Annotated in this window: 64 protein-coding genes (1 of these 64 cut by a window edge); 34 read left to right on the top strand and 30 right to left on the bottom strand. The window is 37.7% G+C overall.

Going from position 1 to position 57,052, the window contains the following annotated elements:
• The 4 genes from BGO84_RS10685 to BGO84_RS10670 form a co-directional block, all read right to left on the bottom strand.
• Positions 1-106, bottom strand: the start of a protein-coding gene (locus tag BGO84_RS10685) for a terminase small subunit (RefSeq protein ID WP_291029128.1). The gene continues 377 nt to the left of window position 1, outside the view; only the first 106 of its 483 coding nucleotides appear in the window; its start codon is at positions 104-106; its stop codon lies off the left edge, out of view.
• Positions 106-387, bottom strand: coding sequence for a hypothetical protein (locus BGO84_RS10680; RefSeq protein ID WP_291029126.1), 282 nt, complete (start codon positions 385-387; stop codon positions 106-108). Before BGO84_RS10680 ends, BGO84_RS10685 begins: the two co-directional genes overlap by 1 nt.
• Positions 384-662, bottom strand: a complete 279-nt coding sequence (locus BGO84_RS10675) for a hypothetical protein (RefSeq protein ID WP_291029124.1) — start codon at positions 660-662, stop codon at positions 384-386. The genes BGO84_RS10680 and BGO84_RS10675 overlap by 4 nt, the downstream gene beginning before the upstream one ends.
• A gap of 120 nt (positions 663-782) precedes the next feature.
• Positions 783-2,267 carry a hypothetical protein gene (locus BGO84_RS10670; protein ID WP_291029122.1) on the bottom strand — a complete coding sequence of 495 codons (1,485 nt, stop codon included), beginning with the start codon at positions 2,265-2,267 and terminating at the stop codon, positions 783-785.
• Between the two features lie 560 nt (positions 2,268-2,827).
• Between BGO84_RS10670 and BGO84_RS10665 the strand changes: the two genes are divergently transcribed.
• Positions 2,828-3,562, top strand: a complete 735-nt coding sequence (locus tag BGO84_RS10665; RefSeq protein ID WP_291029120.1) for a hypothetical protein — start codon at positions 2,828-2,830, stop codon at positions 3,560-3,562.
• 313 nt (positions 3,563-3,875) lie between these two features.
• Here the strand turns inward: BGO84_RS10665 and BGO84_RS10660 are convergent, their stop codons facing one another.
• From BGO84_RS10660 to BGO84_RS10645, 4 genes are all read right to left on the bottom strand, one after another.
• A complete protein-coding gene (locus BGO84_RS10660; protein ID WP_291029118.1) occupies positions 3,876-4,481 on the bottom strand; it encodes a hypothetical protein in 606 nt (201 codons plus the stop codon).
• A 148-nt stretch (positions 4,482-4,629) separates the two neighbouring features.
• The gene (locus tag BGO84_RS10655) at positions 4,630-5,217 is read right to left on the bottom strand and encodes a hypothetical protein (protein ID WP_291029116.1); all 588 of its coding nucleotides are present in this window, start codon (positions 5,215-5,217) and stop codon (positions 4,630-4,632) included.
• The gene (locus BGO84_RS10650; RefSeq protein ID WP_291029114.1) at positions 5,204-5,803 is read right to left on the bottom strand and encodes a helix-turn-helix domain-containing protein; all 600 of its coding nucleotides are present in this window, start codon (positions 5,801-5,803) and stop codon (positions 5,204-5,206) included. The genes BGO84_RS10655 and BGO84_RS10650 overlap by 14 nt, the downstream gene beginning before the upstream one ends.
• 70 nt (positions 5,804-5,873) lie before the next feature.
• Positions 5,874-6,209 (bottom strand): hypothetical protein, encoded by a 336-nt coding sequence (locus tag BGO84_RS10645; protein WP_291029112.1) that lies wholly within the window; start codon positions 6,207-6,209, stop codon positions 5,874-5,876.
• A 285-nt stretch (positions 6,210-6,494) separates the two neighbouring features.
• Between BGO84_RS10645 and BGO84_RS10640 the strand changes: the two genes are divergently transcribed.
• The 5 genes from BGO84_RS10640 (at position 6,495) to BGO84_RS10620 (ending at position 10,106) form a co-directional block, all read left to right on the top strand.
• Positions 6,495-7,232, top strand: coding sequence for an XRE family transcriptional regulator (locus tag BGO84_RS10640; RefSeq protein WP_291029111.1), 738 nt, complete (start codon positions 6,495-6,497; stop codon positions 7,230-7,232).
• Between the two features lie 223 nt (positions 7,233-7,455).
• Positions 7,456-8,094, top strand: coding sequence for a carboxypeptidase regulatory-like domain-containing protein (locus BGO84_RS10635; protein ID WP_291029109.1), 639 nt, complete (start codon positions 7,456-7,458; stop codon positions 8,092-8,094).
• Positions 8,095-8,227: 133 nt separating this feature from the next.
• On the top strand, positions 8,228-8,554 hold the full coding sequence (locus tag BGO84_RS10630; RefSeq protein ID WP_291029107.1) for a hypothetical protein: 327 nt from the start codon (positions 8,228-8,230) through the stop codon (positions 8,552-8,554).
• 745 nt (positions 8,555-9,299) lie between these two features.
• The gene (locus BGO84_RS10625) at positions 9,300-9,551 is read left to right on the top strand and encodes a hypothetical protein (RefSeq protein ID WP_135104679.1); all 252 of its coding nucleotides are present in this window, start codon (positions 9,300-9,302) and stop codon (positions 9,549-9,551) included.
• A gap of 354 nt (positions 9,552-9,905) precedes the next feature.
• Positions 9,906-10,106, top strand: a complete 201-nt coding sequence (locus BGO84_RS10620) for a hypothetical protein (protein ID WP_228093781.1) — start codon at positions 9,906-9,908, stop codon at positions 10,104-10,106.
• Positions 10,107-10,595: 489 nt separating this feature from the next.
• On the opposite strand, the gene BGO84_RS10615 is transcribed toward BGO84_RS10620, so the two are convergent.
• The 9 genes from BGO84_RS10615 to BGO84_RS10575 all read right to left on the bottom strand — a co-directional run bounded on the left by BGO84_RS10615 (position 10,596) and on the right by BGO84_RS10575 (position 16,536).
• On the bottom strand, positions 10,596-11,003 hold the full coding sequence (locus tag BGO84_RS10615) for a hypothetical protein (protein WP_291029105.1): 408 nt from the start codon (positions 11,001-11,003) through the stop codon (positions 10,596-10,598).
• On the bottom strand, positions 11,000-11,521 hold the full coding sequence (locus BGO84_RS10610) for a glycosyl hydrolase 108 family protein (protein WP_291029103.1): 522 nt from the start codon (positions 11,519-11,521) through the stop codon (positions 11,000-11,002). The genes BGO84_RS10615 and BGO84_RS10610 overlap by 4 nt, the downstream gene beginning before the upstream one ends.
• A complete protein-coding gene (locus BGO84_RS10605; RefSeq protein ID WP_291029101.1) occupies positions 11,508-11,942 on the bottom strand; it encodes a phage holin family protein in 435 nt (144 codons plus the stop codon). The genes BGO84_RS10610 and BGO84_RS10605 overlap by 14 nt, the downstream gene beginning before the upstream one ends.
• A 161-nt stretch (positions 11,943-12,103) precedes the next feature.
• Positions 12,104-12,271 carry a hypothetical protein gene (locus BGO84_RS10600; RefSeq protein ID WP_291029099.1) on the bottom strand — a complete coding sequence of 56 codons (168 nt, stop codon included), beginning with the start codon at positions 12,269-12,271 and terminating at the stop codon, positions 12,104-12,106.
• Between the two features lies 1 nt (position 12,272).
• Complete coding sequence (locus tag BGO84_RS10595) at positions 12,273-14,156, bottom strand: hypothetical protein (RefSeq protein WP_291029097.1); 1,884 nt, start codon at positions 14,154-14,156, stop codon at positions 12,273-12,275.
• Positions 14,143-14,346: a hypothetical protein gene (locus tag BGO84_RS10590; RefSeq protein ID WP_291029095.1), complete on the bottom strand. Its 204-nt coding sequence runs from the start codon at positions 14,344-14,346 to the stop codon at positions 14,143-14,145. The genes BGO84_RS10595 and BGO84_RS10590 overlap by 14 nt, the downstream gene beginning before the upstream one ends.
• Positions 14,343-14,759 carry a hypothetical protein gene (locus tag BGO84_RS10585; protein WP_291029093.1) on the bottom strand — a complete coding sequence of 139 codons (417 nt, stop codon included), beginning with the start codon at positions 14,757-14,759 and terminating at the stop codon, positions 14,343-14,345. Before BGO84_RS10585 ends, BGO84_RS10590 begins: the two co-directional genes overlap by 4 nt.
• Before the next feature lie 427 nt (positions 14,760-15,186).
• Positions 15,187-15,750 carry a hypothetical protein gene (locus BGO84_RS10580; RefSeq protein WP_291029091.1) on the bottom strand — a complete coding sequence of 188 codons (564 nt, stop codon included), beginning with the start codon at positions 15,748-15,750 and terminating at the stop codon, positions 15,187-15,189.
• A 249-nt stretch (positions 15,751-15,999) separates the two neighbouring features.
• The gene (locus tag BGO84_RS10575; RefSeq protein WP_291029089.1) at positions 16,000-16,536 is read right to left on the bottom strand and encodes a hypothetical protein; all 537 of its coding nucleotides are present in this window, start codon (positions 16,534-16,536) and stop codon (positions 16,000-16,002) included.
• 213 nt (positions 16,537-16,749) lie between these two features.
• Here BGO84_RS10575 and BGO84_RS10570 point away from each other — a divergent pair, with 213 nt between their 5' ends.
• Entirely contained in the window at positions 16,750-16,929 is a 180-nt protein-coding gene (locus BGO84_RS10570; RefSeq protein ID WP_291029087.1) for a hypothetical protein, read from the top strand.
• A 794-nt stretch (positions 16,930-17,723) separates the two neighbouring features.
• Here BGO84_RS10570 and BGO84_RS10565 read toward each other — a convergent pair.
• On the bottom strand, positions 17,724-18,671 hold the full coding sequence (locus tag BGO84_RS10565; RefSeq protein ID WP_291029085.1) for a hypothetical protein: 948 nt from the start codon (positions 18,669-18,671) through the stop codon (positions 17,724-17,726).
• Positions 18,672-18,758: 87 nt separating this feature from the next.
• Positions 18,759-19,925, bottom strand: a complete 1,167-nt coding sequence (locus BGO84_RS10560) for an XkdF-like putative serine protease domain-containing protein (protein WP_291029083.1) — start codon at positions 19,923-19,925, stop codon at positions 18,759-18,761.
• Between the two features lie 828 nt (positions 19,926-20,753).
• Here BGO84_RS10560 and BGO84_RS10555 point away from each other — a divergent pair.
• From BGO84_RS10555 to BGO84_RS10530, 6 genes are all read left to right on the top strand, one after another.
• Complete coding sequence (locus BGO84_RS10555; RefSeq protein WP_135104666.1) at positions 20,754-21,578, top strand: hypothetical protein; 825 nt, start codon at positions 20,754-20,756, stop codon at positions 21,576-21,578.
• A 174-nt stretch (positions 21,579-21,752) separates the two neighbouring features.
• Positions 21,753-22,541 (top strand): hypothetical protein, encoded by a 789-nt coding sequence (locus BGO84_RS10550; protein WP_291029081.1) that lies wholly within the window; start codon positions 21,753-21,755, stop codon positions 22,539-22,541.
• A 215-nt stretch (positions 22,542-22,756) separates the two neighbouring features.
• A complete protein-coding gene (locus BGO84_RS10545; RefSeq protein WP_291029079.1) occupies positions 22,757-23,419 on the top strand; it encodes a hypothetical protein in 663 nt (220 codons plus the stop codon).
• Positions 23,420-23,793: 374 nt separating this feature from the next.
• Complete coding sequence (locus tag BGO84_RS10540) at positions 23,794-24,261, top strand: hypothetical protein (RefSeq protein WP_291029077.1); 468 nt, start codon at positions 23,794-23,796, stop codon at positions 24,259-24,261.
• Between the two features lie 10 nt (positions 24,262-24,271).
• Entirely contained in the window at positions 24,272-25,480 is a 1,209-nt protein-coding gene (locus tag BGO84_RS10535; RefSeq protein WP_291029075.1) for a hypothetical protein, read from the top strand.
• Positions 25,481-25,548: 68 nt separating this feature from the next.
• Positions 25,549-26,055: a hypothetical protein gene (locus BGO84_RS10530; protein WP_291029073.1), complete on the top strand. Its 507-nt coding sequence runs from the start codon at positions 25,549-25,551 to the stop codon at positions 26,053-26,055.
• Between the two features lie 302 nt (positions 26,056-26,357).
• On the opposite strand, the gene BGO84_RS10525 is transcribed toward BGO84_RS10530, so the two are convergent.
• On the bottom strand, positions 26,358-28,634 hold the full coding sequence (locus BGO84_RS10525) for a hypothetical protein (RefSeq protein WP_291029071.1): 2,277 nt from the start codon (positions 28,632-28,634) through the stop codon (positions 26,358-26,360).
• Between the two features lie 274 nt (positions 28,635-28,908).
• Here BGO84_RS10525 and BGO84_RS10520 point away from each other — a divergent pair, with 274 nt between their 5' ends.
• Together BGO84_RS10520 and BGO84_RS10515 are read left to right on the top strand one after the other, a co-directional pair.
• On the top strand, positions 28,909-29,856 hold the full coding sequence (locus tag BGO84_RS10520) for a hypothetical protein (protein WP_291029069.1): 948 nt from the start codon (positions 28,909-28,911) through the stop codon (positions 29,854-29,856).
• A gap of 189 nt (positions 29,857-30,045) precedes the next feature.
• A complete protein-coding gene (locus BGO84_RS10515) occupies positions 30,046-31,233 on the top strand; it encodes a tetratricopeptide repeat protein (protein ID WP_291029067.1) in 1,188 nt (395 codons plus the stop codon).
• Positions 31,234-31,324: 91 nt separating this feature from the next.
• Here BGO84_RS10515 and BGO84_RS10510 read toward each other — a convergent pair whose 3' ends face one another.
• Positions 31,325-31,867, bottom strand: coding sequence for a DUF6712 family protein (locus BGO84_RS10510; protein ID WP_291029065.1), 543 nt, complete (start codon positions 31,865-31,867; stop codon positions 31,325-31,327).
• Positions 31,868-32,143: 276 nt separating this feature from the next.
• On the opposite strand from BGO84_RS10510, the gene BGO84_RS10505 reads away from it, so the two are divergent.
• A complete protein-coding gene (locus BGO84_RS10505; protein ID WP_291029063.1) occupies positions 32,144-32,506 on the top strand; it encodes a hypothetical protein in 363 nt (120 codons plus the stop codon).
• A gap of 61 nt (positions 32,507-32,567) precedes the next feature.
• Here BGO84_RS10505 and BGO84_RS10500 read toward each other — a convergent pair whose 3' ends face one another.
• Positions 32,568-33,407, bottom strand: coding sequence for a hypothetical protein (locus BGO84_RS10500; protein ID WP_366246699.1), 840 nt, complete (start codon positions 33,405-33,407; stop codon positions 32,568-32,570).
• On the opposite strand from BGO84_RS10500, the gene BGO84_RS10495 reads away from it, so the two are divergent.
• From BGO84_RS10495 to BGO84_RS10480, 4 genes are all read left to right on the top strand, one after another.
• Positions 33,315-33,704: a hypothetical protein gene (locus tag BGO84_RS10495; protein ID WP_291029059.1), complete on the top strand. Its 390-nt coding sequence runs from the start codon at positions 33,315-33,317 to the stop codon at positions 33,702-33,704. The two genes, BGO84_RS10500 and BGO84_RS10495, sit on opposite strands and share 93 nt — an antisense overlap.
• Positions 33,705-33,885: 181 nt before the next feature.
• On the top strand, positions 33,886-34,275 hold the full coding sequence (locus BGO84_RS10490; RefSeq protein WP_291029058.1) for a hypothetical protein: 390 nt from the start codon (positions 33,886-33,888) through the stop codon (positions 34,273-34,275).
• Positions 34,276-34,833: 558 nt separating this feature from the next.
• On the top strand, positions 34,834-36,177 hold the full coding sequence (locus tag BGO84_RS10485; RefSeq protein ID WP_291029057.1) for a serine protease: 1,344 nt from the start codon (positions 34,834-34,836) through the stop codon (positions 36,175-36,177).
• Entirely contained in the window at positions 36,144-36,920 is a 777-nt protein-coding gene (locus tag BGO84_RS10480; protein ID WP_291029056.1) for a T9SS type A sorting domain-containing protein, read from the top strand. The genes BGO84_RS10485 and BGO84_RS10480 overlap by 34 nt, the downstream gene beginning before the upstream one ends.
• Positions 36,921-37,036: 116 nt before the next feature.
• Here the strand turns inward: BGO84_RS10480 and BGO84_RS10475 are convergent, their stop codons facing one another.
• From BGO84_RS10475 to BGO84_RS10465, 3 genes are all read right to left on the bottom strand, one after another.
• Positions 37,037-37,909 (bottom strand): DKNYY domain-containing protein, encoded by an 873-nt coding sequence (locus BGO84_RS10475; RefSeq protein WP_283686775.1) that lies wholly within the window; start codon positions 37,907-37,909, stop codon positions 37,037-37,039.
• A 276-nt stretch (positions 37,910-38,185) separates the two neighbouring features.
• Entirely contained in the window at positions 38,186-38,731 is a 546-nt protein-coding gene (locus BGO84_RS10470) for a hypothetical protein (RefSeq protein ID WP_291029055.1), read from the bottom strand.
• 2 nt (positions 38,732-38,733) lie between these two features.
• Positions 38,734-40,293 (bottom strand): hypothetical protein, encoded by a 1,560-nt coding sequence (locus tag BGO84_RS10465; RefSeq protein WP_291029054.1) that lies wholly within the window; start codon positions 40,291-40,293, stop codon positions 38,734-38,736.
• A 571-nt stretch (positions 40,294-40,864) separates the two neighbouring features.
• Here BGO84_RS10465 and BGO84_RS10460 point away from each other — a divergent pair.
• From BGO84_RS10460 to BGO84_RS10435, 6 genes are all read left to right on the top strand, one after another.
• Entirely contained in the window at positions 40,865-41,440 is a 576-nt protein-coding gene (locus BGO84_RS10460; RefSeq protein WP_291029053.1) for a hypothetical protein, read from the top strand.
• Between the two features lie 123 nt (positions 41,441-41,563).
• On the top strand, positions 41,564-42,112 hold the full coding sequence (locus BGO84_RS10455) for a hypothetical protein (RefSeq protein ID WP_291029052.1): 549 nt from the start codon (positions 41,564-41,566) through the stop codon (positions 42,110-42,112).
• A gap of 13 nt (positions 42,113-42,125) precedes the next feature.
• On the top strand, positions 42,126-42,590 hold the full coding sequence (locus BGO84_RS10450) for a hypothetical protein (RefSeq protein WP_291029051.1): 465 nt from the start codon (positions 42,126-42,128) through the stop codon (positions 42,588-42,590).
• Positions 42,591-42,856: 266 nt separating this feature from the next.
• A complete protein-coding gene (locus tag BGO84_RS10445; protein ID WP_291029050.1) occupies positions 42,857-44,581 on the top strand; it encodes a hypothetical protein in 1,725 nt (574 codons plus the stop codon).
• A 205-nt stretch (positions 44,582-44,786) separates the two neighbouring features.
• Positions 44,787-45,959 (top strand): terminase large subunit, encoded by a 1,173-nt coding sequence (locus BGO84_RS10440; protein WP_291029049.1) that lies wholly within the window; start codon positions 44,787-44,789, stop codon positions 45,957-45,959.
• A gap of 93 nt (positions 45,960-46,052) precedes the next feature.
• Positions 46,053-48,686 carry a hypothetical protein gene (locus BGO84_RS10435; RefSeq protein WP_291029048.1) on the top strand — a complete coding sequence of 878 codons (2,634 nt, stop codon included), beginning with the start codon at positions 46,053-46,055 and terminating at the stop codon, positions 48,684-48,686.
• A gap of 23 nt (positions 48,687-48,709) precedes the next feature.
• On the opposite strand, the gene BGO84_RS10430 is transcribed toward BGO84_RS10435, so the two are convergent.
• On the bottom strand, positions 48,710-49,120 hold the full coding sequence (locus BGO84_RS10430; RefSeq protein ID WP_291029047.1) for a hypothetical protein: 411 nt from the start codon (positions 49,118-49,120) through the stop codon (positions 48,710-48,712).
• 193 nt (positions 49,121-49,313) lie between these two features.
• Here BGO84_RS10430 and BGO84_RS10425 point away from each other — a divergent pair, with 193 nt between their 5' ends.
• A complete protein-coding gene (locus tag BGO84_RS10425) occupies positions 49,314-49,628 on the top strand; it encodes a hypothetical protein (RefSeq protein ID WP_291029046.1) in 315 nt (104 codons plus the stop codon).
• 10 nt (positions 49,629-49,638) lie between these two features.
• Here the strand turns inward: BGO84_RS10425 and BGO84_RS10420 are convergent, their stop codons facing one another.
• Positions 49,639-49,890 carry a hypothetical protein gene (locus BGO84_RS10420; protein WP_291029045.1) on the bottom strand — a complete coding sequence of 84 codons (252 nt, stop codon included), beginning with the start codon at positions 49,888-49,890 and terminating at the stop codon, positions 49,639-49,641.
• A 554-nt stretch (positions 49,891-50,444) separates the two neighbouring features.
• Between BGO84_RS10420 and BGO84_RS10415 the strand changes: the two genes are divergently transcribed.
• The 7 genes from BGO84_RS10415 (at position 50,445) to BGO84_RS10385 (ending at position 55,178) form a co-directional block, all read left to right on the top strand.
• Complete coding sequence (locus BGO84_RS10415) at positions 50,445-50,777, top strand: hypothetical protein (protein WP_291029044.1); 333 nt, start codon at positions 50,445-50,447, stop codon at positions 50,775-50,777.
• Positions 50,778-50,948: 171 nt separating this feature from the next.
• A complete protein-coding gene (locus tag BGO84_RS10410) occupies positions 50,949-51,251 on the top strand; it encodes a hypothetical protein (protein ID WP_291029043.1) in 303 nt (100 codons plus the stop codon).
• Between the two features lie 213 nt (positions 51,252-51,464).
• On the top strand, positions 51,465-51,917 hold the full coding sequence (locus tag BGO84_RS10405) for a hypothetical protein (protein ID WP_291029042.1): 453 nt from the start codon (positions 51,465-51,467) through the stop codon (positions 51,915-51,917).
• Between the two features lie 461 nt (positions 51,918-52,378).
• Entirely contained in the window at positions 52,379-53,677 is a 1,299-nt protein-coding gene (locus BGO84_RS10400; protein WP_291029041.1) for a tyrosine-type recombinase/integrase, read from the top strand.
• 247 nt (positions 53,678-53,924) lie between these two features.
• Positions 53,925-54,158, top strand: a complete 234-nt coding sequence (locus BGO84_RS10395; RefSeq protein WP_291029040.1) for a hypothetical protein — start codon at positions 53,925-53,927, stop codon at positions 54,156-54,158.
• 29 nt (positions 54,159-54,187) lie between these two features.
• Positions 54,188-54,604, top strand: a complete 417-nt coding sequence (locus BGO84_RS10390; RefSeq protein ID WP_291029039.1) for a hypothetical protein — start codon at positions 54,188-54,190, stop codon at positions 54,602-54,604.
• Positions 54,605-54,614: 10 nt separating this feature from the next.
• Complete coding sequence (locus BGO84_RS10385) at positions 54,615-55,178, top strand: hypothetical protein (RefSeq protein WP_291029038.1); 564 nt, start codon at positions 54,615-54,617, stop codon at positions 55,176-55,178.
• A 177-nt stretch (positions 55,179-55,355) separates the two neighbouring features.
• On the opposite strand, the gene BGO84_RS10380 is transcribed toward BGO84_RS10385, so the two are convergent.
• From BGO84_RS10380 to BGO84_RS10370, 3 genes are read right to left on the bottom strand one after another with little or no spacing between them, the layout of a single operon-like run.
• On the bottom strand, positions 55,356-55,796 hold the full coding sequence (locus tag BGO84_RS10380) for a hypothetical protein (RefSeq protein ID WP_291029037.1): 441 nt from the start codon (positions 55,794-55,796) through the stop codon (positions 55,356-55,358).
• A complete protein-coding gene (locus BGO84_RS10375; RefSeq protein WP_291029036.1) occupies positions 55,793-56,314 on the bottom strand; it encodes a glycosyl hydrolase 108 family protein in 522 nt (173 codons plus the stop codon). The genes BGO84_RS10380 and BGO84_RS10375 overlap by 4 nt, the downstream gene beginning before the upstream one ends.
• 14 nt (positions 56,315-56,328) lie before the next feature.
• On the bottom strand, positions 56,329-56,832 hold the full coding sequence (locus BGO84_RS10370) for a phage holin family protein (RefSeq protein WP_291029035.1): 504 nt from the start codon (positions 56,830-56,832) through the stop codon (positions 56,329-56,331).
• Positions 56,833-57,052 lie beyond the last annotated feature (220 nt).

The following is a 57,052-nucleotide window of genomic DNA, read 5'->3' as shown; positions in this document are numbered from 1 at the left end:
ACTCGAAGTATCTATATGCCTGTGCGAGAAGGCTGCCCGGGCTTTCATACCTTATCTCCCTGCCGTTGTTTTCACGGCTTTTGTAACAGGTTTTGCGGGCAGCCATTATTTATCTTTTTTCAAATGTTTCTTTGCTGTCTTTACTGATGCGGATTGTACTACGGTAGTTTCTTTATCTGCAATACGCTCGTTATCGGAGTTTTTAGCAAGCCAGTTTTTCAACTCTCTTACTTTGCGTATCAGGCAACTGGCGCACGACTGAGAGGTTTCGTTTGTGCCGAAAACCCGATTATATAATCCATAGATACGGCTCATCGAGTAACGGTGTGTTTTCTCTACTTCGCGTACCAATGCTTCTACTTCTGATCTTAATGCTAGATTTGTCATTTTACTATTTTTTTGTTGTCGATATATTTTACAAGGAAAAATATGATGAACGCAACTACAATGCCGATACCTGCCAAAGTCCACGATTGCCTTGCAAAAGCAAATATCCCGAACAGCATCCATGTGAGGTGAAAGGTGACACAGGGACGACAATTGAAAGGCTTTCGGTCGAGAATAGTCCACACTTCGGGAAGCCTTAGCGACAGCACCACTCCGCAGTAAAGGGAGGTGACAATGCAACACAGCATCGTAATAATGATAGTTAGCGCATCCATATATAATAAGATAATTTTGTAGAGAAATAATGCAGTTTTTGGGGGAGGAAAGAGAAAAATATCCTCCTCCCTTTATGAAGAAGGAAGGAGGATAGATAATATTATTTATACAAGATTTTATTACTCTACCGTAGGATCTAATCCACCTACGCCATCGACCGACACAAAGTAATAAATAGTAACAGATTCTTTATCATTACTTGCTGTTACCCAGATTGTCATCCCAAATCCCTTACTTATAATATGCTTCTTGTCTACTGTTACAATTGGGCTTGTCTTACTGCCTTTATATTCGACCGGAAAACCACCATACCACTGAAATTTGGTTGCTCCCCTTATTTCGCTACCGAAGGTTAACGACCCAACTCTGTCGAGTCTACTTATGTCGGTATAGTTCTTGATAGCATTGTAAGAGATGGAACTAGGGTTTGGATCTAAAATAATGCGAACACTGGAGTCTTCAACTGCATAGCTTTGTCCATTATAGGAGACTGTTGCCTTAGCAATGGCATTACCTTCACGTGCAGCATAATATACTGCTTCACATGTACCCTCTCCCGAAAGTAGAGATAGTAGCATTGAGCCTTGCCAATTTACTACTACCTGGTCTCTTATATTAGAAGGAATATCTAATGTATAAGTAATTTTATTCCCTTGATAAACTAGCGAGCTACTCGGAATCATTTTGGCAGGCTGGCCTTCTATTTCTACTTCTTCTCTCGCTTTAAACACCCCATATTCTGCCCTAATCTCTGAACTTATATTTGTATGAGTATATTTAACTACAAAGGTTATCCTTTTAAAGTCATTATCAGATTTGTTGGGTATTCTTCTTAAATGGTTACTATTATAAGTCCAGGAAATATCACCTTCTTTTACTACAGCGTTGACAACTTTACAATAACAAATTATAGTATCTCCAGGATATGCAGGATATGTAGATGATAATAGTCGATTGTCCACTGTGGAGGTAATTATTTCATCAATATATGGAAAACCTGTACTGCCACCCATTTCGCCGCTTGCACTTTTATACTCTATATCCAAATACAAATCTTTAATATCTCCAGTAAATCTTATTACCTTACTTTCATCGACATGATTTATTGCTAAATATAACTTTTTACCGATTGCATTCTTCGTTGTTATCTTCAATGCTTCACTTGACAAGGCTTTCCCATACCCTTCTCTTTGCATATCTGTACTAATGAGATCAAGATTAGTTATTCCTTTCAGGCTATTCCAAATAACCTCATTAGCATCCATGTAGTTTCCACATGAATATAGCTTAATCTTCCCGTTGAAATTATTATCATACGCTATCACACTTGTTAACTGTAATGATGCGGAAACAATTGTAACATCCTTGGGTAAAGATGAAAGATCAAATTCCAAATATCCTCTACCATAAGTACTGGTAGTAGCATCGTAACCGACAAAAAAACGCTTCGGATCTTTCTCTATAGATTGCTTTGCATAAGTAGTACCTTTTTTAGTTACTCCTACAAAGCTGGCTTTGGGATAAATTCGAACAAAGGTCTGCCCCATAATCGTAATCGATCCAAAGCCAAGAAAGAGCATTAGCATCAATAAAATTTTCTTCATAAGCTTAATAATTAGTTTAATAGTTCTTTTTAGAAATGTTTTGAATTCAATAAACACATGTGCACAATAAGATAATATTGAATAAAAAAGATGACGGTTTTTTCACGATTTGGATGATATTTTTTTTATGAAATTGCGAAATACTTCGCTCTTCAGTACGACAGACAAGGATTATAGCCGTGAGTAATATGCAGGACAATGAAATTTCCCCTCAAATATTTATCAGATAGTCTTTTATTCCTCTTAAGAGAAACTCCCTCAGAAAATTAAGCAGAAAACACCTACATTACTTTTTTCAATAGCTAATAGACAGAAGTTATTGTATATTTTAACTATTAATAGACAATCCGCTACCAATGACGTATTTAGTACACTAATACAAATCGATTAAGCCCCACAAATAGGCTTCAAATGCTACAAACACGTACACTCCAAAGCTTCCCGAAAGGACAAATATTATTTTATTTACTTTTAAAGTGCTAACTTCGCAGCGAACTTTAGGGCAAATACTAACACAAATTACACTGCATTATTTTTATTTTTTAATACACAAAACTATTATGATAAAATATATAATATTATTATTAGGAATCAGTATCAGTATCTTCTCGCAAGCCCAAGTAACCATCGGGTCTGCCAGCGAGCCTGTCTATGGTGCTATCCTCCAACTCAAAGAGAATGACTCGAAGGGTACAAATGCCACTAAAGGCTTTGGTTTTCCGAGAGTTTTTTTATCAAACGGAGACAAACTGTTTCCTATGTTCCCAGAGGGATACAATATCGTACAAGACACGATAAACGAAGGACTAACGGTATACAACACCAATCCTAAGTTTTCTAACGGACGAGGTATATATACATGGCAACTAAACGACTCTTTGTATACATGGACAGCCCTGAAACCAAAAGTGGCGGTTGTAGAAAAAACATTGGCGGTTGTAGTCAAGAATGACAACCAGACTATCGCCGCAAGAACAAATAGTGAAACAAATCCGGCGAGAACAAATATTATATGGGATTCGATAAAAGGTATAAATACAGAAGGCATAAAAATTATAAACAACACAGATATATATCTTCCTCCTCTCAAAGACTTTAAGATAACCGGCTACGTTGGCATTTTTACAAATGGCACTGATGGAAGCGCAACTTATATCGCTAGCCGTTTCTACCTGATAAAAAATAATAATCCGACTCTTGTTTCACTGCCAATATCTACATGGGGATATTCTGAATCATCTACAGAAAGCTATCACGATGGCGGTGTCACAAACCCGATATGTATTTTGAACTAAGGAAAGGAAGGTTCATTAATACGAATGATAGCCAACGGACCGGCAAACAATAGAGTCACACGCATGGCGGCATCTACATCACATGATGCCAAATATATGAGCTCGATAGGTAGCTATCTACTGATAGAAGAATTATAAAAAACTATAAGCCTTAATAGCATTACATATCCTTACTAAAATGTAAGATCGTTTCTACACAACAGACAGGACTTCCCAACCTTACAGCCCTTTATTTTATATTGTCATGTGGCAGATATAAAATAAAGGGCTTTTTTTATTATATAATTCGCAACTGTAATACCAATAAGAATTTCTATACTAATTCTTTGCGTCTTTCGGCAAACTCTTTATTGGCAAGCACCCCTTTCTTGATGCGCGAGATAGCCCGCTGTATATTATGCGCCTTAACCCCAGTAATTTCCGATAGAGAAGTATAGTTTATAGCAGGCTTGAGAGAAATATACATCTTAAACAGCTCGAAATCACGAATATCATAATTATCATATACATACTGCATTATATCCGACTCCAACTTACTTTGCTTGGCTTCGATCTCACGGAAATAGCCGCTATCTACATCCGACTTGTCGTAGTTGGGCAACAGCTCGCAATATCTGTTTTGCTTGATACCCTCGGCCATCAGATTGGTATAATACGAACGGATAAAATAGTGCATGTAATTCTCTATTTTGTTTCCCGAGAAGAGAATGTTCTCGTACATTTTCAGGTAGCTGTCGTTGAAAACATCGCAGTTGTACGAACGACGCACCTCAAGATATTGTGTCAGTTTTTTATTATTGTCGGCAAACCAACGGTTGAAAGCTTCTGCCTTTTCGGCAAAAACAACGTCCGACATATCACGTTCTTTACTGAAATACTTTTTCCCTTTGTTGCCTTTGCTTACGTTGAATAATAGCATAATATAATAAGATAAAGAATGGTTAATAATTGATTATAAATACGTTGAATACACTTTCGAGATAAAGATCACCGCACAAAAAAGAGCAGGCGATGCCCATCAGGACGAAAATCCCGACAATTGTTAATAGCTACAAATCATTTGTTAATCAGCGCCTTTGGCTCTGCCCTTTGAATTCGATGCGGCGGGTAACCGAAATTATGCGCTCCATTACCCGCTGACCATAGCGAGCCACAATCTGATCGCCGTTGAGATTGGTGGATACGATAACCAGTTTTCGGTATTTTTCGGCGGCATCCATCACTTCGGCAAAGGCTAGGCGGCGGTTGCCATAACTTACCAAAGTATCTTCCGTACCAATATCGTCGAGACTTATAATATGTTTCCTCAGCAGCTTGTCTATATCGCTGTTCATCCTTTGAGCATCATACACATTCACCACCTTGTTCATATACTTCAGCAAGATGGCAGGCAGCACATGATAACCCAGCATTGTTTTGCCACGACCATAGTCGCCATACAGAAAAAGTCCCCTCCCCCGATTGTCTGCCAGCCAGTCTGCCACCTCTTCATACTCGGGCAGCCAGTTCAATTCGCTCCTTTTCTGTGCCAGACAGTCTTTCATATAGTGATAGAGCACCGTGCGTGCTTCGGGCACACGGACTATCACTTGATTCTGAGGCACAGGCATATCGTGCTCTTTCATTCGGCTGCATATTTCGTTAAAATCGTTCATCTCCTAAGCTTTTTTGTTGTTTACTCTCGGCTACGGGCTGCATATAATCCTTCGACTTTTCCCACGTTCGGACAGCAGCCTGCCAGTTTTTCATTTTGTTACGCCCTATCATCCAGTCTTTTGCTGTATAGAAGTCTATAAACTTACGGGCATCCACCCTGCCGCCCCTTTGCTTGCAGTAAGCCTCCACCTCTTCGAAGGTGGGCACTACGAATGCGGATTTTGCATTGCTCTCATCGCCTGTAAAGGGTAACCGCTCCTTTTTAGGTTTTACCTGCTTCTTACTTGCCGGTCTGCACCCTTTTTTGTTGTACAACAGTGTATATACGGGCGAGCGAAGCCTGCGCTGTCCTGCCTCAAAGTCTATCAGCCCCTTCTCTTTTAGCCTGTTGCGTGCATCTATCATGGTCTTTTCGCTAAAACCGATCGTAGCGCAGATAATACCGTTGGTACACTCAAAAGGGTTTTCCCATTGGCGAGCATTCGACTCCTGCATCAGGAAGTAATACAGATCTGCCTCGCTGGAGCTCAATCGCACCTTACGGCGGATTTGCCAAAATAGATTTATGAGTTCAATGTAGTTCATACAAGCGATTAATTGTTTTACTGCCGGTGTTAGGTTAGTTCTTGTCGGAGAGGCACACATTGCACTCCCATTAGCTTGTGTAACTGTCGGAAAGTATATCCCGCGATTGTTCACATGCTTCGCTTTCGTTACGGTTATATTCGTCTACAATAGCTCGCAGGCGTGAAGTCAGCACAGCAGAGTCTTCGTAAAGCAAATCCCAGTCGCCATCGAGTACTTCAGAGGTTTTCAGTTGTACGGTATCCATGTATGTTTCAAACTCTACACACACCCGCACACCGTTAATCACATCGTCAAAATCGGGTATCTCCGACCTGTCGGACTCATACAAATGGCCGGTAACGGCTTTCACTAAGCTTGCCATCTGTCTTTCATTGCAATAGCAGTCAATTTTCAGTGCTCCCATTTTTCTTTCGTTTTAATTGCCAGATTGTATTTATTTTCTTTAATTTGATAGTAAATAATACTTTCAATACAAATATACACATATTTGTGAATACATTATACACATTTATGTGAATAATATAGTTAATTATAGTTAACTCTTATTGAATATATAATACAATCTAGATAATGAATAAGATAGCTCGGCAATCATTTTCTAGCAGAGACTTAAGAAGAAAGAAAAGAAGAAGAAAAAGCAAAATAATCACATTACATGCCCATTTAACAATACACATATTAGTGAACAATGGAAATACATGAGAGGATAAAGAAAATAAGGGAAGATTTGTTTAAAGGATCTAACAGCGAATTCGCCAGATCGATAGACGAAAAACCAAATACGACTAGCAACTGGATAAGTGGAAACCGAAAAATCGGATTGGAAGTGATAGAGAAAATACTTGCCCGCCTGCCACAGATAAATGCAAGCTGGCTACTCACCGAAGAAGGACCGATGATGAAAGTCGACGCCGACAAGGAAGAGCCATACCTGATAACAAAGGCAGGGGTGAAATACTTTCAGTTGGCAAACGGAAAATACCTGATGCGGGTTCCTTTTGTGCCTATAAAAGCCTATGCCAAGTACATAGACGACTATCGTGATGCCGAGTTTAGCGGTTCGCTCGACGAGTACAATTTCATTGTAGACCAGATAGGACACGGAAAGTATATGGCGTTTGAAATAAAGGGAGACAGCATGGACGACGATACACGCAAAAGCCTCGCAAACGGCGACATCGTGCTGGGGCGTGAACTGGGATCGGAACACTGGAGAGACAAGTTGCGTACAAATGAGTATCCCAACTGGATAATTGTGCTCGACAACACCATCCTCTGCAAACAGATTATAAATCAGGACGTAGAAAAAGGTACGATCACCTGCCATTCGCTGAACACCTCACCCGAATATTCAGACTTCGAGTTGAGCTTTAACGATATACGGCAGATGTTCAATATTATACAAAGGGTATCGAATATGATGTAACTTTTTGAGCAAAAGAAGAGACAAATATTAGCGCAGTAGGGGCGATTCCTTGTGGTCGCCCGGATACAAACGGGCAGGGACAAGCCACTGCCCCTACCTATAAGACATTGTCCCATCGTCCTTTCGGATTTGCAATCCGAAAGTCAGTCTTATTTGGATTTTAAATCCTCACAATAAAACTTCGGGGTTACAAACCCCGAAGGACGAAAACATTTTTATTATCATGAAAAACCTGAGTCTTATTTTAATCCTAGTTCTAATCGGAAGTTGCAGCAGCAAAAAGTTCATTTCAGGAACTGTTACTGACACAGAAGGAAATCCCATATACAATATAACAGTCAATTCGCCTCAAGCCATATATGGATCTCGTTTAACGGATAATAATGGAAAATTCCGGATTTGTGTAAGAAAAAGAGACTCGATCAGACTCTGTTTCGAACACAGATTATTCTTCTATTTTAATTACAATGGGCTAGAAGATTTTCAAGATTACTACAAGAAAGAGATAGATGTTAGAAAGGAAGATAAATATATAAATGTAACATTAGAGAAAACACCTGAGCGAATCCACTGTGATTCTCTAATAAGCAAGGCTCTCGATAGAGCATATTATATAAAGGGGCAGATTTATAATAAAAAAGGACAAGCATTACCATTGGTTGATGTTTTGGTTGAAGACCTTCCTTTCATTCCTAGGCAAACCCCTTTCTTCACAACCAGCGGGCTCAATGGCGTATACGAAATTGCTATACCCAATAGAGATTCAGTCCGAATTACATTCTCTGATATGTTAGATAAAAAGGAGAAAACAGTTACTATAAAAGGAGAAAACAGTAGAAACATAAATATTACATTAGAATAAATACTATTGCTACCCCCCTTTCGGATTTTAAATCCTGACGATAAAACTTCGGGGTTACAAACCCCGAAGGACGCAGTTGCAAATACCGAAGGACGAATAAAGTGATAATTATCAATTCTTCAAACTAAATAATATGAAGACTATATACACTATCCTATCGCTCACCATACTAACTGTATCGGGGTGTCGGTTTCAGCCAAATAATTCGGAAGGAATTATAGTCTTAAAACATACCGATGACACCCTTTCTTTAAGCATATTAGACTCATATTATAGAATCAGCAAATACAAAACCGTTAAGAAAGATGATACTTTGTATATTGAAGTACTATCAATATCCTCGCCCGACACAGTACCCAAGCCTGATTTGATACCAATAGATACGACCATCAAATATATTAAACTTCAAAGCGACACGATTATTGACGTTCAAAAGATACCTTTTCCGATTAGTCATTAAGACCCATCCCATCGTCCTCATCGTCCTTTCGGATTTGCAATCCGAAAGCTATTCTTATCCGGATTTTAAATCCTTACAATAAAACTTCGAGGTTACAAACCTCGAAGGACGAAGAGGACGAAGGAACCAACAGAAGGGAGAACCTTAAAATATGGGGAGTTTTCTAAAACTTAACCATAAAGACATGCCAATATAACAATAAATAAATATTATAAAATAGGGGAATGCCTAAATATGACTTTTTATGTGTTAAATCAAACATTAACATATTAAAAAGAAGACACTTAGACATGTGACCCACAACCCAAAATATGACTTTTTTAGGGCTGTAAAATTATGCTAAAAAATTATTTTTCTATTAACATAAAAATAAATATCAAAATTATAATTCTGTTACAGAAATAGATGTATATTTGATCATAAATAGCATATTATCAGGCAACACAAAACGTTCAAGACTTCATTTTCGATATGAATTTCGATATGAATTGAAATGAGTTCGGACACTACAAATCAATATTTCTGACGATAATTCATTAGAATCTTGTGCCTTAAATGTGCAAAAAGAGGTAAGCTCTTGTGAGATAGAGAGTGAGCACTAAAGTTAAGATTGATATTGTTGTTTTAGAAACAATGGAATAAATGTAATGTACAATATAAGTAATTCATAGAACAGTAAGTATGTTAACAAAAAGTAGTGATAAAATTAATACTTCAATAAATAATAAACCATAAATCAGGCAGAATGAACACAATACACTATTTATTCATCGTATCGCTTCTGATATTTGCAGTTTTCTTTCTTTTTGCAGGGTGGAAAAACATCAAACTATTGCTAGACGACTGGGATTACATCAAATCGAACAAAACGGGCGTAGGAAGATTCCTTTATGTTGCCGGTTTTGTAGGTATCGCTGTATTGCTCTCTGTCTTAGGCTTCATTTTCATCTACTTCCTACAGATTGCCAGTTCGCAAGCTTATCTATTTTCGGAGTAAAAACTAGAACAGAAAACTTTACAATAAACGAAGGCCTACGCCACCATTCCCTCTACATCAAAAGCAAAGGGAAAGACTATTTTTCGCTGGTCTTTCGAGTTTGCACGTTAAGATCACAACTGCAACAAGGCTATTCTTGTGCAAAAAAATGACAAAAACCCCCATATATATTCTACAAAAAAGTCATATAAAGCCCCCTACCGAAGAGGGTTAAACGACTGATATAAAAATTATTATTATCAGCATATCGGTACAAAAAGTCATATCGCACAAAAAATGATAAAAAAGGATTCATCTTATCATTAGATTTGCATAGAATTCATTGATATCACCTTTCCTTTTATGTGTAAGATTATGTCTAAATATTATATCTCCATTGAGCACACCGAGGACATCGACACCGGGCAATATGCGATCAATGATCCGGATATTCTGATCAAAAAGCGCAGCTTCTTGATATTTGACATGATTGTAAAAAACTTTGGAACGTATAACCGTGACTTAAAGGAATATGCTGATAGATATTGTAAAATATTAAACTCGGTATCTCTCTAAACATGATAAAATTTGTCTTTATATAAATCCGAAGAGGCTGTACACCCAACACAAGCCTCATCCATTCAAAAATCCTAATCCTTAAGATCATTCTCAGTAATTAAGAAAGGTCCACAAAATCACTTTGTAGACCTTTCACTTACACAAACTTTACAAACTACTTAATATATTAAAAAATACGAAAACCTATATTTTTTAATAAAAAAACAGATTAATAAAACTTTAGATTTTTCCTCAAAAAGAACAAAACTTATAAAATTATTTTGCTTTTTTTGATAGTTTGATAGTCCATATGAGAGTATTTAAAATAACTTATTATTGTTGTATTTGTAATGTTTACACAAAGATAGTCAATTTCACACATTATAAAAATTAATTCTCCTAAAAAAAATCACCTACAACCCTCTGTCAGAGCATATATGCTAATAATCCGTTAATATATAGCGTATTATATACGTCATAAAAAATGTGATTTTATTTAAAAAAATTTCAAACGCCTACTTTAAACCTCCGCATTACCAAATATCCGAGCAGAAACAGCAACAAAATCCTGCCACACCAGATCTGAAAAGACTGGAAAGAAGTCAGCCTGTTTACGTCCTGTACCTCTACCACCGGATAGGGCACGGCTATGCTGTCTGTCTTAAATACTGAATCCCTCACCACCTTGTCTCGATAGAGATATTTATACTTCTCGAGCCATACCGTATCGCCTTTCATCTTTATCAGCACAGAGTCGTACAGGTGAACCGAGTCACGCAACAGCTTGTCCCGATATTCCACCCTGACGCTTTCTACAGGCACATACACCGTTTTGGCCTTGCAAGACGCAAGTATCACAAGTAGTAAACAGACCGACAAGCCCGCTGCATATCGCTGTACAGATTTTAGAATCATTCTTCAAATTTTAAATCGTTAATCCTGTTTAACCACCCTTTCCTGAACTTTCGGTTAGCCGGACGTGCTGCCACAATCCTATTCACAAAGGCGATACGCTCTTGGCGGATTTTTTCGAAAAGTTCACACTGAGGTGTATAATTATTCACAGCAGCCAGCGTTTGGTTACCCACAACGCCATCGGCAATAACGCCCAACATCTTTTGCGGCAACTTGATGCCATAGCTACCCGAAGCCCATACCCAGTCGACAAGGATATTGGCTATGCTCTGATTGACAATCTTATCCCCCTGCCACTTGTCCCAATAGAGGCTTTTGAGCACATCCGCCCACTCTGCGTCTGAAATATTCTTCAGGTCGGCAACGGTGGTTGTGGCGTATCCTCTTTGGCGGCGGTAAAACCTATAGGTAGCTATCGTTATGCCCTTATTGGTGGCTCCGCCTCTATCGTCGGGATCGTCTACAAAGTCACCTTCCCATCGGAGAATAAATGGAATAAGCAGTTCAACCTTTGCCATCTTTGTCTTCATTTTTCTTTTCGTCTTCTACTTCTATGATATCGGTTTTCTTTCCAAAAAACTTTAGAATGTTTACCTTCACGCTTTTACCTCTCGAGGCGAAGTAATTCACATAAATGCTTTCCAATTCTACCCCGTATATAATCACAAGCATGAGCATAGGGAGCAACTCCACGCCAAAAGGCAAGGCAAAAGCCTGTCCGAAGGTGTATGCCAATATAACCCAGATGATGTAGCTGGTTATCTTGTCGATTGTACGGCGCACGGCTTTCGATTTCTTTACGTCTTCTTTTCTGGCTTTGGCGGCGGCTATCCCAAACTTCAGGTCGGCAAGCGTTAGTGTCAGCGCCAGGATCAAGAGCCATTTAGCCCAAATAAAGAAATCCAGAAGTCCTACTAAAAAATTATCGGTGTATGTCATAAGTTATTTTTTATTTGTTTGTTGTTTTTGTGATGAATGAAAATGTCGGATTATTCTCTTTGAGGAACGCCCGTCTTTCGGAATTACAAATTCCGAAAGTTTACGAAGCAGGGAAGTACAAATCCTACGTTGTAGGGGATTTGTAATCCCCTACAACGAGTTTACAAGAATGTGCCGTAATTGAGTCCGGCGTGTGTCTTATTAATAAATACCGCCTCCACTTTACTCCGGCTCTTTTCGCCTGCTTCTGATTTTTCGATCAATATCAAACTGATCTTGCTGTTTTGCAGAGACATTGTCTCTACATCCTTATTGTTCAAGTCTGCCATGTCATATCGGGTTTTGTGTGGTTATTTTCAATCTCCATTGCATAAATGCCCCTTTGATAGGAAAAGCCAATTCGCCCGGGTTACCACTCATTGCCAGCACCGAGTTGTAGAAGTCGGGGTGCCCCGATGCAATGTAATTGCCAGCCTTGTCTCGCTGCATTTCAGCCTGCTGCGCATTGTTGAGGCTCATAAGGCAACGCAGGTCGTTGGGCAATACATCAAACCATTTGGGCTTTTGCTCATTCTGCCAAAAAGCCTTGTCGGTGGCGTCTGTGTCGCTTTCGTTATAAAGGTCTTTCCAGCATCTTCGAAGCTGCACATTCCCTGTCAGCGAAAAAGTAGATTTTCCCGCCTCTGCCACAAACGAAGAATATGCCGGATAGGTTATTCCGTTGTATGTCACACTACCCGAAGCGTCGCTCACCAATTTGGGCTCTACAAAATACCAATATCCGGCTTGCAGGCTTCCCGAAGCAATTGCACCCGAAGGTATCTTGTTTACAATACGCATCTGAACGGTAGAGTGCAGCACCTTATCGAGCACCTCATACACAATGGGGTTAGACGTTTCGGGCACAAATGAAGTGACGCCTGCCACTCCGTTAAAAATATTGTTGCGGGAAATTACAGCCGAACTATACGTCACTCCGTTGTATTTCACCTTTTCCTCCTGACCATCCTTCGAACGCACAATGTAAGCACGATGTACACCATTGCTGTAAGGTACAATGCCTCCGTCTTTGTTTACCTCAACGGACGAAAATGATGGCGTGCTGTCGATCAATACGCCTTGATCTATAGGCAGATTGTGTATAATATCCAACTTATTGAGCTGATATTTACCTCCCAGCCAGATTATATTTGTAGCACATTCACCCGCTACAGCCTGCGAAACGTCGATATTGGAAGCCAATGCTATAGAGCCGTCCGCTATGGTAAGCGAGCTATTGGCATAGACCGGCGAAAAGCTTGCCGGCTTGCTTTTGTCGGATGTGATACCGATGGCGTCACATCTGTCGAAGGAATAGCCGAAATATACCAAATGCCTTTTTTCGTAATTGTGCAACGCAGAATCTTTTTTCACAAGACCGTCTACACACGAGTTTTTAGAGAAAATCCATTTGCCCTGCTTCATCGTCTCGCCCATGTCTGTCACATTGGGCACACTAATAGATTGCGCCTCGCAGCGGGCTACAAAATCAGCTCTCAGCTCCTCTTCCGTGTTACCGTTCAGTGCCTTGTACTCGGTTTCTCCTCCGATCTTGAGTTCGCAATCGTTGAATGCCACAAAATTATTCCTGTAACCGGATACATCGGAGCTCAAGATGGTTACCTTACAGTGATCGAACAAATCCAGATTGGTATTCGACAATACGGCATCGGGTACATTTATAAATGAGTTTCCCCCGTTGGTAGAAGTCTTGGCATAGAGCTTACAACTGTGTTTTGTTCCCGAAAGGTCTGAATAGATAGTACATCCGACAAATATATATCCGGTACGGTATAAAGGCTGTGATATATGCCTCACAGTCATATCATAGAAGTAAAGGCTATTTTGCCAAACAGAACCTTCCCCATAGGCATTTATGTTTTTATTCCATATCGTACTATCCATGCCACTACCTATCATATGCAAATAGTTGTAATTTGCACTCGCCTCTGTAACAATAGAGCCGGTATGGATACCACCGGAGAAGACGTTCTTGGTCACTCCCGAGTTTCGCTTTAGATCTATAACTCCATGAGACTTCGCAGGATTTGTCCTTGTGTACACAGATCGTGTCCTCTGATCGTAGGCTGTAGCACTTAGCGCAGAAAAGAAAGCAACATTATCTATACTCTCATCCAGCCTGCCGTACTTATCTCTATAATTATACTTGCCCATCGTCTTCTGTTTTTTCGGTTATTATCACTCGTCCTGTAGCCAGTACAAGAACATTACAATTGTCGAAGTCTGCCCTGTCGTTCTCTTTCAAATCGTTATACAATCGCCTGAATGAATGGGGCTGACTGTCAAACAGCAGATTGTCATCGACCTCAAATGTGACATCGTCTTTCTTTACTTCGTATATCATGGTAATGTAGCTTTTGCGTAAATAAATAAGTATCCGGTAGGCTCTGTGCCAACTTTTTCGACCTTAAATTCCACAAGCGACTTCGCCTTTATCTTTACCGATACGGTTTTACCCAAGAGCACTTCTATGCCGTCTACCCATAGTTTGGATACGTTCATCGCCTCTACCCGATAGATTATCATCTCCTCGCCTATAAACATTTCGTAGGGTGAAGCAAGCCCCATATTGATCGACATGCGACGCTCCAACTGCAACTGCTTGGCATATTCTGCCAGATTCTCGAACAGGTACTTGCCTGAGCTGAGCGCACCGTTGCTATCTTTCTTCGAACCGAATATCCAGAAACCGCTCGGGTCTTTGATTTCGGGAAGCTCCGACAAGGGGATAGCTGCTATTTTAGTGTTTTCTGCCATATTTTTTTTGATTTATTTTTATTCTAAAATCTTCTTTGTTCTTCTGATTCTCTTTTTCTATGCTATTTGTTTTATTCCTCTTTTTGTACTCTTTGTCATTGACTACACTACGTTCCGTCGAACGTTGTTTCTGAACGATAGAGCGGATAGGTAGGGACAGAGGCTTGTCCCTGCCCGTTTGTATCCGGACGACCACAAGGGTTCGCCCCTACTCCGCTAATATTCATCTCGTCTTCCTTCGTCCTTCGGGGTTTATAACCCCGAAGTTTTATCCTCCGTCCTTCGGGGTTTGCAACCCCGAAGTTTTAACATCAGGATTTAAAATCCGAATTGAAATGACTTTTGGATTGTAAATCCAAAAGGACGGTGAGACGATTCCTCAACATACCAAAGAAGGTAAAGCCGAAAAACAAGAGAGATCATTACATTATATCAATATTGCGAACTTTCCGTTTTCGGTAACTATCACCCTCCTGCTCTCTGTTCCCAACGCAAATATTTTGTTGAATTTTTCGGCATTCACCTCAAAGAGAGGATAGATAGAATCTTTGGAAAGCGTGATGCTGTATCCCGCCGTTTCGCCCAATTGCCCCGATACCTGCGAAAAGGCAAGCGTAGCCCCACCGTCGGAACCAAAAGAGTAAATATTGCCCTGCATATTCCTGAACACCACCAGATACTTGTTGCCAATGGCTTTGAGCAGGTTGTTGGTTTTGTCAGACTTGAGGGTATTCACAAAGGTGGTTAGTTGCTGCCTGTACAGTGCGCCATCGTTTGTTTCGGTGAAATTGCTTTCGCTAACTTCCGACAGCATGGTGTAAGAGGTGTCTACGTCTTTGAGGATGCGATCTACAAAACAGGAGTCGTACAGGGCATCATCTTTGAAGTAATATGCTGCAAAGTCCTTTATATCCAAAAGGTAAATCTCGGCTATACCTCCCGAATTGTATCCGCATGTGTGTTTTATATTCTGAACCAATCTGCAACTCATATTGTTCTGTTTTTTTTGAGACAAAGCGGCAACCGCCGTTAAAGCTGAATACCGCTTTATCAAGTATGTTTTCTTTAAACTTATGATGTGACATTCGTTCTCTCACTTTGCTTTTTTAGTTGCCCTTCGAGGGTTTAACTACCTTACACTCCGCTGATTGCTAATTGCAACCCCGAAGCTCTACTATGAGGATTTAAAATCCGAAAAGATGACAAAGAGGCGAATATCACAACTACATCGCAGAACAGGTTACGGAGTTATAACTGTCTTATCCACAATGGCAGTAACCACGTCCTCACCCTTGAGTAAGCGACCGATCTCCATCTCTGTTCCCGCCATTGTCACCGTCCAGCCGTTGGCATCAGCCTCAGCAGCACCCGAAGCGTAATTGAACGCCGTTGAGCTCAGCCCGTTGATGCGTCCCAGCACTACCGAACGGTTGCTCTTATCCACTACCACAGCCGTAAACTTACCAAGACTGAGAGCATCACCCTGATTAAGAATCGTATAGTCATACTCGCTGAGAGTAAAGTTTAGGGTGTGCGTACGGTATTTACCGCCGTTGCTGTTCTGTGCCAGTTCGTCGGAGAAAGAAGCCGTATTGTCTATAAAGTCCACCTTATAGGCTTTTGCACTGTCGGCAAGCGTGATAGCGCTGATCTCTCCTTCGGCCGAAAATTCGTATTCGTTAGCCGAATCGTGATTGATCAGATAAACCGATTTGATACCGGCAACGGAATACACACATGTTTTCTTTGTAATATTTGATGTTAATTTGCAAGACATAATTTTTATTTTTTTTGATTCGTTAATTTTTTGTCGCTTTTCTTTTTTTGACTTCTTTTGTTCTCTGTTCTTATCCTCTCCGTTCTTCGGGGTTTGCAATCCCGAAGCTTTATTATAAGGATTTAAAATCCGGATAAGAATCGCTTTTCTTTCATCTGCTTATCTGTTATTGATTCCTTGAATAATTATTATTTTTGTCAAAAACCTAAACTTATGAGAGAAGACTATAAAGGTATGACTGTCAATGAAAGGCTTTACGCAAGCGGATTACTTGATAAATTCGATAAAGCCGTTTCCGATAAGAACATACATTCTATAAAAGAGTTTCTACGAAATGTAGAGCTTTCGGATGAGAATATAACAGCTATATTGGATAGTCTCGATCTGACATAAAACCTTTCGTCCCCTTCGTCCTTCGGGGTTTGCAACCCTGAAGCTTTACTATTAGGATTTAAAATCCAGAGAATAATCGCTTTCGGATTGCAATTAGCAATCAACGGAGTGTAACGTAGTTAAATCCGAAAGAACGGTAGGATTTATTTGTTACTTTTGGTTTGTTATAATTATTTGTTATGAATCGCACTAAAATCACGAAACTGGATATATTTTCTGTTATCCTCGTTATTTGTATAAGTATACCTCTAATAATTTTATCCCTAAATAATGATGATAAGGTCATAAAACATGAGATGAATAATTACTTATATTTGCCAGATTCCGTTAAATCTGAAGTTAAAGGATTCGTTCTAAGAGAAAGATTTATAAAACAAAAAGGTGTTACTCTTATTGACTTATCCAATGGCGGAAAATACATGTTACGCGATGTATGGTTTATTAAGCGTGATTACTATATTTACAAACCGGCGAATAACGATTCCATCTATTTTTATGATAGAAATAACAAATTAGTAAACCATAAATTAAAATATTGATCCCTTCGTCCTTCGGGGTTTGCAACCACGAAGCTTTATTACTAGGATTTTAAATCCGGATTAGAATAACTTTCGGATTGCAATTAGCAATCAACGGAGTGTAACGTAGTTAAATCCGAAAGGACGGTGGCAGTGGCTTGTCCCTGCCCATTTATATACAGGCGACCACAAGGGATCGCCCCTACTCCTTTAATATCCATCTGAGAACAAAAGAAATCGTATACAAACTCTATTAGAACACTATATAACAGCCGATTAGTTACTTGGACTATAAAATACTACTTCGTCTTCGAAAGGGATAGCAAAGCCAAGGCGCAAACGTCCGTCGATGAAAATCTTATTATCGTTTGGAGCAGCAAACTGCCCTAAGCGGATTTCCTCCAAGTCGCGAACGAGGTCTGTACCTACAAGGAAGTTTTTAGAATCGGCGGCTATCATATCGTTATCGTCCAGCCCTTTCACAGGAACAATCTCCACGCCCATATAGCGCACCGAGTCGCCCTCTACTGCAAAGTTTGGACTAACCACTACATTGTCGCCCCAGATACCTCCCAACGCCATCTTGACCTTCATGTACGCCGAGTACGAAACGTAGATGTTCAGCGAGCCGTTTTCCAAGCCCATCGCCATTACATCTTCGGGGATGGAAGCGAAAACCTTTTCTACTTCTGCCAGTACATTTGCCTTTGTAAGCGATACGCCCAATAACTTAATGGCTTGTGTGCTGTCGGTCAATACTTTTACGGCTCCGTCGAAGTCGTTTGCGTCTGCCGAGCTGTCGCCTTTGAATATCTTGGTCTCGATCTCGCTGCTAAGTTCCGAAGCAAGGATTGTCATTGTTGCCTCTTCGAGGGTGGCGGGCAATTCCTGATTCTTGGCTCCCGGACTAAGCATCCATACGGTGCGTTTGCGCTCGAGGTCGTCGATGCACTGCTCGAGGTTGATTTTGTAGGTTTTTACTTTCAGTTCTTTTTCGCTTAGTTTGGCGATCTGGTTTGGTGTCCACGAGCAATCGCGTGAGTCTGCCTGAAGGATATTTCCTTCGAGGTCGATCAGGTTGAGTTGTGTAGTGTCTTTCACCCCGATCACAGGTGTGATTTTTCCTTTTTCGATCAGCTTTCCGCCGAAGATGGCTTTTGTAAACCAATCCATGTTAGACGACGGTTGATAAGTAAGTGATGAAATGTCGTAAATGTTTGCCATAATTTTATTCAATTTTTTTAATGTGAGAATATGCCGATGTGCCAATCATATTCAATATGTATTCGGATCAGCGTATTGGCATATTGATTATTTTCTTCTGTTGATAGTTTGATTAAGAGCCGCTGCCATGCGCTCGGCTGTGCTCATCTCGGCGGGAGACTTGCCTGTGCCCAAAAGCTGTACGGCAGGATATGCCGAAGGTGTCTTGCGGCGCATTTCTTCGACCTGTGTTTTGGTGTCTTCGAGCATTCCGTTTGCTTCGTCAAGGGCTTGCAACAGCTGTTCGATGGTAGCCTGCATTTCGGCAATCTTGGCTTTGAGGGCTTCTGCCGTTTTTCCGTCAAAGTCGGACAGCCTGACTCCTCTTTTCTTGCTTCGCAATGCTTGTTTGGCTTTAGCATCTTCGGGGTTGGTTTTATCGTCCGAAGGCTCTCGTGTTTCCACAAATTGTCCGTTCTCGTCTACTACCAGCAGGTTTCCGTTCGACAGGTTGTGTTCTCCCGCCGCCATTTGCTCGCCTTCGAGCGTCACAAATCCATCGGCATCCACATAAGCCTCTTTGCCGTCGGCAAGAACAAAGACCACATAGGCCGTGCCGCTGGCAGTCGTGTCTGCTTTTTCTACGGCATCGATGTCGAGCAGCATGTTTGCAATGCGCCCAAGCAATGTCTGTTTCACTTTTTTCTTTTTGTTATTCATACTTTTGTTATTTATGCGGGATAGGGAAACTTGCTGAGAGAAAAAGCCTTCGAGGGAAAATCCCTTTACATGCCCGCTCATCACTTCCTTTTCCCAATAGTTTTTGTCTTCTATCTTGTAGCTGCACATGAGTGTACCTTTTGGCAGGTCGCTAAATCCGAGTGCTTTCGATTTGTCGTTTTCGGGGTCTTCTACTATCCACAGTTCGGTGAGATAGTTGCCTGTGAGGGGAGACTGGTGCTGATGGGTGGTGCTATGCAGGGCAACTCCTGTTTTCATCATCTTGCGGGCAATTTTCTCTACCTGTTCCTCCGAAAAGCGGATGTAATAGTCACCCGTTTGCGGCGAATGGCGGTAGATGAGTTGTCCGGGTTTGAGCACAACGCCTGTGAGTACTTGCTTTGCGGTATCTCGGCTAAGATGTAGTTCCTGTTGTCTGTCGAGAGCGATAAAATCGACTTGGTTTGCCGGAAAGTCGACGAACGAAATGGCATAGATGCCCGTCAGGTCGTCGGCACTTTCGTCGATCATGCAATCGTAAATCGGTGTATTCATTTTGTTGTAAATTGTGGGTTCGTACTATGAGATAATTTTGAAAAAATAAAATGCAAATAAGGGGGAAGTTTTATGTAACCTGCGCCATTATTTCGGATTTGAAATCGGGATAGTATGAGCTTCGGGGTTGCAATTAGCAATCAACGGAGTGTAACGTAGTTAAACCCCGAAGGATGCAGGGAATAAACAGGGGATTACAAATCCTCTGTGACGAAAATCCCCTGTGACGAAGATGTAGGGGCAGTGGCTTGTCCGTGCCCGTTTATATACAGGCGACCACAAGGGATCGCCCCTACTCGCCAAAGGACGAGAAAGGAAAAGGACGGAAAAGAGAAGATAAATAATAAAGGGATAATACTAAAAAATAAAAACACCTCATTTTTGAAAAATAGGTGCAAAAAACGGCAGGCTTTTTCTTTTACTGTTTTCTTTTATAGTTTATGTTTTGTTTATGTTTATATATAAGGCTTACGGTTATGCTTTATATTTTGCAGGAGGGTTTGCTTGGGGTTATACGTTCTTGTATAGGGAATGTTTTGCTTGAGTTTTTAGGGTAAAGAGAGGGGATAGAAATGTATTCGTCTTTCGGGGTTTGCAACCCCGAAGCCTTATTGTAAGGATTTGTAATCCGAAAGAACGAAGGATGACAAGAAGCAAAACAGGGGATTACAAATCCCCTATGACGAAGATTGCAAATCCCGTTTAACGAAAGGTTATGCAATAAAAATTGTCTAAACAATTAATTTGTGTTTTATTTTAAGAAATAAATTAGCCTATTTAACAAATATATTTTAACTTTAAACGACAAAAACCTAAACCTCAAATATTATGAAAGCTAAACACTTGAAACTAGCAATTCTTATTTCCTTCCTTTTGGTAATGATAGGCTGTACGGACGACAATACAATTATTCCCCCAAAAGTAGAAAACAAAACATTAGCTGTCGCCGATACTGTATGCCTGATGTTTAAGTCGATGAATGGCAGTAGCGAAGGAGGAATAGAGGGTATAGAGACAAGTAAGTACCGCCAAGTGCATAATAGCCGGATGAACGGAGGTATGCTCAACTTTGGCGAACTGGTAAGAGATTCGTATATCATCTTTATTGAAGGAACAGACAGTGTAAAAATAAATGGATTTATAGGTTGTGCTTATATAACTCCTTTGGGCTGGGGTGACCAAAGATCATACACCGTTATAAAAGGTTTGAATGCGGTTTGTAAATATAAGTTTGAGGGTAATGCTTTAAGGATTCAATATGAGCCCTACACCGACAGCTGGATAACTTTAGGCTATGGCAACAAAGAAAAGATAGAGGTATATATTGAAAATAAGCATCTCTACGTAGAAGCTATGTACAAAGAAGGAGACTACATCAGTCCTGAAGCGGAAGAGCTCTATTTTTGGGAGGCAAAATACTCAACTTTGTTTAGTGTTCCTATAACTATTACTGCCGAACAGGCAAATACTATAATAGAAAGACAGAATTGGCAAGACTTTTTTGATGAGGTTAGTGCCAATTGGTACAACATACCTATAGGGCAATATTATGCCGAGACTTTCAAGACTGCAAGAGACTTGAAACATAAGTTTCAGGGAGCAAGCTGGTCTATTCACAAAATGACCTATCTGCCGAAAACAACAGTAAACTGAAAATAAACATTTTAAAACAGGGGATTGCAAATCCCCTGTGACACAACTGTAACGCAAGCCCCCCGAAGAACGGATGAAACACAGTTTTATCCGACCATAATCAACAAAAGAAAGGCTATATTTGTATTATTGTATTCTTAAAACGTATTTACAAATATAGAAACCCAATATATTATGAAGAATCTTATACGGTACTGCTTTCCCCTAATCATCCTTCTATTTATCGTATCTTGCAGCGACAACAAAGATGAAGAAACCAAAGGCGTGCCTTTGCAAACAGCAGAAGGGATTTCGAAAGTAGACCTCTCTGACAGAAGCGAATGGAAGCTTATGATTGGTTACATTTATAGCTACAGCACTTCAGCTTCTGATTACAATTTTTCGATAGACAAGAACAAAATAATGGTACTTTCGCCTAAAGACCAACCTTTCTTATTCGACAGAAGTTACAAAGAAGGAGATACAGGCTATGCACCTTTGTGGTTGGTATCGAAAGATTATACAACAAGAACGAAGACGTCACCGGCTCCTCCCGTCTACCCCAATATAAAAGATCAGAGCACTGCCCAAAAGTTTTTCAATGCAGATGCGTTGTGTTGCAACTATCAAAGTACGGTTAGTCCGCATATCAAAGACTTGGTATTTACGCATGCCAATGCCTTGCTCGAATTTGAAACGGAAGGACTACCCGACAATGCTAAAATTGAAGTATATAACTACGGAAGAATAACACCTTTGAGAGACAGCAACAACACCAATCGCTACAAAGCAATAGCTGTAGCCAATCGTGAATATGGACCAAGCGCAATAACAATTACGATAGATAATAAATCTTATATCGCTTTTATCTCGGAAGGCTCACTGGAAGCTGATACGCACTACACATTTAAGGTGAAACCCGACATGGAAGCCAAAGAATTTGTAATTACAGATCTTACAAAAACTAAGTGGAGCGAACAGTAAAAACTGTATAGTACATATCTTCGTCTTTTTCGTCTTTCGGGGTTTGTTACCCCGAAGCCTTATTATAAGGATTTGAAATCCAAATAAAATAACTTTCGAGTTATAAATCCAAAAGAACGAAAAAACAGGTGATTTCGAATCCCCCTGTGACGGATATTACTGCTTATATACAAAGCAGAGTATCTGACTTTCATTAAACTAACAAAACAAAAAACATGAAAATTAAAGAGTTACATCTGTTGTCAGATAATATTATAGAAACCGAACTATTTTATAACAACGTTTTAAACGTAAAAACAGAGGATAAAAGTCCAAATACTGTATCTTTCAATGTGGGAAGTACTAAAATCATTTTTATCCAAACCAAAACAAATATCAAACCTGTTTATCATTTTGCATTTGATATTCCTAACAATAAATTCGAAGAGGCGTTTGAGTGGATGAAAGCACGAACTCAACTAATACCGGTGATAGATGAAAATAATTTCGTTTCAAAATTCGACTTGTGGAATGCAAAATCATTCTACTTCTATGATAATAATCTAAATTTACTCGAGTTGATTTGTAGATTTGATATGAATAACGAAACGAAAAAAACGTTTGATAGCTCCTCCATACTTTATGCCAGTGAAATTGGTATAGTATCTGAGTCGGCAAGTCAAACAGCTGACTTTCTAACGAATAAATACGGTATAAAAGAGTTTACCAAGCAAGCAGGTACAGATAGCTTTACGGCTTTGGGAGATGATTATGGCTTGTTGGTATTAGTAAACAATCAGAGAAATTGGTTCCCTACAAATGATTTAGCGAAGTCTTTCCCCACAAAAATCGTCTTTGACAATGAAGCTAATGAGAATTACATATTAGAGATCGAATAATTCTAGAATATTATACTATTCGTGTCCTCATGAAGGCTATTCACAACGTTCCTTCGGATTTGAAATCTTCGTCTTCTTCGCCCAACGTTCTTTCGGATTTAAAATCCGAAAGTTATTCTTATCAGGATTTAAAATCCGAAAGGAGACAGAAACAGAGGATTACAAATCCCCTGCGACCAAGTTCTTATCAGGACTTTAAATTCCTCTGAGACCAACAAAAGACATCCCCCTCTTTCTCATGCTGACGATAGCAAATATCTCGTAAAAGACAAGTGAAAAACCTTTCTATTCCCACTATTAATGGGAATTGTAGCTGTTTTTGGATAAAAAAGGTTATCTTTACTGATAAGGACAAATACAAACACACAATAATCATGAGAAAAATTACCATCGTAGCATTTTTTGTGCTTAGCTTAGCAACGTTTGCTCAAAATTCAACACCCCCAATCGAAGGTTTCGGACATTTCAAATTTGGCATGACAAAGAAACAAGGGCAAAATGCTATCAAAAAACACAAAACACGTAATACTAAAGCCATTAAGTTAGACACAGATATCGAAGTAGAGAACATAGAGTTAGACGGAGTCGTGTTTGACAGAACTATACTTAGCTTCGATAAGTTACTCTGGTTTGGGAGTTTCGAAAAGGAATATACCTATTGGGACGATGCCGAAAAAGATTTCAACCATCTACTTCGCATAATGCAAATAAGGTATGGTGACACCTCTGTAAAAGATGGATCGACAATATGGTACGACGCCAAGAACAACATAATCTTACTGAAAATAGAAACGAATAATAACGTACCTAAATTGTCGGTTGCATACATCGCAAATCTTTAAATCCTATAATATGAAAAAAATCATTTTATCATCAGCCTTTTTGCTGATGACAGTAACATCATTCGCCCAACAAGCAGTTTACTATGCCCTAGACGGCAGCGAATGGGTATCGGAAACACATCGCGATGCACAGGAAATAATATTGTGGAAAACACTCTCCGAAGATATCAAATATATGAAAGCAAACGGTCGCTGCACTTCCGACTATTTTGATACTTTTTCCGAAATGTTTGAACTCTATAAGAGTGCAATTTCAGATATTAGAATAGCCAATGTATATGCAAAAAAAACGATCGATTCGGGCGAATACAAAGAGATAAAAAACCATATAAAACTGGAACCTACTATCGCCTGCAATGGAGAAACATTCTACAGGAAAGAATTTAGAGAACTCTTCGATCTGATTGTTGATCAATACAATATGATTTCAACATATCATACCGATATCATAAACCTACATAAAGGAAGATCGATCAAACGACCGACAATAGATTTGGATAGATATGTAGAAAACAACAATAAAATTGGAGACTTAGGCAAAGTTTTGAGAGAAACATCGCAAAAATTACAAAACGAGAAAGCCCCTATCGATAAATCGGAAGCGTTAAGAATAGTTGCTGATGAGATCAGAGGCATAAAAAAAGGATTATACTATACTATCGACGGAAAAGAATACAAAACACTCAAAGGACGTGACAATTATGAAACAAGACTAACTAAAAAATACAAAGAAAGGTTTGATGTAATAAAAACCGATATGAAATATAAAGAGAGTGCTCAATATTTGCAGGAACTTTTATTTGACAACCTGGATTATTTAAAAAATGCAAGAACTATCAATGATCTGCTCAGCTTTCTGAGAGACGAAGCAATGTTGAAAAAAGTAAAAAAGGCATTCCCAAATAGAGATTTTACAACATACATTGCCCGTAATAACGATACTTGCTATATAAAAGAAGTGTATGACTGGTATGACCAGCTTTTAGGTCTTTTTGAAATATACGACAACACATTAAATTATATGGAGCAAATCGACAAGGAAGGTCTCAAAAATAAAGATAAAACTTTTACAATAACCGAATTAATCTCATATATGGATAAACAAAAAGATGCTCGGGGCAATACCCATACAGAGCTATTTAACGATTCTCTTATTAATCTGGAAGCTGTAACACCAATTGCTTCCAGCTTAATAAAGTACTACCTAGACAATAAATAGATTGCAAATCTCCCTGAGTCGAAGAGGGAAAAGCAGCCTATTATTATGCACCAAATAATATAAAAGCTATGAAGACACAAATTATCCTTCTTATTTTATTACTATCCGCCACTACATCTTTTGCACAATCGGTAAAAACAGACGTGCCGATAACCGGGCTAGGTGAATTCTATCTGGGTATGACTATCGAACAAGCATACGAAATATTAATCGATATCAAGACAGAAGACACACAAATCATCCCCCTATTGGAAAACGTGATAAAAGTTACGAATATGGAATTGGCCGGATATGTATTCAATACTTGTTTTTTAACATTTAATGAGAGTGGGCTTCGGCTAATCTCATATATCAAAGAGTTTTATAAGAATAACAAGAATCCTATAGAATTCAATGAGCTGGTATCTATACTCGAAAACGACTATGGGATACAGCCAAATAAAGAAACCGAACTACGCAAAAAAGGAAAAATAGATTTCGCATGGAGCAGACCACTGGAGGGTTTTGTCGGAATAACAAAACAGTATGATGAAAAAAAGAAACTAAATACAGTTCTCATATACGTCAGTAAATAATATGCAATATGAAGGTTGCAAGCGAATGTCCTTTCGGATTTAACTACATTACACTCTGTTGATTGCTAATTGCAATCCGAAAGTTATCAACGTTCTTTCGGATTTGCAATCCGAAAGTTATTCTTATCAGGATTTTAAATCCTGATAGTATGAGCTTCGGGGTTGCAAACCCCGAAGAACGATGGATTGCAAATCCCCTCTTGTGGCGAAAAAAAGTAAATTGAAATGATTGCATATAATAAAAGCGTGACTCATGAGCCACGCTTTTTTACAAAGGGACGAAATCCATTCCTATTCATCCATTATACACCCGACCAGCCACTTACACTTACCATATTGTCTTGTGCACGATGAATATCGGTGACGGCAACTTTAGGCTCTATTTTTATAGCTTGAATTGCTTTTATCAGGCTGTCGTTGTCAACATTGGTTGCGGGTTCGATGGTTGGCAACTGCCCCCCTTGGGCAAACATACGCTTGAAGGACGGTTCCAAGCCCTGAGACGAACGTGAGAAAAAGGCATCGAGGTCTTTTGGTTTCAGTTCGCGCCGTTGCTCATTGATATATTTTACGAGTCCCAGATTTTTATCGGTCGACACACGGTTGACAACAAATTCGCCGCCCTCTACTTCCATATTTGTTCCCTCGATACGCATACCTCCCTGTGAGTGGCGTTTGCCGTGGAGAAGACCACCGTCTCGGAATTTGGCCAGTTGAGCTGTCATCATCTTTAGTTGTATAGCACCATTCAAAGCGACCAATGCGGCTAATGGTGGACCTAGGATTGGACCTTTTCCCCATGCGGTAGCAACCCCCTTGGCAATATCTTTTGTAGCCACAGCAATATCACGTACAGCTTGAATTTTTGCTTCGGCTTTCTCTTTTAGTTTTTTCGCTTTTTGGGCTACCTCTTCTATTTTAGCCAGCTTATCTTTTCTCTTTTGCTCTCTTGCATCTATTTCTTCATTTCTCTTACTTTTTTTTTCTTCGAGCTTCTTCTTTTCATCATCTATTTGCATTTCTTCTAATAGGATACTACGTTCACCCTCTATTATAGCATTATTGCTATTTTCTATAGTTTCATTAGCATCTTTTATTATAGTAGCCAAATCTTCCGTGTCTGCTTTCACTTCATCATTAAGCTTCTTTAATTCTTTAATCCTATCTATTGCAGCTTGCCTTTCATCATCTGTGGGTGGTTTAGGTTTAGATTTTGACTCCTCTTCTCCAGTAAGAGGCAGCGTACCCTCTCCGCTATCAGTTTCACTAATATTTGCAGAAGGCTGTTCTATTAAACTTTTAGCAGCTTTATGAGTGTTTGTTTCAGGACTTCCACTTGTAGTGATAGAATCAACTTCGACCTCGTCTGCAAAATCAGAATCATCTAATTCAAAAGCATCTTTTATCCTTTTTATTTTATCTTCATAATCATTTTTCTTTTTTGTTGCTTCTTCTTCTATCTTAGCTTTTTTTGCCTCAGCTTCATCCTTTTTCTTCTGGGCCTCATCTCTATTCTTTTGTGCGTCTGTTATTTCTTTTCTTAATTCTTTTCGTTCTTTTTCGAGCTTAGCTAATTTTGCTTTATATTTATTATCATTAAATTCTTTTTCTTCATCATCAATGGCTTTGAGGCCTTCAAGAATTTCTGTCTTTTGATCATTATATTCTTTACTATATTTATTTATAAAATCAGTGACACCTTTCGTTTTTTCAGTTATTTTTTCGGTAATATCATCTATCTTTCCGGTAGTTTTTTTTTCTATATCTACTCCTAATTTTTCAATTTCCTTTCCGAATTCCACTTGCTGTTTTTTCCATGTATTCCAATAAGAACTACTTGTTTCCTTAAGTTCTTTATCCGTTTCAGCAATCTTAATTCGGAGATCTTCTAAAGCTTTTTGCTTTCCCTCCTGAGCTTGCTTAAATTCAGCACTATCTTCTGCGTATAGCGAGATTACACTACTGTAATATAACCTAGTCTGTATATCTGCAGCTTCTAGTTCGACCTTATAATTTTTCAATTCGCCTATACGAGCCTCTGTATTTTCTTTATGCGCTTTTAAGTTGAGAGTCCCAATTTCTTTATCTTTCTCATCATATTCTTTCGTTATTGCAGCAGACTTCTCCAACAATTCTTTATTTTTCTCTAACTGCTCTGTTTGTTTGGCTTGTAGGTTTATTAATTGTTCTTCGGATCTGTTTGCTACTTTATCTATCCAGGCTTCAATCAATGTAGATGCTTCTATTGCTTTTACCTTAACAGAAGACAATCCACTTTCAGCGGATTTCTCTATACTCTCCGCCAGTTTCTCTCCGGCTTCTACATTTTTTTCTATTGCCTTGCTCACATGCGCATTAAGTTCTGTAACGATTGCTCCAATCTTCGCCATTTGCAAAACAATGTATTCCATTACATCCTTAATATCATCTTTATAGGCATCTGCTACATCGCTAGCAGTAACGGACATCCCTCGTGTCTTCACATCTACTTTATCTAAACTATTGTTTAGTTTTTCTACATTCTCGATACTCTGCTCAAGGCCATTAACCTTGAGTGTAAATTCTTTTTTATCTGCCATAATATTTTAATTATTAGTATATATAGAGATAAATTTGGAGAGGAATCATAAAAAAAGCCTGAGACTTCTCTCAGGCATTTTCGGGTGTAACGTCCTTTGGGATTTAAAATCCTTATAGTAAGTCTTCGGGGTTGCAATTAGCAATCAACGGAGTGTAACGTAGTTAAACCCCGAAGGATTTGTTGAAAGTTTAAACGCCTTTTGTAGACAGCATATTCTCTATATTAAATTTAAAGCTTACCTTTGAAGAAATTAACACAAATGAAGACAAAACATGATTAGAAAAATAAATCGATATTTACTATTACCTCTGCTTGTTACAATATTATTCTCTAGCTGCAAAGCACTGCAGTCTGTTGGAGACTTTGCATCCGATTTCATTAATTCTCCGTCTTACTCATCGGGTACAACATCAAGCAGCAACAAGGCAGAAAATAAAGAAAAAGAGTTGAAAGTAGGGATCAGCAAATGGGATCTTTCCTCGATACTAGGATCAGACTATAAGTATATATCGAGCAAACCGACCAAGAAAGGTAACGAAGAAACATACATTTACCATGTAGGGGTGTACGACTATACTGTCAATATTATTCTCTACAAAGTAGTATCGTGGAGTAAAGAATCGAGACTAAAAATGGGAACTGCGAAAAGTGACGTCATTAAAATATTCGATACAAAAAATTATAAAACTATCGTAGAAGAAAAGATTGCGGACGAAAAAATGGAAGTGATCCGCTTTTATACAAGTTCTTACAATTATACGATAAAGTTTGTGGACGATAAACTTGTAGAATGGCGTGAAACACCAAACCTGAAAAAAGGAATGTCTAAAGACGATATAATAGAAAAACTAGGCACAGACTATAAGCTTGTATCTGTAAATGAATCTACCGAAGGGAAAAAAGAAGAATTTTATTTCCGTACAAATTTTTATAATTATACAATAGATTTCGTTGACGATAAGCTGGTAGAATGGAGTCAAGAAATAATACCACAAATAGGTATGCACAAAAACGAAGTGATACAAGAATTGGGTACAGACTATCGCATTGTCTCGGAACGGCAAACGCCCAAAGGACAAATAGAAGTACTCTCTTTTCGCACAAAGGATCATAGTTACACCTTACATTTCCTCAATGGTATGTTAATAGAATGGAAGGAAGAGACTCATTCATCAACTATCCCCCCCTGCGTGCAACACGTAACGTCCTTTCGGATTTAACTACGTTACACTCCGTTGATTCCTAATTATAATCCGAAAGTTATTGCAATCAGGATTTTAAATCCTTATAGTAGAGCTTCGGGGTTGCAAACCCCGAAGGACGGAGGAAATATTGGGGGATCGAAATATTTATAATAAAGAAATAAATATTAATTTAGAAAGTTGATTATCATACGTAATTTATAATTTATGAAAAACATATTCTTGGCGATTTTACTGGTGGTGTGCGTTGCGGCATATGGACAGAAAGAAACTATCTATACCGCCAAAGAGGTGGAGCAAAAACTCGAAAATCAAAAAATAGGACTCAAACAGGAAGCTCAAGAGGATAAAGTCGTAGTACAAGACAAGAGACTAGACGATAAGATAGAGGCACAAGATAAACGGATAAATGAAGCACAAGGACATTTATCCACTTTTATATCTATTATTAGTATTGGTAGCGGACTTCTATTAGCTGCTACTGTATTAGGAGGATATCTCATTTTTAGATTTAACAAAAAGACTATCAGAAAAGTAAAGAAGGAATTAAAGAACCTTAAGACCGAAACAAGCGAAGAAGTTAAAACAATAAAAGAGAATGCCGATTCTACTGTAAAATCGGCATTATTGATGGTAGATACGAAGATTAAAGAAATAGAATCCCTATTAGAAAAAGCGAAAATATATGTTGATAGTATTCAGCATCTTGAAAGTAATGCGAAAAATATTGTAGAAACAATCATTGAAAATAAAGACGGCTCAGAAAATAAAGAGATAAAAGCAGAAACCAAAAGAACGGTTGAGGAAATAAATGAAAAGCTGCCTGTTAATAGATATACATTCTATGATTGGTTCTTGAATGGTTATAACGCTAGCCAAAAAGGGTTATATGAAGATGCTATTTTTTATTTTAGAAAGGCTACAGAATCTAATAATTTTAAGGATGAAAACAATGAAAATAAAGCAATGACATACAATATCTGGGGGAATGCTTTGGCTGAGTTGGCAAAAATAAAAAATGATGAAAAACTTTTTGAAGCAAGCTTGGAGAAATACAAAAAAGCTACTCAAATTGACGAAAATGATGGACCGACATACAATAATTGGGGGAATGCATTATTAGAGCGGGCAAAGTTAAGAAAAAGTATAGAAGATGATCTGAGTATAATATTAGAAAAGTTTGCAAAAGCCTGTTCTTTAAATGAAACAGTTAGCTTATATAATCTGGCATGCCTTTACTCTCTTTTAAACAAAAAAGAAGATGCATTCGAATGGCTTGAAAGGGCTCTGAAAATAACTCCTCAAGCGAAAGAAAACGTTCAAAACGATCCTGACCTTGACAATCTCCGCCAAGATCCTCGTTTCAAAGAATTACTAAACAAATATCAATGTTAATATGATCTTAGGATAACATCTATTTTCAACATTTTAGAATACAAAAAAAATCCCCTAAACTTGAGTGAGTTTAGGGGATTTCTTTCCATCATCAGCAGCCTTTCCTCTTGCCTTTGAAGTGGAAGCCGCTGTCGAACGATTTCCTTCCTGAGCCTTCGCCCATCACCTTATCGCAGCATCCATCTTGCGGACGCCACAACGGATAGTGGGCACTAAACTTGGAAAGGAAGACCATCAGTTGATTTTTTAACACATCGGCATCGTTCTTTATCCACTGTCGAAGTTGTGCAAGGTCTTTGATGTCTACGGCTTTGCTGTTCTCACTCTCACGAATGGTGATACCCTTGTTGACGATGGTAGCCCAATGGAAAGGCAACGCCTGATAGACGGCATAGAACGACAAAGCGGGGGCAAGGCGCACGATGAGGTCGCTGTTGTACGCTGTGAGCGTGTTTTCGGTTATCTGTGCCTTGAGCTCAGTCATCAACGCTTCGCCCAGTACAGGCTCTATATGCAGCTCTTGTGCAATGCAGATGTAAGGTACAAACTCGGTGATGTCGGTGTTTGCTGTCACGGGAGAGTGCTGTTTAAAGAGGCTCTCGGTGATAAGTGGGATTTGTATGTATTCGTTCATTTTTGTTTTTGTTTAATTGTTTTTTTACTTGGCATGCTTTCTTTTACCCTCTTCGTCCCTTCGTCCTTAGGGGTTTGCAACCCCTAAGGCTTACTATAAGGATTTAAAATCCTTATTAGAATAACTTTCGGATTATAAATCCGAAAGAACGGGGGAAAGAACGGCGAAGAACGGCGGAAATTTTATTATTATTCTCGACTTTTTATTCATATTGCGATTAAACTTATACTACTTTTGCTGGTCTTAACTATAAAGCTAAATATAAAATTAAACATTATGAAAAAGATTAAGCTCCTTCAAAGAACGCTGTTCGTTGCTTTGTTTTCGCTTATTTTAGCATCGTGTGCTACTGTGCAAACAGGTGTACAGCAGTTGGAATTGGGGATGACCAAGTCGCAAGTAATAAAGAGATTGGGTTCCGATTTTCAGCTTGTAACCTTGACTCAAACCAACGAAGGTAATCTCGAAGTATTGCGTTATACACAGTATGAGCCGGGAGCGGAAAGGATTCCAACAGACTACTATTTTTTACATTTCCTGAACGGGAAGCTGGTAGAGGTAAACAGTGACAAAGCCGGATTTTATTATCCCGACCGTCCCAATCGACCTAATCGTCCACTCAACCCGCCAAGAAGATAAAAATTGCATCCAATATTTTTGATGTGCCAATATGCTGATAGATTCAGCTATTGGCACATTCTTATATAGCCTTATCAGAAATCTGCCCTACGATATCCAAGTCACGCAACTCGAGTTTCTTGTATCCGTTGTTGATCGTAAAAATGCTGAGTGTATCCAGTATCCGTCGGCGAAGCTGATGAATAACAGTTTGGTTGTAAAGCACAAACGAGTTGATAATTTCACTGGCATTACCCGACAGGTTGCCCGAACCCGACAGCCCCGCCAAGGTAGGCGATGTAAGACGATGCGCCGAAATAATCTTTTGAAAGATAATTTCATCCACATTGTTGTACAAGTCGGCATTGTTGCTCGCCGTGTATGAAGTCACCACAGGCTTCACTTCCTGACTTTCGCCCCAAAGCACCACAATGCTATTTGCGCCGTTTGTACCCGCGTAGCTACGTTCTATATCGGTTTGGAACTGGTCTTTCTGATCTTCGCTCGGGTTGCTGGGCATGGTGATGATGGTAGAGGGCACAAAGCCGTTGTGGATAGAGTTGCGGTAGAATTTGCCCAGCAATCCGTCCGCTTCAATGTAGTTCAATGCCGAGTAGTATTGCGGTACAGGGTAATGGTCGAGGCTGGGCGCATAGTCTTTGTAATAGTACAGATACGGGACGCCCTTTTGCATCTCCTCGCTGCCGTAGGCTTTTATCGCCACAGGTGCGTACTTACCTGCCGTGCGTCGCCAGTCGTTAGACAGATAGAAGCTGAGGTTGATGCCAAAATCGTTCACCTCTCCTATCCTCACCTTACTAAGGTCGGTATGATAGAGGCTCATGCTCTTGCCGTTTTCGTTGAGGATGATCTGGAAGCAATACCCGCCAAAGGTGACATAGTCTTTGGCTACTTTCTCTATCAGGTCGTCCCAGCTATCGTTTGGATTGGGCTGACCGTAATACTCCGTACCGTCAATTCCCGATCCGCAGATATAAGTCACTTTGTTTTCTATCACCGCCTGATTGATTGCCGACTCGTTGTTGAGCTCTATAATGCGCTGTGGCAGGAGGTTGTCACGATCGTAGTTTATCCAGCCTTTGTGGTTTTTGGTAAAAGTGGGATACGTGCGCACGGTATCCGACAGCTTAATTACTGTGTACGTTTTTTCTTCTTTTCTCATATCGTTTTTGATGTTATCAATTACATCAATAGATAATTATTGGAGAAAATGATGAAAAATTATTCTGTTTTGCTTTTTCTTCTGTCATCCTGACAAAAGGAAGGATATCTTCATAGAAAATATCGATAAAGATAGATGAAGTGTTATTGCAATACAAATGATAAATTTTATTAATTTTAAAACAACCTTTTTTTTTAACTATAAAAACAAATACAAAATGAAAAAACTTATTCTACTTTCTCTATTTACTATTTTAGCAGCAACAGCATTTTCTCAATCTCCAAGGTTTTTACTTGCTGAATTTACGTATGATTCATCAAATCAAAAGCCTTTAATTTTTAAGAGAACATTAAACATCGGAAGTTACGATACTATTGATTTTAACCTTCCTTTTGCCTATCATTTCGAGATAAAAGGGACAACAGTTGAATTCTCTATTTACTACGATGATGTTATGTGGTATTTTTTTAGAAAAGGAGACAAGAATTATTTTGATCTTGAAGTAAATTTATATGCAAAAACGACAAGTGGTTCATCTTCGGGGCATGGAACTTCTATTCCAACCACTCATGGTGTAGGAATAATAAGAATTATATTAATGAAATAGCATTGCTTTTACGTACTTAAATATAAGTCAGTCTCTCATTATTGGGAGGCTGACTTCGTTAAGAACGATTCTACAAGCTTAGCTCTCGCTTTTGTTCCATCCTAAGAGTAATAGAAAAGCTTCGTTACTCAGCATGACAGAGAGGATATATCGTGAATATACGTGCTTCCCTTTTTCCTTCAACCTCTCTTATTTACAAATCTTTATATTAAAAACATTGAGCTTAGAACCGCCAAAGAACAGACAGGAATAATACTATAAATCATTTTATAACTTGATTTTTATCGTTAAATATTTATTAAAAAATATTAGTTAAATTTTAACAAAAATACAAAATCTTTTTGTACATTTATCAACTCAGTTACTAAACATTGATATCACCTCATAAGTATTACAGGGTCTGACAAAAGGCCACAACAAGCATCTGTTCAGAATATTACTATATTTATAATATCTGATTTATGCTCTATAGATTTGCGATAGACATATTATTAATAAGAGTTATTTGTTTTTCATAAGAATAAATAACAAATTGTTCAATTATTAAATCTTATAATTATGAGAAAAATTTTACTATTGTTTAGTTTATCAATTTTCACGCTACTTGCCGTCGGGCAGGTGGAAACAAGGTACTTCCCTCAAGGAAATGCTTTAGATCAGATAAAAATATTAGAAAAACGAACAAAATCGAGTATCAAACATCAAATGCCAACCTTCGATGTGCAAAAGATGCTTAAAGAAGACGCTATTGTGGATTCGATGAAAGATGCTCCTTATCGCTTTGGAAAGGGGTTTGAGGTGAATTATACCCTAAAAGATGGTGCTTGGATAAGTACTGATGGAGGGAGGCTATGGTCTATGAACTTCGAATCGAAAGGAGCTATTTCTATTAATTTTATATTCAACAATCTATATTTGCCCGAAGGAGCAGAGCTTTATATAGGTAATGCCAGTGGAACGATGCTATATGGTCCTTTAAAGCATAAAGATAATACTGAGAGTGATTTTTTTATGACCGACTTGATAGAAGGGGATGATGTAACTATTTATTTGTTCGAGCCATCAGATCAAAAAGGTAATAGCAGGTTGACAATAGAAAGAGTGATACATGCCTATAGAGGGAATATTCCCCCCAATGTAAGCAAACTAAAAGCGTATGGAGATGGTATGGGTTGCCACATTGATGTAGTTTGTAATCCAGAGTGGAAGACAGAATCTAATGCTATAGCACTGATTTTATTTCCAATAGGAGATGAAACATTTACTTGTAGCGGAGCATTATTAAATAACGAAGGTTTCAATCCTTATCTTTTGACAGCTTTCCATTGCGTTGATACTGATAGCAACCATGGGACACTATCTCCAACAGAAAAATCGAATGTGGCCCAATGGCTGTTCAGATTCCATTTCACAAGAAATATTTGTAATGGAAACTCATTTACGAATAGCATATCTTGCAATGGAGCGACATTCAGGGCTGCATGGCAACCTACAGATTTTGCATTATTGGAGCTGAACAGAAATCAGATACCATACGAAGGAGAAAATAGAGTATCGTTCTTAGGATGGGATCGCAGTGGAGCAACATCTCCTAATGGAACAGGGATTCACCATCCACGAGGAGATGTGATGAAAATTACTTTTGATTATCATGCTATAAGTTCATACTCTGATAAAATGTCATGGACAGATGGAACAATTTCGCCTGCAAATACTCATTGGAGCGTCGGTTTGGACAGTGGAACAGCCGAAGGCGGTTCTTCCGGATCTCCATTATTTAATTCAGCAGGTCGGGTAATAGGTCAGTTGCACGGAGGAGATAACCGATGTGCTCCTGTTACTAAATATTACGGCAGATTTGATAAATCTTGGACAGGGGAGGAACAAACGACACACGCTTGAGCAACTGGCTGGGCGGAACTTTAACAGCGACAAATACTCAATATAAGCTTGAACAAAAAATAATAAAAAGTAGTCCTGATTTTGTTGTTAGAGGCGAGACATTTACGTTAAACATTGATGGTTATCAAGGAATCCATGCCGTCAATTGGATAAGCAATGCTGATATAACAGTAGTAAGTGGTCAGGGAACAGCTACAGCTAGATATCTTGTATCCAACTCCGCTTTGGGGAGTGTAACTGCGGAGGCAAATATAGGAAGTTTAAAGCTTACCAAAACTATTCCTGTCCAATATAGATATTTGGCCGGAGTTAGCAGTTATACTTATGGACTAACATCACCAGTAATACTGGCTGGAGGCTCATTAAACAGACCTACATGGACATACGACTCTTCTTTATTTGATCTAATACAGGAAATGAACCCTCAGCCCAATGTTTGGGGGCTTTTATTGAGATCAAAATATAATGGTTCAACAACAACAACAATCAGTGTAAGTCAAGATGGGGTTATTCTGAGCAAAGTAATAACTCTAACTCCTGCCACCAAGTCTCTTATCATAGAAGATACTCCTATTTTCAAAAATGTCCGCATCTATAATATCTACGGAGTAAAAGTATATGAAGAAAAAAATACAGTGAACTTCAATATAGAAAACATAAACCTGAACAGGGGTATATATTTCTTCGAAAGTACAGATAACGAAGGTAATATAGTTCGAGAAAAAGTAATGAAGAATAAATAGCATAAGCTAAATACGAGAATAATAAGAAATGCGAGTTAAAAAACTCGCATTTTCTATTTAACCTTCAGATATATAATAATCACCTGTGCCCTTTCGGTGTCGTCTCCAAAAAAAGTTTATCTTTCTACAACTCTCCCTCTATAAAACACATTCCAGTTATCCTTTCCATACCCGTCTTCCGAGTATTCAAACGATGAAGCCGAAGCCTCTTTTACTACCATCCCCTGATAGAATACTTTCCAGTTATCTTTGCCATAGCCGCCACCCAGATATTTAAATGAACTAGCAGAGGCATCTTCGATCTTTTGGTCTCGAAAGTAAACACTGAAATTATCTTTTGAATAACCGCCGCCTATAGACTGCAAGTTTTGATTTGCAACAGCTTTACCTCTAAAGAAACTCTTCCAGTTATCCTTACCGTAGCCACTTTCCGAGTATTCGAACGATGAGGCCGATGCCTCTTCAACTACCATCCCCTTATAGAATACCTTCCAGTTATCTTTGCCGTAGCCGCCACCCAGATATTTAAATGAGCTGGCAGAGGCATCCCTTAACTTTTCGCCTCGAAAATAAACAGCGAAATCATCTTTTGAATAACCACCGCCTATAGACTGCAAGTTTTGATTTGCAACAGCTTTACCTCCAACGAAAGTCTTCCAGCTATCCTTACCGTAGCCACTTTCAGAGTATTCGAACGATGAGGCGGAAGCCTCTTCAACTACTATCCCCCGATAGAATACCTTCCAGTTATCTTTGCCATAGCCGCCACCCAGATATTTAAATGAGCTGGCAGAAGCACCCCTTAACTTTTCGCCTCGAAAATAAACAGAGAAATCATCTTTTGAATAACCGCCGCCCAATGACGTTATCTTTCTTTGGCAAGAAATCTTCACTTTGGCAGATTCTTGTGAATGATGCTCTATAGCCGACAAGTCAGCAGAATGAGTATATAAAAGTGTCAATATAAGTAATGCAATCAACTTTTTCATAGTATTTACATTTATAGTTTTATTCTTGTTAGAATATAAATCTTGGAGAAGGTTTAATTGTCTCAAACGAAAACTGCTTCTACCTCCCTTTCGGCTTTGTAATTCTAAAGCTATCCTTGTTCGGATTTATAAATCCTAATATTAAAAACGTTGAGGTCACAAACCCCAAAGGACGGATGATGCTTACACAAAATTATGAATAATCCCATAAAAAAGGCTACCCACTAGAGTAACCTTTGGACTAATTTTATGTCCTTGATCTCTTTATACCATTTTTTATTTTCTTCTTGTTGACCATCTATAAATCAACTCCTTATTTTCCTTGTCTTCTGACGATTTGGTTTTCCTTTGTGGAAAATATTTCTCATAATCTTTATAATCACGAGACAAAACTACTTCTATTTTTTTTATTTTATAATCTTTAAGAGCCTCATACTTAGCATCGATATTATTTAAACGATTTATTTTCCTCTTTTTAATTAAAGCTTCTTCATCCCAATAAATTTTAAGGCAATAAAAAGATACATTTTTATCTTCAAAAAGATGAGATACTTTTTTCTCATCATATATATATATTAATCCAATAATACTCTCTTTATTTCCGTCAGAAGTTTCGACAAGATACTTAATCGGTATCTTCAGATCACGGCTAACCTCTTTCAAGGTAAGTCCCTTATAATAATCGGCTCTATCCATAAAGTTATAAATCATAAAAGCAGTGGTATCACCACTAAATACAGATAGCGATTTATAAGGTAAATCATTTTGGGATTTACCCATCACACATATAAAAATAAACAATACAAACATTAATTTTCTCATAATTATGGACATATTTTAGGTTCGTAATTATTACTTGTTTTCTCTGTTTTCATTTCTTTAAAAGAACCAGAGCTATTTTCTTTTTTTGAAATTTTAAGACCTGTTGCGTATTTATCCAATAAATAACTATATGCATAATCATTTGAATTTTGGATTGAATATCCTGAATTCTTTAACTTATTCACAATATCAGTATATTCATTAGCCATACTAGAACTAGCAAAAGATCCTTTTTCATTAGATTCAAAAAGATACAATTTGCTGTTTGCGAATGAAACAGCTTTACTTCTTTCGTTAATATATAGCAAATATTCACTACCGTCGTATGCAAGAATAATTATGCCTTTCAAATTTGTATATCCATTTGATGCAAAATACTGGTTGCCTTCCAACAAACTATATATATCTTCTGCACTTGGACCTGTAAGATCAGTAATGGATGAGTTTTTCGATTTTGAGTGAGTATGTATATTATAAAGAGTAGATTCATATATTTCTACATTACCGCTACTCCAGTCACCTTCAATAATAGTACCCATCGTATAATTACCTTGAGTGGTCTTGCCTATGTAAGAACTAAATTCATTTGAATTATTTTTCGCATAATTTCGTAAAGTTGTCAGTTTATTTTTTATATCAATACTTCCATTCATCACATTTTGAGCATTAGTTGCATTCTGTGTAGCATTTCCACTACAATCAGTACGCAATTTAGGTTGCTTGTTTGATGATCCAGAACCACTGTCGCCACTGTTCCCTCCACCTGATGAAGGATCTGAGTAGCCATTATCTATTCCCCCTCCTGAGTGATCAGGCACAGTATCATCCGGAATATCGCCTGTCCATGTTGAACCACCAGTATCTTCACAATAATATGTACGTCCTATTTCTTCTCCATCGCTAGTAGAGAATACTTGCACCCAACAATAGGTTGACTCCTGCTTAGTGGCTTTACCTCCCAACTTGCTGTAATGACTAGTCGTATGATCTATTATTTTACCATCTTCGTATACCCAACCGTTAACAAACTCCCCATTAATACCATAGAATAGTACCGCACCATCCAAGTGAGAAGTCCGTGAAAGATACTTATTTTCGTGAATCATATCACCTTCCCTTATCATATAATCATAGTCTGGAATCACCACCATAATAAAACTGACAGTCTTACCCGTTTCTTTATTTCGAAGTATTACAAGTCTGAGTACCTGCTTCACTTCATCTGTATGCCCCGAACCAACTCGACTACTAACATCGTTTGTCATCAATGTTATCTTTATGCTATCGTTAAAGTCGATAGGAGACTCAACTGCATACCAAAGACTATCACTGTACAATTGCGCTGCATCCCAGTCAACAATTAGTGACTCATGTTCCTCATTATAACTTTTAAGCTTAGGTACATCGCCGTACACACTATAATAATAGTCGCGTGCAGATTCTGTAGTGAGCGGCACTACTTTTTTTTCTATTGTTGTATGATCTTCTTCGGATGAGCAACCGCACAACATGGTTAACGTCAATAATACATACGTAATCCGTTTTCTGGTTTCACTTTTCATGTTTTTCTTTTTATGCCCATGGTTTTATCATTGGCTTTAATGTTAAATAATAAAAATAAAAGAGATAAGGAAATCTTTATAACCTAATCCAATCAGAGCAATTTAGACAACTCATTATCAAAATGATAATAATTAAAATCTATTTATACAATTTTATAGATAAGATTAAACAATAGCTATCGAACAATCCGCACAATGACAAAAATAACATTATTTTTTTAAATTTTACTATATTTATGTTAACAATATCACTATTTAAATTACATTGTGTTTTTTTTAACTACTTATTTATAATAACACATCCTCTTATAAACGTCTTCGTTAGAAGTTTTTTTACTCCCTACCTCCCTTTTCCTTCTATCATCCTATCGAACACACCACCCAATATACAAAGCCCCCTATTCATCATCTTTCCACAAAATTATCTATTACTATACAAACAACTAAAAAATGTATGGTAACAGTAGAATTAAACAACGTAAAACTAGAAATCCCCGAAAGCTGGAGCGACATCAAACTATCACGCTACGAAAAACTTTACATGCAAAAGCCCGAGACTAAGCTCGATCTGGTGCATTTCGTTGCCGATGTGTGCAATATCGATGCGAATGTACTGCTGGAGTCGCCCGCACAGGTGTTTAATGCCCTTGCCGAGATTGTAGACTTTGTGTTCGACAGCGAACTGCCCCCTGCTAACGCAGTAAAAATGGGAGACACGGAATATTTCGTATCCTTTGCCGACAAACTTACCCTCGGCGAATGGGTCGATGCCGAAAATGTGATCGGTAGCGACAGCGAGTGCAAACTCTCCGAACTGCTGGCTATCCTTTGCCGCCCTATCGGTGAAAAGTACAACCCCGACTTGTTGGGTGAACGTACCGAAATGTTCAAAAACCTGACATGCGACAAGGCACTGCCGCTGATTAGTTTTTTTTTATCCAAAAAGAGAGAATACGAAGCGATTTTGAACCACTATTCGACGGTAATGGCTCAAGCCGCCCGGTTTCTAAAGGATACAAAGACTTTTGCAATAAATGGGGGTGGTATAAAACGATTGCCGATCTGGCAGAGGATAAGATACACCTATTTGATACGATCACTCGAAAAACAGTTGGCGAAGTGTTCGGATTTCTCCTCTATAAAATAGACAAGTCCCACGCCGAAGAAGACCAGTATAAGTTTGAGAGACAGATGAAGAGGTGACCCACACCTCTTTTCATCATTTTCTAAGAAAATTATCTATTAATAAACACATCCTAAATTTTTAGAAATGATAGAAAGTATAATCGACATTTTCAGGCAGCAAGCCCGTGAGCATAAGCTTATCAAAGCCTTCTACTATGGGCGTAATTACGAGCTGGGCAGCGGCAAAGAGGCCTATCCTCTCTTCTGGCTCGAAGACCCTTTGCGGGGCAATAACCGAAACAATACATTCTCCAACTCGGTGAGCTTTTCAATTCTTTTTCTCCCGCAAAGTGAAGAGTCGGTAAGCCACTTGCAAAACCTTGCCTTCTCTACCGGGCTGAATATCATAGAACGAATCAAGCGAAACCGCGACACTCTGGGCATCTCCATCACTCCCGATTGGGACTATATGACTCTCAGCGATTACTACGACGACAATGCAGCGGGTTGTCGTTTTTCGGTCAACTTTACACAGGCAAACATGCAAAACCTATGCCTTATCGATCAACAGTTTGATGCAAACAAGGAGTTCGAAAAAGGTCAAACCTTAAAGAGCTTCGACTTATCGCCTGCGGGCAATTGCGAAGTGTTTGTGAATAAGTTCCCCGATTTTGATCTGAAAACAAAGAAGTAATAAATCTAAAACAATGACACCCGCACTAAAAAAAGCAATAGACCAGATAACGAACGAAATAGCCATTCTTGCAGGCGATATTTTCAAAGATGACAAAGTCAGCAACAACCCCAAAGTGAACAAAAACACACTGCGAGAGAAGGCGAAAAACGTGAACGTATCGTGGCGAGCGGCAAACGGAAATATCGTGATCGAAGCCTATTTCGACAATTATATCACCTTTCTCGAAAAAGGCAGAGCACCCTGCAAAGGCAAATTTCCGCCATTGGACGAGCTACGAGACTGGGCACTATCGCGAAACATCCCGAGTGACAACAGCACCCTTTTTCTCATCGCACGTGCCATCTGGCGAGACGGACACGAAGGGCGTCCTATACTGGCAACATTGGAAGAAAGGATAGATCGCAAGTTTGAAACCGAATGGTACGAGCAACTTTTTGAAGCAACGATCGACGAATTGAATAAATATTTCAACTGACGGATAGATAAATAATCAGCAATAGTTATTCAGGTATTTTGTAGGGGTAACCCTTGTGGTTACCCTCAATTGGACGGGCAGGGACAAGCCTCGCCCCTACAGACAGAAATCTACCACCGTCCTTTCGGATTTGCAATCCGAAAGGAATTCTTGTTAGGATTTAAAATCCTGATAGTAAAGCTTAGGGGTTGCAAACCCCTAAGAACGCAGCTAAGAACGGACAAATACACATCAACATTTTCATACAACTAAAACAACATCACAATATGGGATACTTTATTAACGGCTCCGACATAGCCAAAGCAACGATAAAACCCGCAAAGGTTTCTCTGGCGGGTAACCCCAATTATATACAGTTCGAAGCCAATATTGCAGCAAAAGGCAAGCCGGTAGCGATACAACTCAAGCTCACAGGGTGTGGCTATGTCTTTATCAGACCCGATGTGCAGGGTATAAAGATATACGAGAATATATCATCATTTAGCATCATTGAAGCCGAATCGGGCAAAGAGCATAAGTTTGAGGGCACATCCGACCCGGATAAACTAAACGAGCCCGGAGCCTTCTATCTGGGCAAATACAATGAATACTCGGGACCCGCCTGGCAATACGAATACCACAACACGGCACTGGCTCTGAAAGAGGGTTTGGAGAAAAATGAGTTTTTCAAGAATTTCAAAATCTCCATATCGCCCGATGACAATAAAACAATAAATATCGTATCGAACGGTAGCGGAAAAGAGTATGTATTCTCGTTTGTTTTTCGAAAAAACAGCAATGGCAGAGACCGAACTTTTTTCGGTGTCGCAGGCAATCCCGCGGAGACCTATCCCGCAGGCACAGACACGATCGCTATCGGTTATGACAACGTGGGAATACACCTCGATATGTACAAAGACACAGGCATATTCCTTGGTGAAGACGACACCCCCTCGGACGACAATATGGGTACAAAGGCAATAACGCTTACCAAAGCATATTCATATACCCCGCTGTGGTTCAACACAAATATACTGGAAAACAATACGATACCCACAACATTTCTGAAGGCAGAGGACTGGGTTGACACAGGAACGATCAAAGATTTTCGGTTCACAGCAAAACGTGTGATCACCGACAAAACCGTTTCTCACTCCACGCCGTTTTACCATTCGTCTGTGCTCTACTCCATCGCCGGATACAACCGCACGTTGGAGAAAAACGACCTTTCGGATTATGTTTTCGACACAAAAGAAAGGTCTAAAAACCCCGAAGCCATAAAGAAGGTAAAGCCGTTGACTAATCAGCCTCAACTCTTTCATGTAAAAGGGCAAACACAGTATTTCAATTTCATACTGTCCGATGCCGAGCATAGCAAAAACATTGGTGATGAATATCGGTTTGGCATCTGTCATGAGCTGTTGTCGCAATCGGGGCAAATGATAGCGAAAGAGACTAAGCACCTGAAAGCCCGCAAGGATTTTTTTATGGTAAATACCATCAAGCTTGATATCGACAGCTTACTCCACCAATACCCCAACACTGGTCTTGTTCGTGCATATCTGATATATTCGGGCTACGAGTCGCAAGCCATACAGATAAGCCACGAACTCACGTTCGGCATACTACCCGAATGCCTGTATAAGATAAAGGATTTTGCATTCCTCAACCGACTGGGCGGATGGAGCAGTTTCAACTTTTCGGGAACGGAGCACGCCGATTTTAAGGCTGAGGCTAATACAATATTCAAAACGCAGACTCCTCATTTTACAACGAGTAGCGAGATCGAATCGGTGTATAGCAAAATCGTTACCGAGCAGTTCACCGTGCAAACAATGCCTGTGCGCAGGGAAGTATGCAACTGGCTCAAGGAAATGAGTGCGTCACGCATGGTTTACGAGTTGGCCACACAGCGGTACATCATTGTAGACGAGATGAATATAAAACCAAATTCGAAGGACGAGCTTTACAGGGTGGAGATGAAGTATCATTATTCTGATTCGTATAACTAGCCAATAAACACCGTTCTTTCGGATTTAACTACGTTACACTCCGTTGATTGCTAATTGTAATCCGAAAGTAGTTCTTATCAGGATTTCAAATCCTTATAATAAGGCTTAGGAGTTACAAACTCCTAAGGGCGGCCCCCTAAGGACTGCAGAAGGATAGACACTAAAGGCGAAAAGAAAAAAGAGAGAAAACAACAGAAAATATACAATGAACACAACAACCGTATTTGACAAAAATTTGAAAGCTTACAATTACCCTTACAGGTACATTGTAAACAAAGGTTCTACACGTTCGTCGAAGACATACAGCTTGTTGCAATTACTATTCTTTATTGCCGAATATTCGGATAAGCCGAGGGTAATATCCATTGTATCGGAGTCGATGCCGCACCTCAAAAAAGGCTGTATCAGAGACTTTAAAGAAATCCTGCAAAAAGAGAATAAATGGAATGCCCGACAGTGGAACGCAACGGATAAGATTTACAGGATAAACAACTGCATTATCGAATTTTTCTCGGCAGACAATCCATCGAAAGTACATGGCCCGAGCCGAAATATTTTGTATATCAACGAGTGTATAAATATAGAATATGAAGTGTTCAGGCAATTGGCTATCCGTACCACCGATACGATATTTCTGGACTGCAACCCCTGCTTTGAGTTCTGGCTCGACCAGAAAGTACTGCTAAACGACGATGCCATACTGATTCATTCCACATACAAAGACAACGAGTATCTGACCGAGGCACAGGTGAAAGAAATAGAATCGAACCGAAGCGACAAAAACTGGTGGCAGGTGTATGGCGAAGGACTTACTGGTTCGCTCAAAGGGTCTATTATGACCAATTGGGAGGTAGTGAAAGAGATGCCCCATACCTACAAAAACCGCTGGATAGGCATAGACTTCGGGTTCACCAACGACCCTACGGCAATAGTAGACATACGCCTGTCGGAAGGCGAGCTGTGGATAGACGAATTGCTATACGACAAAGGGTACGACAATATGATGATATCCAACACCCTGCGGTCTTACGACATAGCGCAAGACATCCCTATCGTAGCCGATAGTGCAGAACCGAAGAGTATCAGCGAGATAAGGTCGCAAGGATGGAGAGTAGAACCTGCACAGAAAGGCAAGGACAGCATCGTTACAGGTATCTCGATACTCAACCGTTACCGCAAGCGCATCACGCAGCGAAGCACGAATATCATCAACGAGTACCGCAACTATCGCTGGCAGACCGACATCAACGGCGAGGCTACAAACCGCCCCATCGACCGCTACAACCACTCGATAGATGCGCAACGGTATGTCTGCCTCAACAAACTGATGGAACGTGGTTCGGAGTTGAGCTATTCGATCATAAAGGGAAGGAGATAGATATGAATAAACGAATTGTTGTTTTGTCATCCTAACAGCCGGGAAGCATAACAAATACTAAACAGTCACTTAATTTATAAATCAATACAAATCATGAGCATAGAACTATACATCAAAAACCGTCTTTGCGACATAAACAGTCCCGAGAGCCTCGGTATACGTCTAAAACGCCAGTTTATCAATCCTGCCGAGTTGAGCGTAAAAGACGCACAGATGTCTTACGAGATAACGCTGCCTGCCACACCCAACAACAACGAGATTTTTAGCCATGTGAATGTGGAGGAGGTACAGGGCAAGTTTCGCATCTATGAAGACGCTCGCCTGTATGTGGATGGTATCCTTATCCTCGACGGTAAATTCCGCTTGAGCGAGATCACGCAAGACAGTTACAAAGGCAACTTGGGAGTGCCTGCTCCTCTCACCGCAAAGGATATCTTTGGCGAAACAATGATGAATCAGGCAGGGAAGTGGCTTATCCCATTTACAGGGGTAGACGATATCACTCGATATAATACAGGGGGACACGACAAATCGGTATATGGAGAAATATCGCCTTGTATATTTCCGTTGGTGCTGTATGGGTTGTTGCCGAAATATTCAGATTCAAGCAATTATTCAAATAAAAATATATATGATACTTCTGTAAATTTCAAAATGGATGACTTCTTGCCATCTGTAAACTGTATCCATATGTTGAAACAAATCTTCAAGAATGCAGGTTATACTCTAACAGGCAATGCCTTAGATGATGAAAGGATAAAAAATCTTTATGTAAGCTACAAAAATCCGGAAAATTACGAGTTATCGTGGGGAGCTGGGTTAATGAAAGTAGAGGGGAAATGGGGAAATCTTAAAGACGACACGATAGAAAAAAGATATGCACAGGGAGAATTTCCGGGAAATAACAAAGCCTATATTTCCAGCAATATATTTGAATCCAACAATATATCTGACCTTAGAATAACAGACTCCGGATCAAACATAATTACTTCAAAAAAAGATCAGGCTACTAAAATATTATTCAAAGCACCTCTCACAGGATTATATAAACTGGAACTGGATGTAGCTCTAAAGCTGGAAGATAAGCGAAAGATATTAGGTAGCCAACATATGCCCCGACCTAGTGTTTCTGAATCGACCCTTAATAAGAGTAAAATAGAAATAAAAGTCGTACGTCATGTATCTGACTATAAAAAGCTAAGGGAGGAAGTATTCGATAATAGTTTCTTCAAAAACAACCAGCTCTATGAATCAGATAAGGAAGGTGCCTTATACCCAAGAGAAGGAGGTGTAAACTTTATAGACCCAAAACAAAACAGTAGTTATATATGCGGTTTTTCGTGGGGGTACGAAAAAGATTTTTCGAAGGCTTTTTATAATCCGGCAAGCAGTGTATACCATAACCCTATGGCAATAAAGGGAGGAGAATCGTGGGATAAAGATATAGAAGGTATCAATTTCTCCGCTGTAGAGAGTGCAGGCTATACGAAACGTACAGGCACAGGTTTTACAGATGTGGACGACCTTAAAGTAGAACTAATAGGAATACCGGAAGATAAAAAAACGCGAACAAAGCAGACTGATAACACAAATGCATCCGGACATATCTCTCAAGTAATATGGCTTGAAAAAGGTGAATGCTTATCTCTTATATCCACCTCTTTGGCAGACTTAAATCCATATGCAATCCTTTGGCCTAATCACAGTGTTGACTTTAGTTTGACCTTAAGTCCTTTCAAGCGAAACAGAAACTGGCTTACTGTGACTATAAACGGTAATAGTGATCCAGAAAAAAAACCAATGAACTGGAATGACCAATCGTCATTTACAGCGAATGAAATAGATTTGATACAAGCCCTGCCTATAGATATTAAGATAAACGACTGGATCGAGAATTTTTGTAAAACATTTAATCTGTCTATAATAAACCGTGTCGAAAAAAGCTTCGAGCTGAATATAAAAAATAATAATCTGGTGAATGACCTGTCACAATTTATAGACCTCGACAAGAAAACAAGCATAAAACCACTTAGGAATGAACCGCTTAGGCTACCTTACCTCTACGAGATCGGGTTCTCTACAGACACTTCAGAGGAAGGCTATTATTCCACAATGGAAGACGAAATAGACTCGGAAACTGGATATAAAACCGGAGAAAAAATAGTGAATTCAGGAAAAAGTGGCAAGGGTATTTATTACACCGGAAGTACGGAAAGTAATAAATTGACGGAAACCTTTGCTTTTTCGTATTGCTGGTACAAAGAATTAGAAGATAAAATAAATAAAGAGATTTTAAATATTCCGGTAATCACCGACTATGAAGTATGGCTGGGAGATATTTTCGACTACGAAGAAATGAGCGAAAAAAGCTATACAGACAAAACGCAACGATTCTGGTACAAATCGGATATAAAAGAGGTTATGATTAATCAGGAAAGAGCTGTATCGATCGCCTTGGTAGCAAACAAATATAATGGACAGAGAAAACTGACATTAGACTACGAAGACAATAAGGATTCTATAATACAGAATTTTTTTCTGTTACTTACAAACAACGATAATGACTATACAGTAGTAGAGTGCAGGCTAACAGCCGAAGAGTATAGTAAGTTAGACAAAACACTGGTAAAGCTAAATGGCGACCTCTATCATATAGCAGAGGTAGATGGCTACGATCCACTAGGAAAAAGTAGTGCAACGTTGCGTCTTATACGCAGAATAATATAGTAAAAGGAGCAAATGCTCCTTTTTTATTCTTCTACTCTAGTGTAACTTCTCCAATCACTATCATCATTGAGATCTGGCGTATCCCAAAACTTCCCAATTTCTATCTTATATCGCCACGTTCCTTTAGAAGATATGTTATATGCTTTATCATTTATTATATATTTATCTGCCCAAAGACTCTTTTCAACATATCCATTTGGATGAAAATACACTTTATATATTTTGAAATCTTCGGAGTAATAAAGCCCCCTTGTATCATCTGTATCTCTCCTCCACAACCCCTGTATCGGATTATACCCTTCGGGTTTATAATTAGGGTCGGCGGGATCGTTCCAATCGCCGTTCCATACAAATTCCTCTTCCATATCATCTCCGCACGAATAGAAGGTTACAGACATGCTGAGTAGTAGGATTATGGATAGTAGTTTTTTCATTTTTGTCTCGGTTTGTTTGAGTGTAAAGATATAGAAAATAGCTGAGGAAGCAAGTATTTTAGTTAAAATGGGATTTCTGCGTATCGAGAAAGTAATAATCGAGAAACGGTTCAACCAAAAAGTGATTTCTTATTGCTACTTTCGTCTTTTGAATAAGTTGTGACAAAAAATACAGAAATTCAACGATCGCTTTATGAAAAAAGTTGCCTACAGTGCTTTATATAGCCTTTTATATCTTTTAGGTCTTATTATTCTATATCTGATAATAGGGTATATAGTAGAAAAACTATACGGCTATCCCCAACAATCGAGCGATGCGTATTTATTATATAATCCTTTTGTAGTTGTAGGAAAAACCATGAAAGCATATATTGTAGGGTTAATTGTCTCTATCAATATTCTGGTTTATCTTTTCATTAGCAAGAGGATGGATAAGTTTTTGTTTATCCCATTTTTTACTATATCGGCTATGCTTCTGACGATATTTGTATATGCTCTTTTCTTTTAAAGTATCGAAATCACTTCCTCTTCTGATCGTTTCGGTATTGCTCCAACTGTTTATCAATTGACTTTCCTGTTCTGGCATTGAGATCAGCGGGAAGGCCATAACCATCGCAATGGAACGAGCAATAGTTACAATTATCGGCACACTCCCTGTCGCAATTCGGATAATTACATTGATTAATACTAAGTAATGAATTGATTACCATACATGAATTGAGGGAGATAAAAAAAGATAAGATTAAAGTTCGCGTTAGTAGTTTTTTCATATTTGTAATTTATAAAGCTATTCGCTACAAATTTAAAAAAATTCCAAAAGGAATAAAATAAATAAGAAGCCCGCGAAATCACTTCGCAGACTTCCCAACCTTAACACAAACTTTACAAAACTACAGACATAAAACAGCCCACCTCCGAAAAAGTTCGCTATACAATCACTAAAAAGCGTAAAAAATGTTAATTCACATTCTTGAAAAAGAAGGTGCCCATCGGAAAGATTGAGTTATTGGATATGAAGAAGGGGTAAGTAGATTGCAATCAAGGGCGTGAAAGATAAATCGTATTGGAGATGATGTTTTATTTTTTCAGAAAAAAATATTAGCATATCAATGATAATATATCAAGAATCATTATTTCCCAATTAATATTTATAAATTGCAAGCGACAATACAATCTGTAAATCTAACATCTTATACTAATAAACCTTAAATATTATAGTAATATAAGGATGAAGTTTTTCGATATTAAAATAAAAAAAAGAACAAAAGAGATAATTTTTGTAAGTTCAATAATTATTGGGGGCTTCATTGCCTTGGGAATATATATGCATATTAGGACGAAAAATTTAATAAAAGCCATTGAAGACAATCCTAGCTATACCATAGCTACGATTCTAAAATATGGAAGAAGCCGTGGAACAGGGATAAGTGCAATTATTAAGTTTACAGATAAAGAAAATAATTCAATAAAAATTCCAACATCGAACATATTGGATAAGAGAGAGAATATTGTCGCCGGCGACCAATTTATCGTAGCCTATGATGCAACGAATCCGGAGCAATGCATACTGCTAACCAACTATCCGATAAAAGACAGTGTGGATTTTCATCGTTACATAGAAGAATTTAAGGTGAATCCACCGCGCTTAAAAAGATAATGACTTTTTAGTTCGCAACATAAAGTATGCGAAAGTAAAACAATACGAGTAATGCAATAACTGATATGAAACAGATGATGCATTGATATAGAAAGAACACCTACAAATTTAAATAAGTTTAATTCTGGATTCAAGCATAAAAATTGAATATTTTCAATATTAATACCAAAAATGAATCAAAAAACAGAACACAAAAGATTAAAAGTTGAGCTTGTATTTAATGACTCGGCAAAAGATGCATTTCAATTTCCAATTAGAAACTCTATAAGAATTTCTTTTTGGTTAACAGATGCAGATTATTCAACTCCTAGTGAAATTACTTTTGATAAAGAGAGTGTAAATGTAAATGAAAAGATAGAAGCATGTATACTTATTATAAATGTTTTCAATACGATCAAAGAAGGAAATTCAGCCTACATAGGTACATTCCCATCAATAATAGGGAAAGGTATAATAAAAGAAATTGAGGATTGATGATTTTTAACGGACTGACTTTAATGCGGGAACATTAAACAAAATATCCCATTTACTCATTACCATATATATATATATATATGCACCTAAAGGACAAATATATTCACTTAATCATACACTTGGCATAGTACCTAAAACAAATTGGTTTAAGAATTCTTAGAAATGGGTATTTATTATGGTAATTTACATTGGTAATATTTTAATAATTAAGACATGTTTATAAAGAAAAATATCAAAAATCTTGAAGCTTCTTCTATAATTCAATCAATGTTATATAATATTTCTTATTCTATAATAGAGAATTTAGATCTTCGGTTTGAACATTTTAATGAGCTAATAAATATTGAAAATTGTATTATCGAAGAAATTCAATTAGATGCAGCTTGGTTTTTAAAAGGACTTGTTTTTAAAAACAATATAGTAAAGAGTGCTATAAGCTATGAAACAGGAGGACATAACAATGATATTATTTCTATTGAAGGAAATATATTTTTTGGTTTCTTCGATTTTCTTGATTGTCATTTTGAGGATAAAGTTTTTATAAAAAATAACATCTTTATTGAAGGGACTAATATTTTAGGAAATAAAGGAAAAGGATTTGAAAATACGTTTAAGTCTGGAATAGTAACAGAAAATAACATTGGAAATATTTCGATAAGTGAATAGGTAAAGAAACTATAAAACATTCAATAATGATGAATTTCGTTCAGGCGGATATTTTTATTCAGAATATAGAGATCCGTTCTCTTTATGGGAGCAATAATAAAATTTGCATATGCAATATTTTATTTTTATTATTTGCAACATGTAGAGCAAATAAAGAAACAGTATAAGAAAAAATAAGACGTTAATACAAATCCTCTGCAATAAAATAAGTACATACAACACCAACCCCCGTAAAAGTATCTACTTTTACGGGGGTTGCATTTTTCCTCTTGTGACCCTGGCGGGAATATAATTACATATTCATATATTGTTATAAATAAACATATTATACTAAACAGTAACTGCAATATATTATAGAATAATAACTAAACAGCATTTTTGGTTTTTATTGATGTCTTATAGTTGCTTTTGGTTAATACATATTTTCTAAGTACTTTTGATAGGTACTTAGGCTTATAATTATGGCTTCGAAAATAAAAATAAGATTTAGCTTAATTTCATCAGGAAAGCAAAGTGATGAAAAACAAATATTCTTAGTATACACTATAGATGGTATAGAAAATTTTTATTACTCCGGATACAGAATATATCCAAAGAACTTTATAAAAGAAAAAACAGAATTATCTGGAGAAACTGTATACATACAACAAGCAAAAAAGAATACATTTAATAAATCTGGCGATTCATCTACAAGAATAAATAATAGATTAAAGAAACTAGCACTTGCCGTACAAACTGTATTTGACCGATATTATAAAGATCAAGATTTGTCAATAGATAAAAAAGAATTAAAAAAATATATACAAATAGAACTAGGAGAATATAAAGAAGACATTGAATTTCCCAAATTATCGATTTTAGAAGCATACGATAAATATTATATAGAGTCTAATGTATCAGATAGCAGGAAGAAGCAGTACAAAAGCGATAGAAAGAGAATTGCTAATTATATAGACGAAAATAACTGTAAAATAAATTTTGATAATTTTGATGTGCTGAAATTTAGGAATTTCTTAATTTCAAAATCAAATATATCTGAAAATACACTTGTTATTATAAGTAAAAGAATAAAAGCATTTTTCAATTATTGTAAAAATAGACTAAAGATAATAGATCATAATCCTTTTGATGATATTATATTTTCAAAGGACATCGGGATAGAGACATATCAAGAGCCTATATGTATGACAAGAGACGAGCTAACAAAACTATATTACTATAACCCTAGCAATAGACATAAAGAAGTAATTAAAGATATGTTTTGTTTGCAGGCATCTTTAGGATGTAGGGTCGGTGATTTTCTTAGGCTAACATATTCTAATATTCAAGATAACAAATTGATCTATTTCCCTAAAAAGATAGATGGTAATATGATGAAGGTAATTGTACCATTATCAAAAAGAGCAATGGATATTATTAATAAATATAAAGGACATTCACGAGGTGATTTGCTAATGCCTTTTATGAACTCAGTAGAATACAACTCATCATTAAAAATAGTTTTCGAAGAAGCGAAATTAAATAGGATTATAGTATTATATAATCGAGAAAAAAAAATAGAAGAATACAAAAAGCTTTACGAATTAGCATCTTCCCATCTTGCACGCCGTACATTTGTAGATATACTATGTCAAGCAGGAGAACCTATACATGTTGTAGCCTCAATGTCCGGGCATTCCGAAAACTCAAAAGCATTTGATAGATATAGAAGAAGACCGGAACAGCTACAAATAAATGCGGTTAATAGATCTATGGATTAAAGAAAGTCATTGACGACATGAAGAAGCTGTTGTGATTGTCATTTTATTTTTGTATTTTTATCTTATCATGAACTGTTAGGGGTTAGAGTTGTTATAAGGTAGAATAAATATATTACAACTGTATTAAATATATTGGTAACTATATTAAATTAACACAAAAAGTATTGCTATTGTAATTATTATTAGTTACTTTGCGAACTCAAAAATAAGGATTACGCTTATTAAACTATTATGAAAGGACTATGTTATGGGTAAAGTATTAGAAGAATTTTTAGCTTATTTAAAAAATAGCTCAGAAGAAAAACTTCAAAAAGATTGGGCCGAAATTAAAGCTAAAGAAAATAATGGTCCAACAATGACATCTTTTTTAGAAGAATGCCGTCATTGCAATGAAATATTATCTGACACGTCGCCATGGGAATTAAATATTTCAAATAAATTGCCTAAATCCGAAGAATTCTTCGGATTTTTTTTATTTTAGCATTTTTATTTTCTTAATATAATAATACTATGAATAAATCATCTTTCGCACTAGCATCATATAAGTTTGATCATCTATTATTAGACATGGATCAGCAAGAATCAAAAGACATAGATATCGCATTTGAGCCTTATGGCTTATTTAAGGAAGATGAGAATAGCATTTTTAATCTTACTTTTATATTTAAGGCATTTAATAAAAATGTTGAATCACCATTTATAAAACTAAGATGTATAGCTGAATTTAAATTTGAAGGCAGATTAACTTTTGAAGAAATACCTAATTATTTTTATGTAAATAGCATAGCAATACTATTCCCTTATGTTAGGGCTTTTGTTAGTACAATTACACTTCAAGCAAATATTATCCCTCCAATACTACTTCCTACATGGAATCTAGAGTCATTGGCTGAACCTCTAAAGATGAATACTAAGTTTGATAAATAATGTCGCCAAAGTGAAAACGATATATCAGACACTTCAAAATAGGGGAAATTATAAAGAAGTAGAAAAAGATGGTCCATTTCCATGTCTACATAATAGAGCATGGTTAGGGCCTGGCTATTATTTTTGGGAAAAATGGCAATCTAACGCTCATTGGTGGGGAGAACAAATATACGGAGAAAACTATATTATATGTGAGGCTGAATGTACAATTACTAATGATAATTGTTATGATCTTGTAGGGAATACAGACCACCTTGATGAATTTGAGAATATATATAATGCTATGGTTGATAATGGCAGATATGGACATGATATTAAAGTAGCTGATGTTATTGATATTTTGAGAAATCAAATGAAAAGCTTTAACTACGAGGCTATAAAATCCCCAAGCCATGGAGCTAGACGATATAATAATCAATATTCCTTTAATATAAAGTTTAAATATGATAGTCAAGTAAAAGATAATATGTCAAATAAGCAAAGACTTGAGGTTAGGCCATTAATACAAATATGTATATTCAAAAAAAGCGGTTTAGGGCTTAGAGATTTCCATATTATTTATATTCCTGAATAATATTATAATATCATGTAACTAAGTAATACTGATATAAGTGTAATGCATTTATATTTAGATGTATATATAAAATATTTTATGTAATTATTTTATATTTTACCAGTATAAATGAACCGCCTATCTTCACAGACAAGCGGTTCCGAGTTAACCTTAAATCTAATACCTATATGAAAAACACTATATCTTAAATATTAACTTTCTAAAGAATGAGAATATAACGCCTCTGTATTTTACGCCTAGATAAAGAGCCAAAGCAACTAACACTAGAGAGGTAAACCAAATACAAGCTTCTTGATACCATTTCAATTTGTTTACTTCGATAGTATCGCCTTTTACCGGATATGGAATATGGATAGTATCTTTTAAATTAACAGTATCTTTGACTAGCTTATCTTTATAAACAAACCTATACTTATTCAAAAAAACAGTGTCGTTTCTTGAATAAAGAAATACGGAATCTAAAATATGCACCGAATCTTTGACTAACTTATTCCTGTATTCAGTCTTTACGCTCTCAATAGGCACATATACCGTTTTACTTTTGCAGCTCGTAAACAGCCATAAAACAATCAATAAAACGACTATACATATTATCTGTATTCTTGTTGCTTTTTTCATGGCGTATATTCAAAATCGTTAATCCTATTTAGCCAACCGTTACGGAATTTCTTATTAGCGGGTCTACCCGCAATAATTCGATCAATAAAATCGATCCTTTCTTGCTTTATCTTATCGAACAATTCTTTTTGATTTGGATAATTATTTAGTGCTTGCAATGTTTTATTGCCAACAACGCCATCTATTTGAACGTTTAGTATTTTTTGAGGTAGCTTAATACCATATCCACCAGATGCCCAAACCCAATCAACAAGAATATTAGCTATTGACTGATTATTTATATTATCAGCCTGCCATTTATCCCAATAAAGGGTTTTAAGGATATCTTTCCATTGTTCGTCAGATATATTTTTTAGACGCTCTATAGTTGGTTTCGGATAACCTTTAAGCTTACAATAATACTCATAAGTACCTATTGTCACACCTTTATTGGTTGCACCTCCCAGATCATCAGGATCATTGACAAAACCGCCCTCCCATTTTAATATTATCGGAATAAGTTTATTTATATCAGCCATATCAATGCGATGTATTATTTATTATCTTCTTTTTGTATTAATTCCTCTATATCTTTGCCTGTTTTGCTCTTTATCTCATCCTGTAGCTGAAACCTTAGCAACTTAACAAAAGGTAATTTAGGTGCTATTATTAATAGATGTGCAGAGATACTCCACAATTCGCAAGCAACAGCTATAGCACATCCAACATAGAAAGCAATACCCCACTCACTAAACATTTGTCCTGAAAGACCTATAAGCAACAAAGGAATACCATACACAGTTAGTTTTATAAATGTATCTTGTATTAGCTGAGATGTAGCAAACTTCTTCTGTTTAATAGAAGTCCAAATTCCGAATATAAGATCAGCGAATATTGCTAACAGAACTATTGTTATAGCTTTTTTTTCACCAGCCATAAAACTTGTAACTAGTGATACACAAAACAATAAATATCCGTAAACGGACTCAAATAGTTTTCCTATGTGCTGCATTATCTTAAATGATTGAGATAATGCTCTGTTTAGTAGTTCATTCATTTTGTTTAGTTTTTAGTATGGTCTTATTTCTCCCATAATATTTTTATTAGCTTATATTATTACGCCTGTATCCCGGCATCCTTTAACTTTTGTATCAAATCTTCTATTCTATCACGGAGTAATTTTATATATGCAGCGTCATAGGCTACAGGGGCTGTAGCTGAAGGCTGTGCTGCCGTCAATGAGGCCGATTTTTTAACAAGCCCTAAATTCGTAGTTG

The organism is Dysgonomonas sp. 37-18 (assembly GCF_001899125.1).
Taxonomy (GTDB): domain Bacteria; phylum Bacteroidota; class Bacteroidia; order Bacteroidales; family Dysgonomonadaceae; genus Dysgonomonas.
The sequence above is the reverse complement of the archived record's forward strand: the minus strand, read 5'-3'. Positions and strand labels throughout refer to the sequence as shown.

What these genes read in the sequence shown, in the direction of transcription:
- BGO84_RS10580 (WP_291029091.1), bottom strand. Translation starts at nt 15,750, where the DNA reads ATGAGTTGCAGATTGGTTCAGAATATAAAACACACATGCGGATACAAT.
- BGO84_RS10665 (WP_291029120.1), top strand. Translation starts at nt 2,828, where the DNA reads ATGATAAAATATATAATATTATTATTAGGAATCAGTATCAGTATCTTC.
- BGO84_RS10470 (WP_291029055.1), bottom strand. Translation starts at nt 38,731, where the DNA reads ATGAGAAAATTAATGTTTGTATTGTTTATTTTTATATGTGTGATGGGT.
- BGO84_RS10510 (WP_291029065.1), bottom strand. Translation starts at nt 31,867, where the DNA reads ATGAACGAATACATACAAATCCCACTTATCACCGAGAGCCTCTTTAAA.
- BGO84_RS10600 (WP_291029099.1), bottom strand. Translation starts at nt 12,271, where the DNA reads ATGGCAGACTTGAACAATAAGGATGTAGAGACAATGTCTCTGCAAAAC.
- BGO84_RS10585 (WP_291029093.1), bottom strand. Translation starts at nt 14,759, where the DNA reads ATGGCAGAAAACACTAAAATAGCAGCTATCCCCTTGTCGGAGCTTCCC.
- BGO84_RS10680 (WP_291029126.1), bottom strand. Translation starts at nt 387, where the DNA reads ATGACAAATCTAGCATTAAGATCAGAAGTAGAAGCATTGGTACGCGAA.
- BGO84_RS10575 (WP_291029089.1), bottom strand. Translation starts at nt 16,536, where the DNA reads ATGTCTTGCAAATTAACATCAAATATTACAAAGAAAACATGTGTGTAT.
- BGO84_RS10610 (WP_291029103.1), bottom strand. Translation starts at nt 11,521, where the DNA reads ATGGCAAAGGTTGAACTGCTTATTCCATTTATTCTCCGATGGGAAGGT.
- BGO84_RS10590 (WP_291029095.1), bottom strand. Translation starts at nt 14,346, where the DNA reads ATGATATACGAAGTAAAGAAAGACGATGTCACATTTGAGGTCGATGAC.
- BGO84_RS10530 (WP_291029073.1), top strand. Translation starts at nt 25,549, where the DNA reads ATGAAGACACAAATTATCCTTCTTATTTTATTACTATCCGCCACTACA.
- BGO84_RS10595 (WP_291029097.1), bottom strand. Translation starts at nt 14,156, where the DNA reads ATGGGCAAGTATAATTATAGAGATAAGTACGGCAGGCTGGATGAGAGT.
- BGO84_RS10635 (WP_291029109.1), top strand. Translation starts at nt 7,456, where the DNA reads ATGAAAAACCTGAGTCTTATTTTAATCCTAGTTCTAATCGGAAGTTGC.
- BGO84_RS10525 (WP_291029071.1), bottom strand. Translation starts at nt 28,634, where the DNA reads ATGGCAGATAAAAAAGAATTTACACTCAAGGTTAATGGCCTTGAGCAG.
- BGO84_RS10435 (WP_291029048.1), top strand. Translation starts at nt 46,053, where the DNA reads ATGAGCATAGAACTATACATCAAAAACCGTCTTTGCGACATAAACAGT.
- BGO84_RS10415 (WP_291029044.1), top strand. Translation starts at nt 50,445, where the DNA reads ATGCATATTAGGACGAAAAATTTAATAAAAGCCATTGAAGACAATCCT.
- BGO84_RS10450 (WP_291029051.1), top strand. Translation starts at nt 42,126, where the DNA reads ATGACACCCGCACTAAAAAAAGCAATAGACCAGATAACGAACGAAATA.
- BGO84_RS10445 (WP_291029050.1), top strand. Translation starts at nt 42,857, where the DNA reads ATGGGATACTTTATTAACGGCTCCGACATAGCCAAAGCAACGATAAAA.
- BGO84_RS10490 (WP_291029058.1), top strand. Translation starts at nt 33,886, where the DNA reads ATGAAAAAACTTATTCTACTTTCTCTATTTACTATTTTAGCAGCAACA.
- BGO84_RS10675 (WP_291029124.1), bottom strand. Translation starts at nt 662, where the DNA reads ATGGATGCGCTAACTATCATTATTACGATGCTGTGTTGCATTGTCACC.
- BGO84_RS10425 (WP_291029046.1), top strand. Translation starts at nt 49,314, where the DNA reads ATGAAAAAAGTTGCCTACAGTGCTTTATATAGCCTTTTATATCTTTTA.
- BGO84_RS10405 (WP_291029042.1), top strand. Translation starts at nt 51,465, where the DNA reads ATGTTTATAAAGAAAAATATCAAAAATCTTGAAGCTTCTTCTATAATT.
- BGO84_RS10640 (WP_291029111.1), top strand. Translation starts at nt 6,495, where the DNA reads ATGGAAATACATGAGAGGATAAAGAAAATAAGGGAAGATTTGTTTAAA.
- BGO84_RS10540 (WP_291029077.1), top strand. Translation starts at nt 23,794, where the DNA reads ATGAGAAAAATTACCATCGTAGCATTTTTTGTGCTTAGCTTAGCAACG.
- BGO84_RS10535 (WP_291029075.1), top strand. Translation starts at nt 24,272, where the DNA reads ATGAAAAAAATCATTTTATCATCAGCCTTTTTGCTGATGACAGTAACA.
- BGO84_RS10370 (WP_291029035.1), bottom strand. Translation starts at nt 56,832, where the DNA reads ATGAATGAACTACTAAACAGAGCATTATCTCAATCATTTAAGATAATG.
- BGO84_RS10375 (WP_291029036.1), bottom strand. Translation starts at nt 56,314, where the DNA reads ATGGCTGATATAAATAAACTTATTCCGATAATATTAAAATGGGAGGGC.
- BGO84_RS10625 (WP_135104679.1), top strand. Translation starts at nt 9,300, where the DNA reads ATGAACACAATACACTATTTATTCATCGTATCGCTTCTGATATTTGCA.
- BGO84_RS10420 (WP_291029045.1), bottom strand. Translation starts at nt 49,890, where the DNA reads ATGAAAAAACTACTAACGCGAACTTTAATCTTATCTTTTTTTATCTCC.
- BGO84_RS10430 (WP_291029047.1), bottom strand. Translation starts at nt 49,120, where the DNA reads ATGAAAAAACTACTATCCATAATCCTACTACTCAGCATGTCTGTAACC.
- BGO84_RS10670 (WP_291029122.1), bottom strand. Translation starts at nt 2,267, where the DNA reads ATGAAGAAAATTTTATTGATGCTAATGCTCTTTCTTGGCTTTGGATCG.
- BGO84_RS10550 (WP_291029081.1), top strand. Translation starts at nt 21,753, where the DNA reads ATGAAGAATCTTATACGGTACTGCTTTCCCCTAATCATCCTTCTATTT.
- BGO84_RS10615 (WP_291029105.1), bottom strand. Translation starts at nt 11,003, where the DNA reads ATGATTCTAAAATCTGTACAGCGATATGCAGCGGGCTTGTCGGTCTGT.
- BGO84_RS10555 (WP_135104666.1), top strand. Translation starts at nt 20,754, where the DNA reads ATGAAAGCTAAACACTTGAAACTAGCAATTCTTATTTCCTTCCTTTTG.
- BGO84_RS10395 (WP_291029040.1), top strand. Translation starts at nt 53,925, where the DNA reads ATGGGTAAAGTATTAGAAGAATTTTTAGCTTATTTAAAAAATAGCTCA.
- BGO84_RS10475 (WP_283686775.1), bottom strand. Translation starts at nt 37,909, where the DNA reads ATGAAAAAGTTGATTGCATTACTTATATTGACACTTTTATATACTCAT.
- BGO84_RS10620 (WP_228093781.1), top strand. Translation starts at nt 9,906, where the DNA reads ATGTCTAAATATTATATCTCCATTGAGCACACCGAGGACATCGACACC.
- BGO84_RS10495 (WP_291029059.1), top strand. Translation starts at nt 33,315, where the DNA reads ATGATAGAGGCTCATGCTCTTGCCGTTTTCGTTGAGGATGATCTGGAA.
- BGO84_RS10465 (WP_291029054.1), bottom strand. Translation starts at nt 40,293, where the DNA reads ATGAAAAGTGAAACCAGAAAACGGATTACGTATGTATTATTGACGTTA.
- BGO84_RS10410 (WP_291029043.1), top strand. Translation starts at nt 50,949, where the DNA reads ATGAATCAAAAAACAGAACACAAAAGATTAAAAGTTGAGCTTGTATTT.
- BGO84_RS10565 (WP_291029085.1), bottom strand. Translation starts at nt 18,671, where the DNA reads ATGGCAAACATTTACGACATTTCATCACTTACTTATCAACCGTCGTCT.
- BGO84_RS10605 (WP_291029101.1), bottom strand. Translation starts at nt 11,942, where the DNA reads ATGACATACACCGATAATTTTTTAGTAGGACTTCTGGATTTCTTTATT.
- BGO84_RS10515 (WP_291029067.1), top strand. Translation starts at nt 30,046, where the DNA reads ATGAAAAACATATTCTTGGCGATTTTACTGGTGGTGTGCGTTGCGGCA.
- BGO84_RS10485 (WP_291029057.1), top strand. Translation starts at nt 34,834, where the DNA reads ATGAGAAAAATTTTACTATTGTTTAGTTTATCAATTTTCACGCTACTT.
- BGO84_RS10390 (WP_291029039.1), top strand. Translation starts at nt 54,188, where the DNA reads ATGAATAAATCATCTTTCGCACTAGCATCATATAAGTTTGATCATCTA.
- BGO84_RS10505 (WP_291029063.1), top strand. Translation starts at nt 32,144, where the DNA reads ATGAAAAAGATTAAGCTCCTTCAAAGAACGCTGTTCGTTGCTTTGTTT.
- BGO84_RS10560 (WP_291029083.1), bottom strand. Translation starts at nt 19,925, where the DNA reads ATGAATACACCGATTTACGATTGCATGATCGACGAAAGTGCCGACGAC.
- BGO84_RS10440 (WP_291029049.1), top strand. Translation starts at nt 44,787, where the DNA reads ATGAACACAACAACCGTATTTGACAAAAATTTGAAAGCTTACAATTAC.
- BGO84_RS10570 (WP_291029087.1), top strand. Translation starts at nt 16,750, where the DNA reads ATGAGAGAAGACTATAAAGGTATGACTGTCAATGAAAGGCTTTACGCA.
- BGO84_RS10630 (WP_291029107.1), top strand. Translation starts at nt 8,228, where the DNA reads ATGAAGACTATATACACTATCCTATCGCTCACCATACTAACTGTATCG.
- BGO84_RS10400 (WP_291029041.1), top strand. Translation starts at nt 52,379, where the DNA reads ATGGCTTCGAAAATAAAAATAAGATTTAGCTTAATTTCATCAGGAAAG.
- BGO84_RS10520 (WP_291029069.1), top strand. Translation starts at nt 28,909, where the DNA reads ATGATTAGAAAAATAAATCGATATTTACTATTACCTCTGCTTGTTACA.
- BGO84_RS10655 (WP_291029116.1), bottom strand. Translation starts at nt 5,217, where the DNA reads ATGAACGATTTTAACGAAATATGCAGCCGAATGAAAGAGCACGATATG.
- BGO84_RS10645 (WP_291029112.1), bottom strand. Translation starts at nt 6,209, where the DNA reads ATGGGAGCACTGAAAATTGACTGCTATTGCAATGAAAGACAGATGGCA.
- BGO84_RS10650 (WP_291029114.1), bottom strand. Translation starts at nt 5,803, where the DNA reads ATGAACTACATTGAACTCATAAATCTATTTTGGCAAATCCGCCGTAAG.
- BGO84_RS10380 (WP_291029037.1), bottom strand. Translation starts at nt 55,796, where the DNA reads ATGAAAAAAGCAACAAGAATACAGATAATATGTATAGTCGTTTTATTG.
- BGO84_RS10545 (WP_291029079.1), top strand. Translation starts at nt 22,757, where the DNA reads ATGAAAATTAAAGAGTTACATCTGTTGTCAGATAATATTATAGAAACC.
- BGO84_RS10660 (WP_291029118.1), bottom strand. Translation starts at nt 4,481, where the DNA reads ATGCTATTATTCAACGTAAGCAAAGGCAACAAAGGGAAAAAGTATTTC.
- BGO84_RS10455 (WP_291029052.1), top strand. Translation starts at nt 41,564, where the DNA reads ATGATAGAAAGTATAATCGACATTTTCAGGCAGCAAGCCCGTGAGCAT.